This is a genomic window from Roseburia sp. AM59-24XD (assembly GCF_003478445.1).
Classification (GTDB): domain Bacteria; phylum Bacillota; class Clostridia; order Lachnospirales; family Lachnospiraceae; genus Jutongia.
Window position 1 is genome coordinate 1 of sequence record NZ_QUET01000015.1, and the last position, 57,671, is coordinate 57,671.

At 45.6% G+C, this 57,671-nt stretch carries 56 protein-coding genes, 5 pseudogenes, 1 riboswitch and 1 other annotated feature (1 of these 63 running past the window's edge); of the genes and pseudogenes, 8 read left to right on the forward strand and 53 right to left on the reverse strand.

The window, feature by feature from the left end; all coding sequences use genetic code 11:
- Positions 1 to 226, forward strand: a 226-nt coding sequence (locus DXA20_RS16495; RefSeq protein WP_207664221.1) for a hypothetical protein, incomplete at its 5' end; no start/stop codon positions are given.
- A gap of 167 nt (positions 227 to 393) precedes the next feature.
- Here DXA20_RS16495 and tsf read toward each other — a convergent pair.
- From tsf to DXA20_RS08585, 16 genes and pseudogenes are all read right to left on the reverse strand, one after another.
- Positions 394 to 1,322: pseudogene (gene tsf, locus DXA20_RS08510) on the reverse strand (translation elongation factor Ts).
- A gap of 51 nt (positions 1,323 to 1,373) precedes the next feature.
- On the reverse strand, positions 1,374 to 2,096 hold the full coding sequence (rpsB, locus tag DXA20_RS08515) for a 30S ribosomal protein S2 (RefSeq protein WP_118560091.1): 723 nt from the start codon (positions 2,094 to 2,096) through the stop codon (positions 1,374 to 1,376).
- Between the two features lie 270 nt (positions 2,097 to 2,366).
- Positions 2,367 to 3,854, reverse strand: coding sequence for a threonine synthase (gene thrC / locus DXA20_RS08520; RefSeq protein ID WP_118560093.1), 1,488 nt, complete (start codon positions 3,852 to 3,854; stop codon positions 2,367 to 2,369).
- A 161-nt stretch (positions 3,855 to 4,015) separates the two neighbouring features.
- Positions 4,016 to 4,525 (reverse strand): cell wall hydrolase, encoded by a 510-nt coding sequence (locus DXA20_RS08525; RefSeq protein ID WP_147403725.1) that lies wholly within the window; start codon positions 4,523 to 4,525, stop codon positions 4,016 to 4,018.
- Positions 4,522 to 4,701, reverse strand: a complete 180-nt coding sequence (locus DXA20_RS08530; protein WP_147403726.1) for a hypothetical protein — start codon at positions 4,699 to 4,701, stop codon at positions 4,522 to 4,524. Before DXA20_RS08530 ends, DXA20_RS08525 begins: the two co-directional genes overlap by 4 nt.
- A gap of 224 nt (positions 4,702 to 4,925) precedes the next feature.
- Positions 4,926 to 5,723 carry a hypothetical protein gene (locus DXA20_RS08535; RefSeq protein ID WP_022305446.1) on the reverse strand — a complete coding sequence of 266 codons (798 nt, stop codon included), beginning with the start codon at positions 5,721 to 5,723 and terminating at the stop codon, positions 4,926 to 4,928.
- A 25-nt stretch (positions 5,724 to 5,748) separates the two neighbouring features.
- The gene (locus DXA20_RS08540; protein WP_022305445.1) at positions 5,749 to 6,243 is read right to left on the reverse strand and encodes a YqeG family HAD IIIA-type phosphatase; all 495 of its coding nucleotides are present in this window, start codon (positions 6,241 to 6,243) and stop codon (positions 5,749 to 5,751) included.
- Between the two features lie 10 nt (positions 6,244 to 6,253).
- Positions 6,254 to 6,715 (reverse strand): 6,7-dimethyl-8-ribityllumazine synthase, encoded by a 462-nt coding sequence (gene ribH / locus DXA20_RS08545; RefSeq protein ID WP_118560193.1) that lies wholly within the window; start codon positions 6,713 to 6,715, stop codon positions 6,254 to 6,256.
- 106 nt (positions 6,716 to 6,821) lie between these two features.
- Positions 6,822 to 8,024: a bifunctional 3,4-dihydroxy-2-butanone-4-phosphate synthase/GTP cyclohydrolase II gene (locus DXA20_RS08550; RefSeq protein WP_022305443.1), complete on the reverse strand. Its 1,203-nt coding sequence runs from the start codon at positions 8,022 to 8,024 to the stop codon at positions 6,822 to 6,824.
- Positions 8,025 to 8,047: 23 nt separating this feature from the next.
- Positions 8,048 to 8,703, reverse strand: a pseudogene (locus DXA20_RS08555) (riboflavin synthase).
- A 59-nt stretch (positions 8,704 to 8,762) separates the two neighbouring features.
- Positions 8,763 to 8,910: riboswitch (FMN riboswitch) on the reverse strand.
- Positions 8,911 to 8,939: 29 nt separating this feature from the next.
- Positions 8,940 to 10,034: a bifunctional diaminohydroxyphosphoribosylaminopyrimidine deaminase/5-amino-6-(5-phosphoribosylamino)uracil reductase RibD gene (gene ribD / locus DXA20_RS08560; protein ID WP_118560099.1), complete on the reverse strand. Its 1,095-nt coding sequence runs from the start codon at positions 10,032 to 10,034 to the stop codon at positions 8,940 to 8,942.
- Between the two features lie 6 nt (positions 10,035 to 10,040).
- Positions 10,041 to 10,715: an epoxyqueuosine reductase QueH gene (locus DXA20_RS08565; protein ID WP_022305440.1), complete on the reverse strand. Its 675-nt coding sequence runs from the start codon at positions 10,713 to 10,715 to the stop codon at positions 10,041 to 10,043.
- An 84-nt stretch (positions 10,716 to 10,799) separates the two neighbouring features.
- Complete coding sequence (locus DXA20_RS08570; protein WP_118560101.1) at positions 10,800 to 11,360, reverse strand: CvpA family protein; 561 nt, start codon at positions 11,358 to 11,360, stop codon at positions 10,800 to 10,802.
- A gap of 21 nt (positions 11,361 to 11,381) precedes the next feature.
- On the reverse strand, positions 11,382 to 12,137 hold the full coding sequence (gene dapB, locus DXA20_RS08575; RefSeq protein WP_118560103.1) for a 4-hydroxy-tetrahydrodipicolinate reductase: 756 nt from the start codon (positions 12,135 to 12,137) through the stop codon (positions 11,382 to 11,384).
- A gap of 28 nt (positions 12,138 to 12,165) precedes the next feature.
- Positions 12,166 to 12,666, reverse strand: a complete 501-nt coding sequence (locus tag DXA20_RS08580; protein ID WP_022305437.1) for a cob(I)yrinic acid a,c-diamide adenosyltransferase — start codon at positions 12,664 to 12,666, stop codon at positions 12,166 to 12,168.
- 135 nt (positions 12,667 to 12,801) lie between these two features.
- Entirely contained in the window at positions 12,802 to 13,443 is a 642-nt protein-coding gene (locus tag DXA20_RS08585; protein WP_118560105.1) for a single-stranded DNA-binding protein, read from the reverse strand.
- 362 nt (positions 13,444 to 13,805) lie between these two features.
- On the opposite strand from DXA20_RS08585, the pseudogene typA reads away from it, so the two are divergent.
- A pseudogene (gene typA / locus DXA20_RS08590) lies at positions 13,806 to 15,643 on the forward strand (translational GTPase TypA).
- A 24-nt stretch (positions 15,644 to 15,667) separates the two neighbouring features.
- Here the strand turns inward: typA and DXA20_RS08595 are convergent.
- From DXA20_RS08595 to DXA20_RS08650, 12 genes are all read right to left on the reverse strand, one after another.
- Complete coding sequence (locus tag DXA20_RS08595) at positions 15,668 to 16,168, reverse strand: hypothetical protein (RefSeq protein WP_118560107.1); 501 nt, start codon at positions 16,166 to 16,168, stop codon at positions 15,668 to 15,670.
- 32 nt (positions 16,169 to 16,200) lie between these two features.
- Positions 16,201 to 16,557, reverse strand: coding sequence for a hypothetical protein (locus tag DXA20_RS08600; RefSeq protein ID WP_118560109.1), 357 nt, complete (start codon positions 16,555 to 16,557; stop codon positions 16,201 to 16,203).
- Positions 16,554 to 17,129 (reverse strand): hypothetical protein, encoded by a 576-nt coding sequence (locus tag DXA20_RS08605; RefSeq protein ID WP_118560111.1) that lies wholly within the window; start codon positions 17,127 to 17,129, stop codon positions 16,554 to 16,556. Before DXA20_RS08605 ends, DXA20_RS08600 begins: the two co-directional genes overlap by 4 nt.
- Positions 17,087 to 17,938, reverse strand: coding sequence for a CdaR family protein (locus tag DXA20_RS08610; RefSeq protein ID WP_158577175.1), 852 nt, complete (start codon positions 17,936 to 17,938; stop codon positions 17,087 to 17,089). The genes DXA20_RS08605 and DXA20_RS08610 overlap by 43 nt, the downstream gene beginning before the upstream one ends.
- Positions 17,939 to 17,976: 38 nt before the next feature.
- Positions 17,977 to 18,840 (reverse strand): diadenylate cyclase CdaA, encoded by an 864-nt coding sequence (gene cdaA / locus DXA20_RS08615; RefSeq protein ID WP_118560115.1) that lies wholly within the window; start codon positions 18,838 to 18,840, stop codon positions 17,977 to 17,979.
- Between the two features lie 26 nt (positions 18,841 to 18,866).
- Complete coding sequence (locus DXA20_RS08620) at positions 18,867 to 19,154, reverse strand: hypothetical protein (protein ID WP_118560117.1); 288 nt, start codon at positions 19,152 to 19,154, stop codon at positions 18,867 to 18,869.
- Entirely contained in the window at positions 19,154 to 19,882 is a 729-nt protein-coding gene (locus DXA20_RS08625; protein ID WP_118560119.1) for a hypothetical protein, read from the reverse strand. Before DXA20_RS08625 ends, DXA20_RS08620 begins: the two co-directional genes overlap by 1 nt.
- On the reverse strand, positions 19,879 to 20,286 hold the full coding sequence (locus DXA20_RS08630) for a hypothetical protein (RefSeq protein ID WP_022305431.1): 408 nt from the start codon (positions 20,284 to 20,286) through the stop codon (positions 19,879 to 19,881). Before DXA20_RS08630 ends, DXA20_RS08625 begins: the two co-directional genes overlap by 4 nt.
- A gap of 253 nt (positions 20,287 to 20,539) precedes the next feature.
- Positions 20,540 to 21,955 (reverse strand): hypothetical protein, encoded by a 1,416-nt coding sequence (locus DXA20_RS08635; protein ID WP_118560121.1) that lies wholly within the window; start codon positions 21,953 to 21,955, stop codon positions 20,540 to 20,542.
- Between the two features lie 25 nt (positions 21,956 to 21,980).
- Complete coding sequence (locus DXA20_RS08640) at positions 21,981 to 23,678, reverse strand: serine/threonine-protein kinase (RefSeq protein ID WP_022305429.1); 1,698 nt, start codon at positions 23,676 to 23,678, stop codon at positions 21,981 to 21,983.
- 307 nt (positions 23,679 to 23,985) lie between these two features.
- The gene (gene trpS, locus DXA20_RS08645; RefSeq protein ID WP_022305428.1) at positions 23,986 to 25,047 is read right to left on the reverse strand and encodes a tryptophan--tRNA ligase; all 1,062 of its coding nucleotides are present in this window, start codon (positions 25,045 to 25,047) and stop codon (positions 23,986 to 23,988) included.
- Positions 25,048 to 25,182: 135 nt separating this feature from the next.
- Positions 25,183 to 28,665: a family 16 glycoside hydrolase gene (locus DXA20_RS08650; RefSeq protein ID WP_118560123.1), complete on the reverse strand. Its 3,483-nt coding sequence runs from the start codon at positions 28,663 to 28,665 to the stop codon at positions 25,183 to 25,185.
- Between the two features lie 182 nt (positions 28,666 to 28,847).
- Between DXA20_RS08650 and DXA20_RS08655 the strand changes: the two genes are divergently transcribed.
- From DXA20_RS08655 to DXA20_RS18395, 3 genes are read left to right on the forward strand one after another with little or no spacing between them, the layout of a single operon-like run.
- The gene (locus tag DXA20_RS08655; RefSeq protein WP_158577176.1) at positions 28,848 to 29,678 is read left to right on the forward strand and encodes an AraC family transcriptional regulator; all 831 of its coding nucleotides are present in this window, start codon (positions 28,848 to 28,850) and stop codon (positions 29,676 to 29,678) included.
- Between the two features lie 13 nt (positions 29,679 to 29,691).
- A complete protein-coding gene (locus tag DXA20_RS08660) occupies positions 29,692 to 30,240 on the forward strand; it encodes a Crp/Fnr family transcriptional regulator (RefSeq protein WP_243100588.1) in 549 nt (182 codons plus the stop codon).
- Positions 30,225 to 30,356 (forward strand): hypothetical protein, encoded by a 132-nt coding sequence (locus DXA20_RS18395; protein ID WP_243100590.1) that lies wholly within the window; start codon positions 30,225 to 30,227, stop codon positions 30,354 to 30,356. Before DXA20_RS08660 ends, DXA20_RS18395 begins: the two co-directional genes overlap by 16 nt.
- Here DXA20_RS18395 and DXA20_RS08665 read toward each other — a convergent pair.
- Entirely contained in the window at positions 30,319 to 32,007 is a 1,689-nt protein-coding gene (locus tag DXA20_RS08665) for a carbon starvation CstA family protein (protein ID WP_118560127.1), read from the reverse strand. The two genes, DXA20_RS18395 and DXA20_RS08665, sit on opposite strands and share 38 nt — an antisense overlap.
- Before the next feature lie 116 nt (positions 32,008 to 32,123).
- Positions 32,124 to 32,432 (reverse strand) — a binding site (T-box leader).
- A 182-nt stretch (positions 32,433 to 32,614) separates the two neighbouring features.
- Positions 32,615 to 34,021 (reverse strand): amidophosphoribosyltransferase, encoded by a 1,407-nt coding sequence (locus DXA20_RS08675; RefSeq protein WP_022305420.1) that lies wholly within the window; start codon positions 34,019 to 34,021, stop codon positions 32,615 to 32,617.
- Positions 34,022 to 34,240: 219 nt separating this feature from the next.
- Between DXA20_RS08675 and DXA20_RS08680 the strand changes: the two genes are divergently transcribed.
- Positions 34,241 to 35,119, forward strand: coding sequence for a YitT family protein (locus tag DXA20_RS08680; protein ID WP_118560195.1), 879 nt, complete (start codon positions 34,241 to 34,243; stop codon positions 35,117 to 35,119).
- 66 nt (positions 35,120 to 35,185) lie between these two features.
- Complete coding sequence (locus tag DXA20_RS08685) at positions 35,186 to 36,070, forward strand: cation diffusion facilitator family transporter (protein WP_243100592.1); 885 nt, start codon at positions 35,186 to 35,188, stop codon at positions 36,068 to 36,070.
- Between the two features lie 24 nt (positions 36,071 to 36,094).
- On the opposite strand, the gene DXA20_RS08690 is transcribed toward DXA20_RS08685, so the two are convergent.
- The 19 genes and pseudogenes from DXA20_RS08690 to DXA20_RS08775 form a co-directional block, all read right to left on the reverse strand.
- Entirely contained in the window at positions 36,095 to 36,724 is a 630-nt protein-coding gene (locus DXA20_RS08690) for a methylated-DNA--[protein]-cysteine S-methyltransferase (RefSeq protein WP_118560131.1), read from the reverse strand.
- Between the two features lie 27 nt (positions 36,725 to 36,751).
- Positions 36,752 to 37,984: a chloride channel protein gene (locus DXA20_RS08695; protein WP_243100593.1), complete on the reverse strand. Its 1,233-nt coding sequence runs from the start codon at positions 37,982 to 37,984 to the stop codon at positions 36,752 to 36,754.
- Positions 37,985 to 38,229: 245 nt separating this feature from the next.
- Positions 38,230 to 39,804, reverse strand: a complete 1,575-nt coding sequence (locus DXA20_RS08705; protein ID WP_118560133.1) for an ABC transporter ATP-binding protein — start codon at positions 39,802 to 39,804, stop codon at positions 38,230 to 38,232.
- Positions 39,753 to 40,457, reverse strand: a complete 705-nt coding sequence (locus DXA20_RS08710; protein ID WP_118560135.1) for a hypothetical protein — start codon at positions 40,455 to 40,457, stop codon at positions 39,753 to 39,755. Before DXA20_RS08710 ends, DXA20_RS08705 begins: the two co-directional genes overlap by 52 nt.
- Positions 40,457 to 42,214 carry an ABC transporter ATP-binding protein gene (locus DXA20_RS08715; protein WP_118560137.1) on the reverse strand — a complete coding sequence of 586 codons (1,758 nt, stop codon included), beginning with the start codon at positions 42,212 to 42,214 and terminating at the stop codon, positions 40,457 to 40,459. The genes DXA20_RS08710 and DXA20_RS08715 overlap by 1 nt, the downstream gene beginning before the upstream one ends.
- 134 nt (positions 42,215 to 42,348) lie before the next feature.
- Entirely contained in the window at positions 42,349 to 42,783 is a 435-nt protein-coding gene (locus tag DXA20_RS08720; protein ID WP_118560139.1) for a MarR family winged helix-turn-helix transcriptional regulator, read from the reverse strand.
- 65 nt (positions 42,784 to 42,848) lie between these two features.
- The gene (locus tag DXA20_RS16165; RefSeq protein WP_158577177.1) at positions 42,849 to 43,025 is read right to left on the reverse strand and encodes a hypothetical protein; all 177 of its coding nucleotides are present in this window, start codon (positions 43,023 to 43,025) and stop codon (positions 42,849 to 42,851) included.
- Positions 43,022 to 44,071 carry a nucleotidyltransferase domain-containing protein gene (locus tag DXA20_RS08725; protein WP_147403727.1) on the reverse strand — a complete coding sequence of 350 codons (1,050 nt, stop codon included), beginning with the start codon at positions 44,069 to 44,071 and terminating at the stop codon, positions 43,022 to 43,024. Before DXA20_RS08725 ends, DXA20_RS16165 begins: the two co-directional genes overlap by 4 nt.
- Positions 44,072 to 44,134: 63 nt before the next feature.
- The gene (locus tag DXA20_RS08730; protein WP_330420723.1) at positions 44,135 to 44,596 is read right to left on the reverse strand and encodes a S24/S26 family peptidase; all 462 of its coding nucleotides are present in this window, start codon (positions 44,594 to 44,596) and stop codon (positions 44,135 to 44,137) included.
- Between the two features lie 8 nt (positions 44,597 to 44,604).
- Positions 44,605 to 44,865, reverse strand: coding sequence for a PqqD family protein (locus DXA20_RS08735; RefSeq protein ID WP_118560143.1), 261 nt, complete (start codon positions 44,863 to 44,865; stop codon positions 44,605 to 44,607).
- A gap of 39 nt (positions 44,866 to 44,904) precedes the next feature.
- The gene (locus DXA20_RS08740; RefSeq protein WP_118560145.1) at positions 44,905 to 46,212 is read right to left on the reverse strand and encodes an ATP-binding protein; all 1,308 of its coding nucleotides are present in this window, start codon (positions 46,210 to 46,212) and stop codon (positions 44,905 to 44,907) included.
- 216 nt (positions 46,213 to 46,428) lie between these two features.
- Positions 46,429 to 46,773: a hypothetical protein gene (locus DXA20_RS08745; RefSeq protein WP_118560147.1), complete on the reverse strand. Its 345-nt coding sequence runs from the start codon at positions 46,771 to 46,773 to the stop codon at positions 46,429 to 46,431.
- Complete coding sequence (locus tag DXA20_RS08750) at positions 46,773 to 47,231, reverse strand: hypothetical protein (RefSeq protein ID WP_118560149.1); 459 nt, start codon at positions 47,229 to 47,231, stop codon at positions 46,773 to 46,775. Before DXA20_RS08750 ends, DXA20_RS08745 begins: the two co-directional genes overlap by 1 nt.
- Positions 47,232 to 47,379: 148 nt before the next feature.
- On the reverse strand, positions 47,380 to 48,060 hold the full coding sequence (locus tag DXA20_RS08755; protein ID WP_118560151.1) for a hypothetical protein: 681 nt from the start codon (positions 48,058 to 48,060) through the stop codon (positions 47,380 to 47,382).
- A gap of 250 nt (positions 48,061 to 48,310) precedes the next feature.
- Entirely contained in the window at positions 48,311 to 51,733 is a 3,423-nt protein-coding gene (locus DXA20_RS08760) for a GLUG motif-containing protein (protein ID WP_118560153.1), read from the reverse strand.
- Between the two features lie 125 nt (positions 51,734 to 51,858).
- Positions 51,859 to 52,329 carry a TetR/AcrR family transcriptional regulator gene (locus DXA20_RS08765; protein WP_243100594.1) on the reverse strand — a complete coding sequence of 157 codons (471 nt, stop codon included), beginning with the start codon at positions 52,327 to 52,329 and terminating at the stop codon, positions 51,859 to 51,861.
- Positions 52,330 to 52,394: 65 nt separating this feature from the next.
- A pseudogene (locus tag DXA20_RS18650) lies at positions 52,395 to 52,523 on the reverse strand (hypothetical protein); the annotation flags it as partial.
- A 147-nt stretch (positions 52,524 to 52,670) separates the two neighbouring features.
- Positions 52,671 to 53,672 (reverse strand): type II toxin-antitoxin system antitoxin SocA domain-containing protein, encoded by a 1,002-nt coding sequence (locus tag DXA20_RS08770; RefSeq protein ID WP_118560155.1) that lies wholly within the window; start codon positions 53,670 to 53,672, stop codon positions 52,671 to 52,673.
- Between the two features lie 30 nt (positions 53,673 to 53,702).
- On the reverse strand, positions 53,703 to 54,089 hold the full coding sequence (locus DXA20_RS08775) for a hypothetical protein (protein ID WP_118560157.1): 387 nt from the start codon (positions 54,087 to 54,089) through the stop codon (positions 53,703 to 53,705).
- A 296-nt stretch (positions 54,090 to 54,385) separates the two neighbouring features.
- Between DXA20_RS08775 and DXA20_RS08780 the strand changes: the two are divergent.
- Positions 54,386 to 55,236: pseudogene (locus DXA20_RS08780) on the forward strand (TrmH family RNA methyltransferase).
- Here DXA20_RS08780 and DXA20_RS08785 read toward each other — a convergent pair.
- The 4 genes from DXA20_RS08785 to DXA20_RS08800 all read right to left on the reverse strand — a co-directional run.
- A complete protein-coding gene (locus DXA20_RS08785) occupies positions 55,220 to 56,278 on the reverse strand; it encodes a nucleotidyl transferase AbiEii/AbiGii toxin family protein (RefSeq protein WP_118560159.1) in 1,059 nt (352 codons plus the stop codon). The pseudogene DXA20_RS08780 and the gene DXA20_RS08785 sit on opposite strands and share 17 nt — an antisense overlap.
- Positions 56,279 to 56,289: 11 nt before the next feature.
- On the reverse strand, positions 56,290 to 56,544 hold the full coding sequence (locus tag DXA20_RS18655; protein WP_118560161.1) for a DUF6577 family protein: 255 nt from the start codon (positions 56,542 to 56,544) through the stop codon (positions 56,290 to 56,292).
- Positions 56,541 to 57,014 (reverse strand): DUF6577 family protein, encoded by a 474-nt coding sequence (locus tag DXA20_RS08795; protein WP_118560163.1) that lies wholly within the window; start codon positions 57,012 to 57,014, stop codon positions 56,541 to 56,543. Before DXA20_RS08795 ends, DXA20_RS18655 begins: the two co-directional genes overlap by 4 nt.
- 189 nt (positions 57,015 to 57,203) lie before the next feature.
- On the reverse strand, positions 57,204 to 57,671 hold the final stretch of the coding sequence (locus DXA20_RS08800; protein WP_118560165.1) for a 1-deoxy-D-xylulose-5-phosphate synthase. It continues 1,287 nt past the right edge of the window; the window shows 468 of its 1,755 coding nt (coding positions 1,288–1,755); the start codon falls outside the window, past its right edge; it ends in the stop codon at positions 57,204 to 57,206.

A 57,671-nucleotide genomic window follows, 5' to 3' on the forward strand; every position in this document is an offset into this window, starting at 1 on the left:
GGCGTTATGTACCGCTGCGTGGTGCAGTGGTAGCGGGAGCGTGCCGTCCGAAATAGCTGAGCTCACCTACGGAGCTCAGTCGTACGGATGCGTATTTATCAAAGCATTGCAAAGCAAAGACTTTTCAGAAATCCTACTGATCTGCGCCAATTTTAATACCACCAGCTCACGGTTGTTCAAAAAATCAAGGCAAAAAACCAAATTAGGCTTCGGACATAAGAAATAGTATGGGCGCAGTGATATATTTTATGTGCGAAGTTTGAGTCATTAAGTTTATATAAAACATCCCTCATCAGCACAAAAACCCTGAACCGCCCTATATTCATAGGGAGATTCAGGGTTTTTGTAAATTTATAAGATAAAATTATCGTTTAAATTCAATGAGAACTGCTCTTACTGCATCTGAGCAGCAACCTCTGCTGCGAAATCCTCTTCCTTCTTCTCGATACCTTCACCGGTCTCGAAACGGATGAACTTCTCAACAACAAGCTTGCAACCCTCTGCCTTTGCAACAGACTCTACATACTTGCCAACAGACTCTTTGTTCTCGCCCTTGAAGTACTCCTGCTCCAGAAGACAAACTTCCTTGAGCTCCTTGTTCAGACGACCTGTGATCATCTTCTCAATGATCTCATCCGGCTTGTTTGCATTCTTAGGATCGTTCTTAGCCTGAGCAAGAAGGATTGACTTCTCATGCTCCTTGTAATCAGCATCTACATCGTCTGTAGAAACATACTGTGGACGAAGAGCCGCAACCTGCATTGCTACGTTCTTCAGGCACTCCTTAACTGCATCACTGTCAGAATCTGTATCAGCTACTACGAGAACACCGATCTTTCCACCACCATGGATGTAAGGAACAACAAGACCGTCTGTTGTAACCTTCTCGAAACGACGGATGTTCATATTCTCACCGATCACGGCGATCATAGCTTGAGTTTCTCCTCAACGCTTCCGGCATCCTCTGCTGCCCACTTCTCAGCCATGAACTCTTCCATGCTTGCAGCGCTGGAGTTCTTTGCCTGAGCAGCAACCTCAGCAACATATGCCTGGAACTTCTCGTTCTTTGCCACGAAATCAGTCTCACTGTTTACCTCTACGATAGAAGCAACCTTGCCATCCTCATCGACATCGACAGCAACGATACCCTCTGCTGCAATACGTCCGGACTTCTTAGCTGCCTTTGCAAGACCATTCTCTCTTAACCACTCTACTGCCTGGTCCATATCTCCCTCTGTTGCAGTTAATGCCTTTTTACAGTCCATCATACCTGCACCAGTCATCTCTCTAAGCTCTTTTACCTGTGAAGCTGTAATTGCCATTGTGATTCCTCCATTCTGATCCGCCGGGAATCCCCCGGATCTGTTGATTTATTATTCTGCGTCCTCTGCCGGAGCATCCTCGCTCATTGACTCGCCCTGGTTTGCCTCGATAACGGCATCAGCCATTGTAGAAACGATAAGCTTAACGGCTCTGATCGCATCATCGTTACCCGGGATAACATAATCCAGCTCTTCCGGATCACAGTTTGTATCAGCGATACCGATCAGTGGAATACCTAATGTATGTGCTTCCTGAATGCAGATTCTCTCCTTCTTAGGATCTACAACGAAGATAGCATCCGGAATCTTCTTCATTTCCTTGATTCCGCCAAGGTTCTTCTCAAGCTTCTCCCACTCCTTCTTCAGACCGATAACTTCCTTCTTAGGCAGTACATCAAATGTACCATCCTCTGCCATCGCCTCGATCTCTTTGAGTCTCTTAATACGAGTCTGGATTGTCTTGAAATTGGTGAGCATACCACCGAGCCATCTCTCGTTTACATAGTACATACCGCAACGCTCTGCCTCTGTCTTGATAGAGTCCTGAGCCTGCTTCTTTGTACCTACGAAAAGGATGTTACCACCGTTTGCAACGATATCCTTTACCGCATTGTAAGCAGTATCAACCATGCCTACAGACTTCTGCAGATCGATGATGTAGATACCATTACGCTCTGTGTAAATGTACTCAGCCATTTTAGGGTTCCATCTTCTTGTCTGATGTCCGAAGTGAACACCTGCTTCCAGTAACTGTTTCATTGAAATAACGCTCATTTTGTTTACCTCCAATTGGTTATTGTTCTTCCATATGCTTCCCGGATCGACTCCGGCGCATGACCGTGAGCACGGCACCAATGCGTGATCCGCATATGTGTTTACTTGTTTCTGTGCGCAATGGACAGACCTGTCGCGAACGCACTTGATTAGATTATCATAAAACTTTCCTGTTGACAAGGGGGTAACAATATTTTTTGTATTTTTCTTTGCGCAAAAAATGCAGACAGGTAGCTGCCTGTCTGCATTGCAAATTATCTTCTTATAATATTACAGTCCCAGGATCTGTTCAACCGTCTTCTGCATATCCTCAGTCTCACATACGGTATCGTGAAGTACCGGAGCACTGCGGATTTCCTCCACCGCCTTTGGCACCTTTGTACCGGATACCTTCTCTAACTCATCGATCAGATCAAAGTCATCCATACCCTTGTACTTGTCATCAATGGCTCCCATAACGCTGGTACCGAACTTATAAGGACTTGCTGTTGATGCGATGATCGTCTTGGCACTGTCGCTGGTCTTTTCCTTATATGCATGATATACTGCGGAAGCAACTGCCGTATGGGTATCCATCACATAACCGGTCTTCTCATAAACACGCTTGATCTCTGCGGCGCACTCTTCCTCGCTTGCCCAGCCTCCGACGAAATCCCTGAGCTGTGCCTTCATATCATCTGTCAGCGAATACTTTCCGGTAGAGGAAAGGGCATCCATCATAGCTGCTGTTGCGGCGGCATCCTCTCCGGCAATCTTAAAGATCAGTCTCTCCAGATTGGAAGAGATCAGGATATCCATAGATGGAGACGTTGTCAGAATGAAATCACGGTTTCTGTCATAAACGCCTGTCTCAAAGAAATCAAACAGGACTTTATTTTCATTGGATGCGCAGATCAGCTTGCCAACCGGAACACCCATGTTCTTTGCATAATATGCGGCAAGGATATTTCCAAAGTTACCGGTCGGTACAACGAAGTTGACTGCTTCGCCCTCTTTGACTACGCCCTGACCAAGAAGTCTTGTATAGGAATATACATAATAAACAACCTGCGGCACCAGACGACCGATATTGATGGAGTTAGCAGATGAGAACTGATATCCCTTATCCGCCATTACCTTTGCGAGTTCTTTATTGTTAAACATCGCCTTAACACCGCTCTGCGCATCATCAAAGTTACCGGTAATACCGACAACCTTTGTGTTCTTCCCCTTCTGAGTCACCATCTGGCGCTCCTGAATACGGCTGACACCGTTCTTTGGATAAAATACGATAATGCTTGTGCCCTCAACATCTGCAAAACCGGCAAGAGCAGCCTTTCCGGTGTCACCGGAGGTTGCTGTCAGAATCACGATCTCGTTTGTAATGTGGTTCTTCTTCGCAGATGTAGTAAGAAGATGTGGCAGAATAGATAATGCCATATCCTTGAAAGCGATGGTTGCGCCATGGAACAGCTCCAGATAGTATGTACCATCCTTCTCCACCAGAGGAGCGATCTCCTTGGTGTCAAATTTATCATCGTAGGCCTTTGCGATGCAGTTTTTCAGCTCTTCCTCCGTAAAATCCGTAAAGAACTTCTTCATAACCTCGTATGCCGTCTCCTGATAATTCAGTCCTGCGATCTCCGCAAATGACTTGTCCAGAGCCGGAATGCTTGTAGGAACGAAAAGTCCTCCATCCTCTGCAAGTCCTTTTAAAATTGCCTGGGAAGCAGTTACTGCCTTTCCTTCACTTCTGGTACTTCTATACATTGGTTCCATGTCTTTCCTCCTGTTCTCCTGTGCAAATATCAAATTCAGAAATATTATTTCCCTCGCGGGCATTTTACCATATCAATGCCCTTATTTCAAGACATAACTCAAAGCGCAGGTATAAAATCCCGCGCTTTGCATCTGACATTTCAGGAGCAGTCCCAAAATATTTACTTATAAAATTCGTGACCCTGATGCTGAAACAGTCTTGTGAGACTTCGGTCAAACCAGCTTACATTTCCGCCGTCCGCATAACGGCGGTCCATGAAATATAACGCCCCCTGTGAGCCATCAACACCGTGCAGTGCCTCGTCGACTGCCTTTTTGGTATCCTGCGAGGCACACGCCTTTGCATAGCTTCCGTCTGCGATCGGTGAAAACTGTCTTGGTGCAAACACAACCTCGCGGATCGTTGACGGGAACTTTTCGTTTTTCACACGGTTTAAGATCACATTTGCCACCAGAAGCTTTCCCTGATGGTCTTGATTTCCCGCCTCTGCCTGTACGATCTTTTCAAGGATCACACGGTCACTGTCAGTGATGTTGACACCACAGTATTTGCGTATCTCCAACATTCTTTTCCTTCGCGCGTTTTCCTCGCGGATCCGTTTTAATTCCTGTTCATATTGACGAACCCGGATCTTGCGCACATGATCCAACTTCTCTATTTTACAAGTCACTGAGCAGCATCCGCTGCCGGAAGACTTTCCTGCCACAGCTGCACACGGGATTTCAGGCTGCTCTCAATACTGACCGGTGCCAGCGCTACTACCTCCTGTGACTCCATATTCCACAATGACAGCCCCGTGCTGATCGCGAATATCGCCACACCCCGTACAACTTTCGTTTTCCTCATGGTATTCTTCACCAAACCTTTCCCAGCTCATGATCTGTTGCATTATCTTATGAGCCATTTTTTACATTGTTACAAAAACATTACAAATTATATTTTCATTCTTTCTCTTTTATTCGTATTAGTTTATATTTTTGTAACATTTGATGAATTTTATACATGTATTTCCAGTTTTTTCTAAAAAAATTCCGGCATTCTTCGACAAAAGTGTGACCGGATATTTTATTTTACAGGGAAGCTATAAATTTCAGGAAACGCGTCTCGAACATAATGTGGTCGTACAATTTGCGGTATTCCTGTGTGGACAGCTCCGGGATATAATTGGAGGTGTAACGGATCGGTATCCCTGCTGCCTGCAGCATTTCGGCTGCCTTATTGTATGCCACTGCCGCTTCGGTATCGGTTGCATATCTGCCGACAATACGATCCCCGTTCACATGGATCTTTGTCACATAAACAGGCGGATAGACCTCTGCCTCCCGGCTGACACCATGATAGGAATTTAAGATTTCAATATTCGCATAGCGGTAGTCATGGTCATTTCCATTGACAAAACGGTAATCTTTGTTCATCACGGCGAAATTTTTGATGCCGTAACGGGACGCAATATTGACCTGCATGCCATAATCCGCCACAAAAAGGTGACCTCCGCGGCGCATGATCGAATGATGGGAATAATAGAAAAGATCATCCACATCGAAAAGAAGTACATCCTCCTCATTCAGATAATACTCAAAATAATTCGACTGCAGATAGATCGGTGTTTTGATATATAGACGATTATTTATGAAATTGGTCAGAACAACCCACTTAGAAAAGGGAAGTTCACAAGATTGATAATCATCCGGCAGGAAGGAGGTCTCCGACTTTAAAAGACGGCTCGCCGTGCAGTAAGCACTGTGCGCTTCCTCCTGGGATGAATAACTGCCGAGACTGATATGTCTGCCACGAAACGTCACCGAAGACCGGAAATAAATCTCTCCGTTCTTTTTCTGTGCCTGAAAAACACCTGGAAGAAGTTTCATGACAGACAAGCCTCCTCTCTGTTATCTATTTCCGGCTGCGGTACTCCCGCAGAACAATCTTTTCGAGCTTTCGTTTCAGAACGATCTGAATCTCCTCATGCTTCGCAATCTGTTTCACAAGGATGGAATAAATACCGGCACGATTAGCACCCCAGACATCCGTAAACAACTGGTCTCCGACAAACAATGTCGTCTCCGGCGTCGTGTTCATGCGGCGCATCCCCTCCTGATATCCCTTCGGAGATGGTTTATCCGCCTTATATACATATTGTGTTCTGACAGCATCCGCAAATGGTTTCACACGATAATCCTTATTGTTGGAGATCACACAGGTCTCAAACCCCAGCTCACGCAGATGCTCAAACAGACGGACAGCCCGTGCGGTCGCCGGCTGGTCATGCTCTACCAGCGTATTGTCGATATCAAACAGGATCCCTCGATATCCCTTCTGATAATACAGTTCAAACGGAATCTCATAGGCCGACGGATAATCCTCCCTCGGATAAAACTGCTGAAACATGAAAGCCTCCTTACATCTGCTTTGCCAAATTGATCATTTCAATCGCACCAAGTGCACAATCATAACCCTTGTTGCCCGCCTTTGTACCGGCACGCTCAATTGCCTGCTCAATATTGTCAGTCGTAACAACACCAAACATAACAGGAACACCGGTTTCTAAGGATACACTTGCAATGCCCTTGGATACCTCTGCGCATACATAATCGTAATGGCTTGTCGCACCACGGATCACTGCACCAAGACAGATCACAGCATCATACTTACCGGACTCTGCCATCTTCTTTGCCATCACAGGGATCTCGAATGCTCCCGGAACCCATGCCAGTGTAATATCATCATCCTCTACATTGTGACGTACCAGACCGTCTCTTGCTCCGGCAATGAGCTTTGACACGATAAATTCGTTAAAACGTGCTGCTACGATACCGATCTTGGCACCATCTGCTACTACTTTTCCTTCTAATACTTTCATTTTATGATCCTCCATTCTATATAAGCCTTTTTCGGCTCATTTTCATACATTATTTACTTATCCTTATAATAGGATAACAGTCTGACTCACTCCTGCCGCATTGTAATTACAGCTTCAGAATATGACCCATCTTCTCTTTCTTGGTCTTCAGATAGAAGCTGTCATACTTGCCCGGCTCCATCTCAATCGGCACTCTCTCAACAATCTCCAGATCATAGCCTGCCAGACCATACACTTTTGCCGGATTGTTGGTCATCAGACGAAGCTGATGAATCCCAAGATCTACTAAGATTTGCGTGCCTATCGTATAATCTCTGGCATCCTCAGGAAACCCCAGTTCCAGATTCGCCTCTACGGTATCACGACCATGATCCTGCAGCTCATATGCACGGATCTTATTGATCAGACCAATGCCACGTCCCTCCTGACGCATGTAAAGAAGCACGCCCCTGCCTTCCTTGGCGATCATCTTCATGGCAGCATCATACTGCTGTCCGCAGTCACAACGAGCCGAGCCGAGAGCATCACCGGTCAGACACTCTGAATGTACACGGCAAAGCACCGGCTTGCCATCTGTGATATCTCCCATCACAAGTGCCACATGATGCTCTCCATTTAATTTATTGACATAACCGTAGATCGTAAACTGACCGTATCTTGTCGGCATTTTTGCCTTTGCCACGCATTCCACAAGCACTTCATGTTCCTTACGGTACTGAACCAGATCAGCAATTCTGCCGCATTTAAGATTGTGATCCTCTGCAAACTGAAGAAGGTCCGGCTTTCTTGCCATCGTACCATCCTCCTTCATGATCTCGCAGCAAAGTCCTACCGGCTTCAAACCTGCCAGACGACAAAGATCCACAGTTGCCTCCGTATGACCGTTACGCTCGAGCACCCCGCCCTTTTTGGCAAGAAGCGGAAACATATGTCCCGGCCGACGAAAATCCCATGGCTGTACCTGATCATCGACAACCATGCGCGCTGTCAGGGCTCTCTCCTCTGCCGAAATGCCTGTCGTTGTGTCCTTATGGTCGATGGATACGGTAAATGCAGTACAGTGATTGTCTGTATTTTCACTGCACATCTGTGGCAGATGAAGCTTATCTGTATACTCCTGTGACATTGGCATACAGATCAGTCCTCTGGCATAGGTCGCCATGAAATTGACGTTCTCCAGCGTGGCATGCTCTGCCGCGCAGATCACATCTCCTTCATTCTCCCTGTCTTCATCATCCATCATCATAACAATCTTTCCCTGACGCAGATCCTCCAGAATTTCTTCAATTGTGTTAAATTTTGTCTCCATGATATACCAACCTCTCTATCTCTTTAAAATCCATACTTCGTCAACATCTCAAGCGTGATTCCCTGTCGGTTCTTCTCTGCTTCCTCCGGCTCCGGAAACGTGATAAGACGTTCCACATACTTACCGACCAGATCATTTTCCAGATTGACCACATCTCCCTTTTTCTTGTGAAGAAGTGTCGTCTCCTCACCGGTATGCGGAATCACCGATACCGAAAAGCTGTAATCGGTCAGAAGTGCCACCGTCAGGCTGATCCCATCGATTGCAATGGATCCCTTCTCGATAATATAACGCAGGATCTTCGCACTTGCTCCGACCTCAACCCAGACGGCATTGCCTCCTTCCTTGTGGAAAGAATGGTTCCCGTCCCATCAATATGGCCGGCTACGATATGACCGCCAAAGCGTCCGCCTGCTGCCATCGCCCGTTCCAGATTAACCCTGCTGCCACGGCCAAGCGCCCCCAGAGAACTTCTCCGCAGAGTCTCCGCCATAACATCTGCCTGAAATCTGTCTCCCTGCAGAGATGTCACCGTCAGGCACACACCGTTGACCGCAATGCTGTCACCAAGCTTCGTCCCCTCCAGCACCTTGTCTGCAGAGATCGTAAGCACTGCTGATTCCGCGCCGATGGCAATGCGGTCTACCGTGCCTACCTCTTCAATAATACCAGTAAACATCTCATTCTCCTTACAAAATAAAAATGTCCCCAAAAACGGGGACATCAAAAAATCACTGACCTGCACTTCTCACATCCAGACTATACTGTCGGCCTTGGAATCTCACCAAATCCTGTCACACTGTGACTCACGGCTGATGTGTCACAGGAAAACATCCCATGCACAAATACCGTCGGTCGCGAATTACACGCTGCCCCGAAGTTTATTTCATTCGTCCTATATCATAGCACAGCCTTCTATCCTTTGCAAGAGCAAATATCCGCCTCGATCAAAAGATCCTCCCCAAAGGAGGTAATCTTTTGGTCTGTCAGCCTCCATGCCTGATCCGGTGCATCCACGCCGATTCCGCGAACCGGTGTAAAACCGGCATCACCGCCAAACAACTTCGGTGCAATAAAAGCCTGCACATGCTGAACGATCCCATCGGAAAGTGCACTGTAGTTGAGCATGCCGCCACCTTCCAGAAGAATACTGTCAATCTTTTGTTCTCCAAGCTTTTTCATCAGATCTCTAAGATCTACTCTGCCATCCTTCTGTGCGGTGACAAGAACCTCCACCTGATGTGCCTCATAGTTCCGGATCTTATCTGCATCCTCGGATACCGTGGCAAGAATCGTCCTTACCTCACCTGCTGTCTGCACGATCCGGCTGTCAAGAGGTGTTCTTAAGCTGCTGTCGCAGATAATACGGATCGGATTGCGCCCTCCCGGAATGCGACAGGTCAAAAGCGGATCATCCGCAAGCACTGTCTGCACGCCGACCATGATCCCCGTATATTTGTTGCGCATCCGCTGAACATGCGCTCTTGCCTCCTCGCCGGTCACCCACTTGCTCTCACCGGTATGGCAGGCGATCTTACCGTCCATCGTCATCGCATACTTCATCACCACATATGGCGTTTCCGTCGTAATATAATGGAAAAACACCGTATTGAGCGCATCACACTCTTTCTTGAGCACATGCGTCTGCACCTCAATACCGGCATCCTCAAGCTGCCGGATTCCTTTGCCTGCGACAAGTGCATTGGGATCATCGGAGCCAACATATACTTTGCTGGTCTTATGCTCGATGATCGCCTGCGTACACGGCGGCTGCTTTCCAAAATGACAGCACGGCTCCAGCGTCACATACATTTCCGCTCCGGTGGCATCCTCCTTCAGATTGGCAAATGCACTCCGCTCCGCATGAAGATCTCCATATCGTGCATGATAGCCCTCCGCAAGGATCCGTCCATCCTTTACGATCACCGCTCCAACCAATGGATTGGGGTTCACATGCCCCTCTCCCTTTGCAGCCAGTTCAATGGCTCTTCTCATGTATTTCTTGTCCATAACCTGTCACTCCGTTTCCTTAATCTGATGCTGTGTAATTCCTTGTTCCTTCTGCTGCTTTTCGCGTTCTCTTGCCGCTTTGCTGTATGCACAGCCACAGTAGTCCTGCCGGTAGAGGTCATATATTCCGGATAGTTCAATTGATTTAAGATAACCGCCCTTCTTCTTGAAATCGGACACCAGATACGGTATGCCATATTCTTGCGCCAGCAAAAGACCAATCTCATTAAGTTTCGCCGCATTCTTGTGCGGGCTTACCGACAGCGTCGTGGTAAAATAGTCAAACCCATGACTGACCGCATACTGTGCCGCCTTTCTCTGTCTGAGCTCATAGCAGGCAAAGCAACGCTCGCCGCCCTCCGGAAGCTCCTCCATACCCTTCGCCATGGAAAGAAACACCTCCGGTTCATACTCTCCCTCCACAAAAGAGACCGGATAACGAACAGGAAGCTCTTTTAACAGTCTCTGCTGCTCTGCCACCCGCTTTTGATATTCCGCGCTCTCTGTGATATTCGGATTATAGTAATAAACCGTAATATGAAAATACTGCGCCAGATAAGACAGGCAATAGCTGCTGCACGGAGCACAGCAGCTGTGCATTAACAGCTTCGGAACCCTGTCCTCCCGCTGCAGCATTTCAATCACCTTATCCAGCTCTTTCTGATAATTTATCTTATTCATAGCATATCCCGTTCTTTCTGATCATCAATCTGGCGAATCATATATCCGCCCTTTCCGATGAAATACCAGCCTGCAATCATCTGCTTATGGCTTATCTTTACCGGCCTCGTCCGGCACAAAAGCATTTAATAATACAGTCTGCTGCACCGCCTTGCCGGTAAAGCCCCACTGGCTGCGCAGCGAATCCGGCACATATGTAAAAAACACTCTGCCAAGCAGGATACAGAGAATGAATACCCAGAAAAATCCAAGCACACCCCCGGCTAACTTATTCATCGTACCGAGCACCGGAATATGATCCACAAGCTTCAGGACGTGGATCGCACGCAGCAAAACAAACTGAAGCAGCGCAAATACCACAAAAAACACTACCGAGTACGCAATGCCCTCCGCCGTCTGTAAAAGTGCTTCCTGCGCCAGATCCGCAAATGCACCGTTCCCGAGTCCCTGCCGGATCATAGGGACAAACAGAGTCTGCGCCAGCGTCTTTTTGAGCATCTCTGCCGCAAGAATTGCTCCAATATATGAAGCAACCATTGCCACGATCCGGGCAATGGTCACCAAAAAACCTCTATGATATCCCACTAGAACAGACACCAGAATACAAATGGCGATCACAATGTCTGTATATGATGTAATACTCATATGATTCCCTCTTTATTCTGATTACAGAAGCACATCCGCCATATCATACAGACCGGCTCCCTTACCCTTCAGAAACTTAGCTGCTGCGATGGATCCCTTTGCAAAGACCGCACGCGAATATGCGGTATGCTTGAAGGTGATGACCTCGTCTGTTCCGGCAAAGATCACCTCATGGTCGCCAACAATCGTCCCGCCACGAACCGCAGAAATACCAAGCTCCTTCTTATCTCTCTGCTTTCTGACCCCTGAACGGTCATAGACATATTCAAACTGATTGTCCATCGCTTCATTGATGGAATCTGCCAATGCAAGTGCTGTACCGGACGGGGCATCTAACTTCTTATTGTGATGCTGTTCAACAATCTCCACATCAAAGCCCTCCGCACAAAGCTTCTGTGCTGCCTCCTGCAAAAGCTTCATCAAAAGATTGATGCCGAGTGACATATTGGCAGACTTAAGCACTGCTACCTTCTCACTGGTCTCACGCAGATATGCAAGCTGCTCCTCGCTCATACCGGTCGAGCACTGCACGATCGGTGTTCCTGTCTTTGCTGCATAATCCATGCGCTTCTCAAATCCGTTTGCAGAAGAAAAATCAATGATGACATCTGCCTTGATATCACATGTATCAATATCCGTAAACACCGGATAATCATTGTCTCTGTTGTCCACAATATCGATGCCTGCCACGATCCTGCAATCCGCATCCTCATTTACCAGTCCTGTGATCATCTGTCCCATACGGCCGTTACAGCCTACCATAATAATATCTGTCATTTTATCCTCCTTATTCTGTCTGTGATCATCAATTGATCATGTCATCCTTCTCCAGTTCTATTTTGGAAATTACATCTGCATATTCTGCCAGCTGTGGCGGCAGATTCTGTCCGGTAAGCACCAGTCTGGTATAATCATCCCGCAGCTCGATCAGGTGAATAATGTCATCCACCGTAATGATCTCCAGATCGATCAATCCAAGGATCTCATCAAGCACCAGAACATCACAGCCGCCGGTGTCGATCACCTTACGGGCAAAATTGACACCATTGATGATATTCTGCTTCTCCTCCTTCTTCTGGGATGCCAGAAGCTCAGAAAATGACTCCCTCTCTTTCTCGAAGCGGAACAACTTGATATCCGGCTCCAGCTTCTCCAAAAAGTTAAATTCCTCCGCATCATTTCCCTTCAGAAACTGGATAATGATCACGGACTGACCAAGACTTGCCGCCCGGATACACTGACCCACGGCTGCCGAGGTCTTTCCCTTTCCCGGTCCGTAAAAAACCTGAACAATACGCCTGTCCATAATTCACCTCTGTACTTTCCTGTATAATGTCCGGTCATTCCGTGAAATACTCCTCTGAAAAAAATGACCGGAGATAAAGAACTTCCTCTTTAACTCCAGTCATTCTATCATATTTATAATGAAAAATCCACTCTTTTAGATTTCCTCATCGTCAGACCGGTATTCCAGCTTGCTGACGGAAACCTCATAGGCGGTCCGCTTCTCATATTCGTCCTCACCAATCTTTTTCTGATACTCTCTGCTCTGGATCCTGCCCCAGATCTGCACATGCGTACCAACCTCAAACTGATCGGCATAACGGGCATTCCTTCCCCAGCAGATACACGGAATATAATCCGACTTGCCATACGGGCGGTTCACTGCCAGCAGCACATCGGCAATCTCCCTGCCAAGCGGGGTTTTGCGGTATACCGGCTTCTTGCAGACATACCCGTCCAGAAAGATATGGTTTGGATCCTGTTCATCCTCCTCCGGCTCCATAACCGCAACCTCTCTGGCAAATACAGAGAGAACAAGACGGTTTCTCGTCTCCTCATGACGGTTGTAGGAACGGAACTGTCCGTTCGCATGCAGAACATATCCACGGTAATCCTCATGAACATCCAGAATCCGCTCCGACACCATAACCGGTATGATATCGTTCGAATTACTCAGACGGCTGACCTCAATATCCACCGTATAGAAATCCTCACCGTATACCGTGTGGCTGTACGCAAATTCGCTGACCACTTTTCCCGCAATGGTGACCTGGTTATTTGTAAAGACTTTATCCAACATATTTTTTCCTCCCTTTTCCTTTCACAGTCTCCCGGCTGTGTTCGCAGTAACTTAGTTAATACATCTATATTTTCGTGCTATAATCATTATGCCACAAATTTCCTGTTTTAAACACTGATTTTTGCGACAAATCACGACGCTTCCCACGATAAGATCAAGTCATCCGATCTCCTTCGCCCCAAAAAAACCGTTTTTTCTTGACAATGTCATCATATCTTTCCCATTCCACAGGTTCATTTTTGTTACTTTTTCTTACTTGTATATTGACACAATAATCGGTATACTAGTGTATTGGTGATTTATTTTGTAAATTGTAGAAACGCGATGAATATCGCCTTATATGAGAAAGGACTTGAATAATTATGATGCAGAAACGTGAAGACGTCAGAAATATTGCAATTATTGCACACGTAGACCACGGCAAAACAACTCTGGTGGACGAGCTCTTGAAGCAGAGCGGTGTATTTCGTTCCAATCAGGAGGTCGCTGAGCGTGTCATGGATTCCGGCGATATCGAGCGGGAACGCGGTATTACGATCTTATCCAAGAATACCGCTATCACTTATAAAGATACAAAGATCAATATTATCGACACACCGGGCCACGCCGATTTCGGTGGCGAGGTAGAACGTGTCCTTAAAATGGTAAACGGTGTTGTTCTTGTTGTTGATGCCTCGAGGGAGCAATGCCTCAGACGAAGTTCGTACTGAAAAAGGCATTGGAACTGGAGCTTCCTGTTATCGTCTGCATCAACAAGATCGACCGTCCGGAGGCGCGTCCGGAGGAGGTTGTCGATGAAGTCTTGGAGCTTTTCATTGATCTGGATGCCAACGAGGAGCAGCTCGACTGCCCGTTTATTTATGCATCCGCAAAGGAAGGTATCGCTTCCTACAGTGCAGACGAGCCGGGCAAGGACATGGTTCCTCTGTTTGATACGATCCTCGATTATATTCCTGCTCCGGAGGGCGATCCGGATGCCGGCACACAGGTGCTGATCAGCACAATTGATTACAATGAATATGTCGGACGTATCGGAATCGGCAAGATCGATAACGGTTCCGTCCGTGTAAATCAGGATGTTGTTATCGTCAACCATCACGATGATTCCAAGTCCCAGAGAGTCCGCATCACAAAGCTTTATGAGTTTGACGGTCTCCAGAAGGTTGAGGTACAGGAAGCAACAATCGGATCGATCGTTGCAATCTCCGGTATTACAGACATCCACATCGGTGATACTATCTGCTCACCGGAAAATCCGGTTGCCATCCCATTCCAGAAGATCTCCGAACCGACGATCGCCATGCATTTCATGGTCAACGACAGTCCGCTTGCCGGCCAGGAGGGTAAATTCGTCACCTCCCGCCACTTACGTGACCGTCTGTTCAGCGAGCTTAACTCCGATGTCAGCCTCCGTGTCGAGGAAACCGACAACATGGACAGCTTCAAGGTATCCGGACGCGGTGAACTTCACCTTTCCGTTCTGATCGAGAATATGCGCCGTGAGGGCTATGAGTTCGCAGTCAGCAAGGCAGAGGTTCTCTATCATACGGACGAACGCGGCAAGAAGCTCGAGCCAATGGAGCGTGCCTTTATCGATGTACCGGATGAATTCTCCGGCAGCGTTATCGAGAAGCTCAGCAACCGTAAGGGCGAGCTGCAGGGCATGGGTTCCATCGGCGGCGGATATACCCGTCTCGAGTTCCTGATCCCATCCCGTGGTCTGATCGGTTATCGTGGTGAGTTCATGACAGACACCAAGGGAAATGGTATCATCAACACGACATTCGAGGAGTATGGTCCATATAAGGGCGATATGAATTATAGAAAACAGGGTTCCCTGATCGCCTTTGAAACCGGCGAGACCGTTGCATACGGACTGTTTAATGCACAGGACCGCGGAACACTGTTTGTAGGACCCGGCGAAAAGGTATACAGCGGAATGGTCATCGGTCAGAACGGTAAGGCAGAGGATATTGAGTTAAATGTCTGCAAGACAAAACATCTTACCAATACACGTTCTTCCTCCGCAGATGACGCATTAAAGCTGGTTCCGCCGAAGAAGTTAAGTCTCGAAGAGGCACTGGAGTTCATCGACACAGACGAGCTTTTGGAGATCACACCAAAAAGTCTGCGTATCCGTAAGAAGATTCTGGATTCCACTCTCCGCTTCCGCAGCAAAAAGAACGCACAGAATAACTAAGACGCATACCTTTTCGGTACTGCGCTATCGACACAATAAAATATAAAACGCTTTGATCTGCTGCCATGACAGACGTTCCTGTCGTGGCAGCATTTCTATTCCCGCCATTGCCATCTCTGCCAGCAGTAAAACATCCTCTCTTGCAACCCACACCATATCCCGCAACGCCACCTCCTTCTGCGTAAGAAACTTCTCCATCGCCGAAAAATCTTTCCCCTTGATCGTGCGGTAAACAAAGCGGAGTGCCAGAATACCTGCCAGATATTCCGGAATTCCGTACCACAGCCACAAGGGTTTAGCCAGCTCCTTCCACAGAGAGCTCCCCGTTTCCGCTTCCATTTTCACAAACAGACTGTAAAACCGCTTTTCCTGTCCGCGAGCCGGCGGCATTATAACAGTATCCGCCGTCCCTTCCGGAAATGATCCTAAATAACAGGTCTCACCCTCCCGATTTCTGTGCCACAGCAATTCCTCCGGAAGCATGGATGCCGGTATCATATTCTGCGCCAGGAACAGAAGAGGCATCACCTCATTCCCTATAAGCGCATTACCACCTTTTAACCACAGGCTCTTGCCACACAGATTTCCTGCAGTTCATAAAGGCCGCCAAATGCCAGCAGACGATCCGTTGCACACAGACACGTTCTGGCAGATTCCACCTGCTTACTCTGATATACTCTGTCGGCAGGTTCTCTCCATTTACATGCCCGCAGCCTGTCCGCAAGCTCCTCCGGATTCTTCCAGACAAGCTTTTCCACCTGACAATGCAGACGTAGTTCGGTCACAGCCCCGCTCTCCCAAAAATCTTCCGCTCTCTGCCCGGAACGCAAAAGGACAGCCACATGACTGTCCCTTTGCTCTTCGATCCATGTATGAAATTGTTCTGCCGTGTTCGTACCGGTGATCACTCTCATTCCTTATCTCCCTCATCCTGGCTGCTTCCATCGGATGCAGAAGGAGCCGGTGTTGCCTTCGGTTTCTCTGTTGCCTCAGTGCTGCCGTTTGAAGTGTCACTGCCTCCATCGTCCCTGTCGATCTTAACCGTCACAAATTCTGTCTTGACAATTGCACTGCTGTCTCCCAGATCCAGATGAACCTTCAGACGATATTTTCCTTTGTGGAGTCCCTCGCAGTCCACATATGCACTGTAATCGTCCGCATTGATCTCATCTAACACAGAAGAAATTCCCTGAAGCGTGATGCTGACCACACTCTTATCTCCAAGTATCTTCGCCGACAAATGATCCGCCAGAGAGGCAAACTTGATATCCTCCACCGGAATGGAAACCTTTCTGCTCATCTGCTTCTCAATACCGATCCGCAGAGAAACCTGTGCATAATCTGTCAGCACAAAAACTCCCTCCGGAAGATAATCCTGAATACTGATATTTTGTTCTACCGAACCACTTGTACTTCTCATGCCGGTAATATCTACCGGTACATTCACCTCACTGATATTGGCAAGCTCTTTTCTGTCACCGGCCACCCGAATCGCCTCAGGCTGACATTCCGCATCGACAAACTCATAGCCTGCCGCCGCTTTCCGGTAATCTTAATGTTGACCGGGATCGTCTTCGTCCGGAGTACATGAACACTGACTCTGACTCTCTTTACGCCGTAATCCAGAGTGCTTGATTCGATTGCCTTACCATCTACATCATATGCCACCGGTGTTACCCTCTTACGGAAATCCTCTCCGACGCCACTGACATTGACCGTGACACGCACGGAATCAATCTTGTCAATGACTGTCTTGCCGCCGGTCACCTCCAGCATATTCGGACTTGCCATGCATTCACCGACACTATAGCCATTCTGCGGTGTCCCCTGCGTTGCTACCGTGACTTTGATCTGCTTGCTTGCCTTATCCTCCAGTGACACCTTCAAAACCGTGCTACACTCCAGCGTCGGCTCATCGGAAACATTCTTCTTAAGCTCAGGCACGATCGCGACCGCATTGACTGCCGAAAGATCCGACAGATCCGCTGTTGCACGGATATCATCTGCTTTCAGACGGTCTACCACACTCTTCTTGCCCCTGACCCGTACCTGTGCCGTACTTCCCTCAATGATCTCATATACCTTATTCACTGAGGAAAGTGCATCCTCGTTGATCGTCTCAACCTCAACATTAAAGGTTCTCTCTTTATACGGATCCTCAATGTTGACAATTGCCACCCACACTACAATTGCAGAAAAAAGTGCCAGCAACTTAATCCCTATATTATTGAAAACATATTTCTGAATAAAGTCCTTTTTGGTTTCTCCACCAGAATTGCCTTGCTGCATATTCATTACCATGCCTTTCCAATCATCTGTGTGCCCCGGGTCTTTTAGTTTCTTCTCAGCCCTTTCCAGCGTTTCTTCTCCACCTCATCACCAGACTTGCCCTGCATCTCTGTCAGTTTCTTTTTCAGAAGATCACCGTCAATATTTCGAAGAAGCTTTCCTCCGACAGCAACCGAGATGCGCCCCGTCTCCTCAGAGACAATGATCGTCAGACTGTCTGTCACCTCACTGATACCAACACCGGCACGGTGTCTTGTTCCAAGCTCCTTGGAAAGCCCCATATTATCTGATAACGGCAGATAACAGGTTGCTGATACGATCCGGTCACCGCGAATGATCACCGCACCGTCGTGAAGCGGTGTATTATGCTCAAATATATTGATCAGAAGCTGACTGCTGATCGTAGAATCCAGTTCAATGCCGGTTCTCTCATACTCGGAAAGATCAATGTCCTTCTCAATAATGATCAGCGCACCGGTCTTCACCTTTGCCATCTCAACAGTCGCCTTAACGATCTCATTAATACTGCGTTCCGAGAACCGCTCGTTCTGATTGCGCGTGTCGTCAAACGGAATCAGGGTGGAAACGATATTTTTCTGTCCAAGCTCCTCCAGTGCCCGGCGAAGCTCCGGCTGGAACACAATCATCAATGCCGTGATACCGATAGAGATCGTTCTTTCAAAGATCCATACGATCACGTTCATACCAAGAATATAAGCGATCACATAGCATGCCAGCAGAACAATGATTCCCCTGAGCAATGTCCATGCCCGGGTATTCTTGATCCACAATGCCACATGATAAATTACAAATGCCAGTATCACGATCTCCAACACATCGATGACTGATACCTTCGGCAGATCAAACACATGTATATATTTTTTTAAGGATGTAACAATAGAGTTCATACTTCCTCCTAATCTCGTCTATCCTGCTATATTTCCTGTTCTGCACTATCCTTCGGCCGGCTCATTTCCTTTGCCGGCGGCTCCGGCTCATCCTTACCTGCCGATCCGCCAAAGCGCCCGCCTCCCAGCAGATGTGCATTAAACCTCTTAACCCGCTTCTCTCCTACGGCGATATTCATTTTCGGCACCGCCTTGACATAATAGTAGTATTCGTCATCCTCAAACTGAAGATACTCTACTGCCGTATAATTCAGCACAAGCCGGAAAAACTGAACAATCCATGCCAACACACCGCAGATCACTGTTTCGATCATCAGGGCAGAACATGAACTTCAATATTAAACGGAAAACTGACTGCGAGGAACAGAAGAATATTGACGATCACACCGACAACGATCGCCGTCTCATAAACATAATGAAACTCCTGACTGCAGATCATATTGACAACTACCATCACGATTGCAAACACCGCAATGGTCAGATACATCTCCTGATTCGTAAAGATCATCTGAAAGGTCTGGTTAAACAGCACCATGCTGTCCTCCGTTGCAGTTCCGATCACCGTGGTAATACACTTCAGTGCATAGTAGCATATAACCCCGCAGCTCATCGGGATCACTGCCACCGGTGCACCGATCAGTCCCAGAAGGATCGGCATCAGATAAGGAAGACGCAGACCATACATGATCGGAACTGCCAGGATCACATAGCCATGCTCCGGCAGAAAACGCAGATACACCAGATATGCCGTCAAAAGCACAAGAAGTGTCACTAACGCCAGCGAAACAGATACATAATACACATGAAATACAATATATGCCGCCGCCAGAAATAAAAGCACCGAAATCGGAAGAACCGTATTGACAACCGAAAATGCCAGCACCACATACCAGGAGTTCAGTGCCGGATTATAACCGATCAGCTGATTAATCGAAAAAAACGTCAGAAAAGAAAGTAGAAAACGAAAAACTGCATTTACAATACGGGCATGATTCTGGTAAAACCGGATCAATCGTTCCCTGATCTCCAATAAATGCGTCATTCGTTTCCTACCTCCCTGCTCTGTTCATAAAATAATTCCATTTTCTTAAGCTCTGTCAGATAAGCTCTGCGTTTGCTCTGGATCCGGTGATACTTTGCCGAAGAAATAAGTACCGTAAAAAAAGCACATCCCAGCAAAATAAGTACATAGACCGCAAGCGCTCCAATCGCAAGACTGCCAATATCAGGAAGTCTGACCTTTGAGAAAATATATTCAAAATGGTACAGTGCCACCAGAAGAAGCACCAGTACATAAGCCACCGAATAACTCCAAAGTGTCACCAGCAGATGAGAACGAATATAGTCGATCCGGTAATAACCGGCTTCCTTCAGCTCCGTGTGCAGCGGTTCCTGCTCATATCTTGCCAAATTTACCATAATGCGAAGCTTTTCCTCGTTTACCATATGAATCCCCATTTCCCATCATAATTGCGTACTTCAGAGACTTTAACCATGTTTCATCATAACATGTAGACTGCCCGATTTCAACTCCTTCTTCACACAATTTAGAGAAAAATAAGACTTGAACCGGGAGCAGCAATCACTCCCGGTCCAGGTCTTATTGAATGTATTCATATGCGTTTTTGTATGCCGTGAATTCTTCGAAAACAGGTATGTTCAAAGCCGCACCCCTGTAGATTCATTATACACGTAATTCCTATTTTGTCAGTTTCAGCTCCAGAAGCTCCGCATAGCCAAACATATCCTCCGCCTGATAGCAGGCACAGAGAACGGCATCAAGCTCGTATGCTTCGTTCAGCCGGCTCATGTTGCAGGCTGCCAGTGTGGAGTCCGCCAGTGTCCGAAACAGCTCCAGGGCATCCTTCTGACAATATGAGGACATATCCTGCCCGATCTCCTCCAGATAACGGTGCTGCGCCACATAAAGGATCAGAGGAAGAATATCCTGTCTCTGAATCTGCAGACAACGGCGCTTATTCTCCTTCCGGTAGGATGCGATCCATTCCTTTGCCTCTCCCACCGTTGCATTCCTGTTCATTCCGCGCCCATACTCCTGCGAAAGCTTTAAGATCCATACCGGACATTCGCTCTCCTCATCCATGTTCTCCAGCTCAAGCTCCGCCTGTCTTGTCTGAAAGAATCTTTCCTTATGCAGCGGAACGTTAAGCAGATCCGAAAGATGCTTCTCCGTCATGCTGTTGACCGACTGACAATCCGACGTACTCTCCTTATCATCCTTCTTGGGCTGAAACACCTCCGATAACAGTCTTGCATTTGATTCCTTCTCAGTATATGCCAACGAACAAAGCTCCGTAATGCTTGCCTTTAATCCATCCGAAATCGTTTTCTTTCTGCCCTTGGACTGCGCATTTACATACTTACGGATGTTTCTGCGGTAATTGCGCGGATCATATAGGCGATGCTGGCACCACACAGAGTAATCCGTCTCCGACAAAAGACGTTCTAACTCCTCCTGTGCATCCTTCTTGGCATACTGCAGGATCAGTTTTTTGTATTTGCGGAAATAATCTAAGGTTGTCTTACTGTAGCCCTTGAAGCTGGATGCATTCTCCATCATCCACTCCAGAAATTCCTGCCACTCCAGTGTCTTTCGTACCTGAAACTCGCCCATCAGCGTCTGTGTTCCACAGGTCTGTGCAAAGCTCATCACATGGGTCAGCCGCTGTTCAAAGTCAAGGATCATCTGCTGGCACTGCTCGTAGCTTTTGTGATTCTCCAGACCGTATACCAGGATCACCTCCCGGTAATCATTGACCTGAAATGCCGGCTCATGAATCCCATAGATCAGATATTCCTGACAGTCCGCCACGCTCAGTCCCATCGCCAGACAGATCCGGTAAACCTGTTCCCTGTCCGGAACAGCACTGCCGCCGATTCCAAACCACTTGCGGATCGTCGGAAGCGTTGCAAAGGCTTCCTTTCCCGTCTGCTCCCGGAATCTTTTATATGCTTCCCTGCGCATCGTCTCCGTGATCTCGCCCTCCGGAAGCATTCCCATTTTCTCCATGATAAATTCTGAAAAATCCCGGAAATGCGCCTCCTGCTTGATGTTCATCAATGCCATGGTAAAAGTTTTTCTATGTGTTCCCATTGTCTCTCTCCCTGTTTTATAATGATCACGGAATCACGCCTACAAACTGCCCCGAATCGGATTTCTTCTGTGCCTTTGTCCCTGTCTTTGGTGCTGCCGTAGCCTTCGGCTGCGCTGTTGCCACGATCTGCTGCTTCGGCTTTCTGGTAATGGTCACAACGATCGTTGTCCCTACCGGAACCTTACTTCCTGCCGTCCTGCTCTGCGAAGCAACAATTCCTTCCGTTCCTTCCCGTTCGACCTCTTTCCATGTCCAGTGAAGCTTTCTTTCCTTCAGAAGGGTGCGCGCACGCTCTTTGCTCACGCCGGTCAGCTTTGGAACTTCTGTTTTTCTTTTGCCTTTGCTGATCGTCAGCACAATTTTGGAATAGGTTTCCCCGCGGTATCTTGTCTTTGCCGGAATACTCTGCGTTACGATCCTGCCCTTTTTGATCCGGCTGCTGTACCTGTACTTCCACTGCACGGAAAGCTCCGTATCCTGCCCGGCTAGTGCTTTTAATGCTTCCTTTTTCGTCATGCTCTTGAAGCTGATCATCTGGTATTCCTGCACATCTGCCGCATATGGCGTCGTGGTCACCTCTGCAAGTGCTGTCTGCTGCGGCGCTTCTGTCTGTATCGCATCCTTCTTCGCCTGACTGTGCTTATGAAGTCCATACACCGCCCCCGTTCCAAGCAATGCCACACAGCAGACCACCGCTGCCGCTCCCGCAAGCCACGCCCCGAGATGCTTCTTATCCCTTCCCTGCTGATAAAGTCCCTGATACAGCTCATCCATCGTCTGGTAACGGTGATGAAAATCCACCGTCATTCCCTTCATAAACGCTCTCTTCTGCTGCATCGGCAGATCAACGTCCGTCATCTCCGTCAACGATGGCATATCATCCTCCAGCACACGCTGGATCGATTCGTCCGGAGCCTTGCCGGTCAGTGCATAATATGCCGTGGCACAAAGTGCGTACACATCGGTCCACGCACCCTGCTGCCCTCTCGTCCGATACTGCTCCTCCGGCGAAAAGCCACGCTTAAACACAACCGTCATACTGCGCGTCATATTGATATTTTCTTTTCTTGCGGCACCAAAGTCGATCAGCACAAGCTTCTCATCACGGGTCAGCAGCATATTATCCGGGCTGATATCCCGGTGTAAAACTCCGGTCTGATGTACCTTTGCCAGAGACTGAATCACCGGCTCCAGCATCCGCAAAAACTTCTCTCCCTCGATCGGACCGTTCTTTTCCACATATTCCTTTACACTGATGCCATCCACATACCCCATCACGATATAAGCAGTATTATTGGCATAGAAAAAGTCCCTCACCGATACGATTCCGTCCAGATCATAATAGGCGGACAGACTTTTCGCCTCTCCCAGATATTTCTTTAAGCTTTCCTGATACTTCTGGCTTTCCCTTTTCTCATATATGTATACATTGGTATCCTCGTCCTCCTCGCTGATATGGCGGCTGACAAGACTTGCCGGAAAATATTCCTTGATCGCTACCACCGTATCCAGAAGACAGTCCCATGCTATATAACTGATTCCAAAGCTGCCCTCCCCGAGCACCCTGCCGAGAACATACCGGTCACGCAGACACATACCGGGGCGCAGACAACGCGGTATCGGCCGGTATTTATCCTGCTGCAGCCCGCAATAAGCACAGCGTCCCTCTGCTGTCAGCGGCTTCATACATCCAACACACCGTTCTCTTCCATTTACTTTCATATTTCACCAACTTTTATCTTCTTGTTCTTATGTAATGTTTTATAATGTCATACTTCATTGATTATAAAACATTTGCGGAACGAAAATCTTTCCGTTTTTTTCATTATTATGATCGTACCTTCGTCATTTCCAGTTTATCATAGTCCCCAAAGAAAAAACAGACCCCCGCTGTCGCAGGAGTCTGTCTTCCGGTAAAACATGAGATTATCCGTCAATTGTATATATTTCATTAATATCAAGACAAAAAATTCTGTGCTGCTAAATGAGACAACGGATTGCTTCATTGCTATCTGTTTTGCCCCTTATATTACTTCAGCAGGTTATCATCAACAAAGTAGTCAATACGCATTGCATGACGCACATCAGCCAGTGTCTGTGCAGCTACAGCCTCTGCCTTTCTGCTGCCCTCCCTAAGGATATCATAAACATCCGGCAGACGTTTCTCCCACATCTGACGACGCTCACGGATCGGTGCCAGCTCCGTCTGCATCACGTTGTTCAGGAACTTCTTCACCTTGACATCGCCGAGCCCACCGCGGGAATAATGCTCCTTCAACTCATCAAGACTGCTGTAGTCCGGCAGAAATTCCTCAAAATATTCCGGTTTACAGAACGCATCCAGATAAGTAAATACTGTGTTGCCCTCAATCTGTCCCGGATCCTCTACGCGGATATGGTTCGGATCGGTATACATAGACATGACCTTCTTCCGGATCTCCTCCGGCTCCTCAGACAGATAAATGCAGTTGCCGAGCGATTTACTCATCTTCGCCTTTCCATCGATACCCGGAAGACGTAAGCATGCGGAATTGTCCGGAAGCACGATCTTCGGATCCGTCAGTGTCTCGCCGTACACGGAATTAAACTTATGTACGATTTCCTTACACTGCTCCACCATCGGCATCTGATCCTCACCTGCCGGAACGACTGTTGCGCGGAATGCCGTGATATCTGCCGCCTGGCTGATCGGGTAACAGAAGAAACCGACCGGGATACTTGCCTCGAAATTACGCATCTTAATCTCAGCCTTTACCGTAGGGTTTCTCTGAACTCTGGATACAGTCACCAGATTCATGTAATAAAAGGATAACTCTGTCAGCTCCGGTACCATGGACTGAATAAAAATCGTAGACTTCTCCGGATCAAGTCCGCATGCCAGATAATCCAGTGCTACCTGCATGATATTGTTGCGAACCTTCTCCGGATGCTCTGCATTGTCAGTAAGTGCCTGCGCATCCGCGATCATAATATAAATCTCATCAAAGTCTCCTGAATTCTGCAGTCTCACACGCTCCTTCAGGGAACCTACATAATGTCCTACATGAAGACGTCCGGTCGGACGGTCTCCGGTCAAAATAACCTGTTTCATTTTATCTAGTCTCCTCCATTCCAAAGCACCTTCCGGTCATCCAAACACCTCCGGCTGCCGTATGTCCGTTTCCTCTTATTCAAGTCTGTGCTTTCCTTTCATTATATATGGAAATGAAGGCTGTGTCAAAAAAGACTAGAATAAAATTTTCATGGTCTTCTTTTTAAAACCTGTTTTGGCGGTAATGAGCTTCCTGTATGCCTTGCGACAAGCGGACGGACAGGAAATCACTGCCTTTTTCTGTATTCCGGCAAATGCATTTTTCCCGATGAACGTAAGCTTTTTCGATTTGATCTGCAGCTTTTTCAACTTGCCACAGCCGGCGAATGCCTTCTTGTCAATCGCAGTCACCCGGTAAACAACAGCCTTTCCTGTGCGTTTGTCCTTTACGGATGCCGGAATCACAAAGGCTTTGACATTTTTCTTCTGCAGACCCACGAATGCAGCAGTCTTTTTCTTCGCACTGATGATCCGGTATGTTGCATTGCCTGAGGTAAAATACTGATCCTGTGGTGCCTGTGTCTGCGCAATCTGCCCGGTGCCGTCCGGTGTTCCCGATACGACAGGAGTTGCATACGGCTGTCCACTTGTTGTCGGTGTCTTGACCGGTGACGGTGCTGTCTCCTGCGGTGCCGGCGTTACCGGTGCCGGTGTTACCGGTGACGGTGTCGTATAAACGATCGGTGGCACCGTTGGCACCGGCGTTGTCAGAGCATCCGGTATCAGTGCCTCCTCCGGACCCTCCGGCGTTGGTGTCTGTGTCGGAATAACCGTCGGATCGTTATTTCTCTTATCCTTCCAGTTTTCTGTCAATGTATTTTCATCACTGATTTCACAGACATCTCCAAGTACACCGACCATATCCACAAAGAATTTTCCCTCCTTCAGGGCGATCGTGACGGTATGCTTCTTATATTCCAGCCCGGAAACAGAACAACTCATATTCATGTTGTCTGCCTTCTGAAGCTTTCTCTCCTCCGGCTGTCCGCCATCCACAGAGACAAGTACAGTACCCGCCTCACTTGTTTTTGCTAACACCTCCATCCCGGTTCCTGTGAAGCTGTATGTGAGTGAAGCTCCCGCCTCACTTGTCTCGGACATGCTTCTCTGGTATACATACATGCCCTTTCCATTTGCATGACTCCATGTTCCCTGATAAACAAGCTTTGTATTTTTCTCCGGTGTCAGATCATAGGTCTCCATGTTATCCAAAAGCTCTGTATAATACGGAACATATCCTTTGATCTTCATCACACGCAGATTATCAAACTCTGTATGCGTATAGGAAGAACCAAGACCAATCCTTCCTGAGGTGATCGGATTTTCATCGGTATATTCTGCCACCGGACAATTATTGATATAAGCGGTGATCGTTGCTCCTGCACCCTTCAGTTTTAAATTGTTCCATACAAAGGCGCCCTTCTTAAAGCTCTCCTGATCCGAAGCCGTTCCGGAAAGCACCACCTTATCCTTTCTGTAAAGCTTCCATGCTCCCGATGCACTGACACGGAAGGTGTAGCCCGAGCTATCCTCCAGTTTCTGAGAGCCTCCTGTCTGACGGATCGCCACGGATCCATATGCTTTGCTCACATTATTTTCAAACAGAACATCTACCGATGCAGTATAGTTACACCAGCGGAAATCACCGAGCAGGGTAACTGCATCTCCGTCATTCCAGCTGTGTCCCACACCATTCTCCGTTTGGTCAAGCTGCTGGCGGAGCACCCGGTTTCCGTCCACTGTTTTGTATGCCTCAAAGGCACCGTTGAGTGTATGCGTATAACGTGCCATCGCACCGGAATCGCCACCGCGAGAGCTGATATAATCCTCTGTTTCCTGACTGACTGCGCCATGTGTGGCAATGACAGCAACACGCTTGCCGGTATACTCAAAATCATCCGCATATAAAATACCATTTGAGGTGTCCTGCGCATCTCCTGTTTCATCGGTATCAAGAACCGTTCTTTCTCCCTCAACCGGAAGTGCTTTTGTGTGTTCCTCATCGTCATCCACATCAAGCGTCGTGACTGTCACAACTGAAAACGGTTTTACCTTTACCACATAAGAGCCGTCCTCTCCCGCTGAAACGCTTCCTGTACATTTCATATAATTTTCATTAAATCTTCCATCATCAGCAGCCCTTGTTTCCCATACAGCAAGCTTCTGATTGTCAGAAAGCTTCATGTTCTTCACATTGATCTGATAAGACATCGGATACTCACTGTCATTGACGACCACTGAAGAAAATGCATCCTTTGACGGTGCTGCGAGTGTCATATAGTTTTCGCCGCCGCGTCTTCCATCCACCGGATTCGTTCCGGATGCCGTCGAATTGCTCGCCTCAGGAATCGCACGCCAGATTCCCGCTGTATTATCCTCATTTTCCCAGCCTGTCACAGCAAACTTGCTCAGATGTGCCAGAACAAGCAGACCTGCATCATAATGGATCCAGCCGGACCATGGATCTCTCGCACTGACAAGCTCCTTAAAGGAAAACTGTCCTCCCTCATAGAAGGAACCGATCGCCGGCTGATAGACCACATGGGTTCGTCTTGACTTTACGAAGCCCTTGATAAATGTATTGCCCATCTCCAACGCACTTCCCGTACCGCCAAGTCCTGTTCCCTCGGTCGTTGGATCCTTGACATTGTTAGACGGACGGAATGCGGAGTTTGAAAACACCGCCTGCGCTTCGCTGTTCCAAACCTCTTTATCAGCACCCTCGGCAAGCCATTTCATGCCGCCGTTTTTATCATCGGAGGTGGTATAGTGATAACCGACCACATCCACCGCATGATAGAAGCCGCCGTCTGATTTCATGGAAGCGACAATGTCTGAAGAAATGCTTGTCGCCTCATCAGACACCACAAGCTTTATCTTCTGAAACAAAGCTCTCTCCTTTGCATCCGGAATTGTCTTTTCATTTTCCGATGCAATCCAACCCGCAAATTTCTTCGTGTAATCCACATCGGTCTTTTTATTCCAGGCTTCATTCACATTTGGATTGATATAATCCACCATATAACCATACTGACGGTACGCTGCCAGGATCGTTGCCTTATACCACTTGTATACATCCTCAATCGATTTAACCCACTCCGGCGCATTCCAACGTAAAATGCTGACCTTGATATCCGGATTGATCTTTTTGGCATCTGCCGCCAGCTGCCAGCCCGGATTACGGAGAACATTTGCCTTCTCATAGCGGCTGCGCTTAGTCGAAGCCTCAGAGCCGGTCGAATTGTTCCGGTCATTTCCCATCTCCAGCTTCACATGCGTCATGATCGGATATTTTCCTCCGAACAGATACTGAAGAAGCTCTGCATATGCCTCCGGATTCTGTGCCTTGTAATCCATAAGAAGATCACTGGTGGAATTGGCACTCAACAGACCAAAACCCTTATACGTCAATCCGTTCACATTGTTGGCGCGGATATCATTGCCATCCACGGTAATACTGCCGCTTTTCTCCTTCGCAGCACTCTTCTTCTCCGTCACGCCGCTTTGTACACCTGCTGCCTGCGTTTTCACGCCCCCACCGCAAAACGGCATACCGGTCACAAGAAGCGACAGACTCAGAATACCAACACATACTCTTTGAAACACCCTGCATCTCATTCCAAATACCTCCTGTTTTTTGCCCGCCAATGTTCACATCCACAACATGAATATTGGCATTTATTTACTTTACCAGATATTTCAATTTTACAGTTTATTGATATTTACGGCAATCAATGATATTATCATATTTGAACAAAATGAACATATATATATCAGAGCATTTTAAGAAAGGAGAGCTTATGTGGTTTATCTGTTATCCTGACATCACTCCGGTTAAGGAGCTTCCGTTTTATACAATCAGCGTCGGTATGCACCTGTGGCAGTACCCGACACCACGCGAAAACGGCTATCCGTATCCGCAGTTTCTTTACAGCAACAAAGGCAGCGGAAAGCTGATCACCGAGGGAAAGACACATATTATCCCGGAGCATTCGATCATATTTCTGCCTGCCAATGTTCCCCACTACTATGAGGCGGTCACGGAGGACATCTGGGACGTGCGCTGGTTTGTGCCTTACGGCGATGGAACGGTTGCTCTGTTAAAGCAGTTTGGCTTTGACCGGTGCCGCATTTTTCCGATCACCAATCTTGGTGCTCTCGATGAGATCCACAATAAAATCCATATGGCGTTTCAGATCAACACAAAGGAAAGCATCTTTTTCTCGGCATCCTACACCTATGAATTCCTGTTTGAGTTTTACCGCCAGTACAAGGAGCATTCCTCTCCGAAATCTGCACAGTACCGCCGCCGTCTTACGCCACTGATCGAATTTATTGAACATAATTTTGACTCGGAGATCACACAGCCGATGCTCTGCGAGCAGCTTCACGTCTCGCCGCAGCATCTGTGCCGGATGTTCCGCGAGTGTCTAAATACCCGTCCGATGGCATATGTGACACAGATCCGGCTGCGTCATGCCAGCGAGCTTCTGGCACATTCCGAACTGAGCGTCTCGCAGATCAGTGAGCGTGTCGGATTTAATAATCTGAATTATTTCTGCAAAGAATTTAAACGACACTCCGGCATGACGCCGACCACCTACCGCAACCATACATTGAACCAGCTATAGAAAAGAGGTCCCTATGAATCATAATCTTCATCCGATTTTCCGCGGATTGACTACAGGCGAATATCAGGAGCTGACCAACCATACCCGCATTCATGAGAAGGAATTTACAAAGGGGGCACTGATCTTCCAGAACGCCGACCTTGTCACGGAGACCGGCATTATCCTGACCGGCAGTGTTCATATTGAAAATACGGACTTCTGGGGCAGCACAAGTCTGTTAAGCGAGGTGGGTGCCGGCGGTGTATTTGCCGAGACCTACAGCTTAAGCCATGAGCCGATGATGGTGGATGTTGTGGCGGCAAGCGACTGCCGGATCCTTTTTATGGATGTCACATTTCTTCGCGATAACAGCTTGTCCGGATATTCGTGGCATCAAAAAATGCTGAGCAATATGCTCAGCATTTCTGTCCACAAAAATCTTACCCTGTCCCACCGCATTTTCTGCACCAGCCCGAAAACCATCCGCGAACGTCTGCTCACTTATCTTTCCTCCCAGTCTCAGAAATGCGGAAGCAGAAGCTTGAGATACCGTTCAACCGCCAGCAGATGGCAGATTTCTTAAATCTGGACCGCAGTGCGCTCTCCAAGGAGCTCGGCAAAATGCGGGATGATGGATTTCTTACATTTCACAAGAATTCATTTACTCTGCTACATCCTGCTTTGAATGAATCTCACTAAGCTTCTTTAAACAACTGATTGCAACCATAACACCAAGTACCATCAGAAGAACTGCAACGATCAACTGCAGTCCGTCGATCAAAAATACTGCTTTACCTGCAGCAATGTTTGATACCAGTGCGATCGTCTTCTGGATCAGTGCCGTGAAGGTTACAACAAGCATAACAACCATTGGGATGTACAATGTCCAGCCGGTTCTTCCTGTTGTCTTTAAGAATACAGCCAGTGCGATCAGTACAAGTGCTGCTAACAGCTGGTTTGCAGAACCAAACAGCGGCCATACGTTGTTGTATCCGCCCAGAGTCAGAAGGAAACCGAAGAATAATGTGATCACCGTTGCAAAATATTTATTCGTAAGTACACGCTGTACCGGTGTCATCTTTGCGGTATCTGTTGTATCTCCAAGGAACAGCTCCTGGAAGGACATTCTACCGATACGGGCAACGGAATCGAGTGAGGTAAGTGCCAGTGCAGATACACACATTGTCATAAATACAGTTGCGAGCTGCACCGGAACACCGAGCTTCTCAAGGAAACCTGCAACACCTGCAGAGAAGATTGCAAATGGGGTACCGTCCGGCTTTGTTCCATTGACGGCAACAGCGCCGACAACAACAAGTGCTACAACACCGAGAAGTGACTCAACGATCATTGCGCCATAACCGATCATCGGCGTATCCTTCTCATTGCTTACTGTCTTTGATGATGTACCGGAAGAAACGAGACTGTGGAATCCGGATACGGCACCACAGGCGATCGTTACAAACAATGTCGGGAACAGACCCTGACCGCCAATGTTAAATCCGTTATATGCATTCAGCTTCATGGTTGGGTGTGCGAAAAGAACACCGATCACTGCACCGAAGATCATACCTAACAGCATGAAGGTTGTCATGTAATCTCTTGGCTGCATCAGAAGCCACATTGGCATAACAGATGCCAGGAACAGATAAACCATGATGATTCCGATCCACGCATTCTTTGTCTGATAGATCGGCAGATGCATACCGATGGCAAACATCACAACCAGAAGTGCGATTGCAACAACGGCTTTCACAACCTCGTTCATTTTGCCGACCTTTTTCTGGATCAGACCGAAAACAACAGCGACTAATATAAACAACATGGAAATAGATGCGGCTGCGGAGTTTGCATAGGCAACGTTGCTGTCCTCCAGTCCCTTACCGACAAAGGTTCCTGCTACCATATCGGTGAAGGCTGCGATAACAAGAAGTGTGAACAGCCAGCAAAACAACATAAACAGCTTACGTCCTGCTTTACCGATATATTTCTCAATGATCATTCCCATGGACTTTCCTTCGTTCTTAACAGAAGCGTACAGAGAACCGAAATCCTGAACGGCTCCGAAGAAAAGACCGCCGATGATCAGCCATAACAAAACCGGAACCCATCCAAATACGGATGCCAAAATTGGTCCGGTCACAGGACCTGCACCTGCGATGGATGAAAACTGATGGGCAAATACCGTAAATTTGGAGGATGGCACATAATCCTCACCATCTTCAAACTGGTACGCCGGCGTCTTTGCCTTCTCGTCCAGTCCCCACTTTTTAGCAAGCCATCTTCCATAGAAAAGATAACCCGCACCAAGAGCAACAATGCTGATCAATACGATTACTAATCCATTCATAATATTACCTCTTTCCTTTGGGTGTTTGATTATTTCCACGGCTTTTATTTTACGGGAATGAATTATTTCCGGTAAAATAAAAAAGCCCTCGTCTTAAAAAATGCTTATCGCATTTTATCAAAGACGAAAGCTGATATCTTCCGCGGTACCACTTTAATTGCCGCATATGCGACCTCTCTGTCCTATCTCCTGAAATATCTGACGTCTCATTAACCGGTATAGCCTTATAGACATCGTGGATACTTCTTCAATAAGCTTCTCTGTAACGGGAGAATCCCGGTGACACTTACCGTCGCAGCCACGCTGCCATTTCAGTGCACTTCTCTCAGAGGATAGCTCTCCGATCTGCATACTGTCTCGCACCTGCCGACAGCTCTCTGCCATGCGTTCCGATCAGAAAACCCTGTTCTGTTCATCGAATTTGTTTTGTTCGACAAAAAAGATACCACTTTGATTTTTGCTTGTCAATAGTTTTTTTAATTTTAATGATGAATTATATTCATCTTTCTATGCTCCAAGATGTTTTTTTAACACATCAAAAATACGCTCCTTCTGTGCCGGTTTGAGTACATAATCATCCGGCTTAAGCTGCAGTATTTTCTTACTGTTATTCCCTGCCGTCCCAGCAGTAGGTACAAAGCTTACAGCGGTCGATCTCCACCGCATCCAGCATATCGTCCAGACGATTAAAGCGAAGGGACGTAAAGTTTAATTCTTTACGGATCTCCTCCACCATCTGCTCATACTTTGGCGATTCCGGATCTGTGTACTCCTGCAGGATCTCATCTGTCACCTCTGTTCCTTCCAGCTTCTCGATCACACGTCTTGTGATCAGATCCATCTCGGAAGAGGAACGCGAGAAGTTAAGGTACTTGCAGCCATACACCAGCGGAGGGCATGCCGGACGGATATGTACCTCCTTCGCTCCACTCTGATATAAAAACTCGGTTGTCTCGCGAAGCTGTGTTCCGCGCACGATTGAATCGTCGATCAGAAGCAGGCTCTTATCCTTGATCAGATCCTGTACTGCCAAAAGCTTCATCTTGGCGATCAGATTACGACGGCTCTGGATCGTCGGCATAAACGATCTCGGCCAAGTCGGTGTATACTTGATAAACGGTCTTGAAAACGGAATGCCGGATGCATTGGCGTAGCCGATCGCATGCGCCACACCGGAGTCCGGAACACCTGCGACAATATCCGGCTTCACATTATCGCGCGCTGCCATCTTCGCACCGCAGTTGTAACGCATCCGCTCTACACTGATCCCCTCATAGGAGCTTGCCGGATAGCCGTAATACACCCATAGGAAGGTACATATCTTCATATCCTTGCCCGGCTGAACCAGCGTCAGACACTGCTCCGGTGTGATCACATCAATCTCGCCGGGTCCCAGCTCCTTATAATCCTCATAGCCCAGATTCTTGTAGGCAAAGCTTTCAAAGGTCGCACAGAAGCCCTGCTCATTCTTACCGATAACGATCGGAGTTCTTCCGTATCTGTCTCTTGCAGCATAAATTCCTGCCGGTGTCATCAGAAGCAGTGACAGCGAGCCGTCCACCTGCTCCAGCGCATACTGTATTCCCTCGATGAGATTCTCCTTCTGGTTGATCAGTGCCGCCACAAGCTCAGTCGCATTGATATCGCCGCCACTCATCTCCAGGAAATGCGCATGACCATGTTCAAAAAGCTTCTGCGCCAGCTCGTCCTGATTGTTGATCTTGCTTACGGTCGTGATCGCATAGGTTCCGTGATGTGACCGGATGATCAGTGGCTGAGGCTCGAAATCAGAAATACATCCGATCCCCATCTCTCCCTGCATCTCCTGAACATCCTTGTCAAACTTTGTCCGGAACGGTGCATTCTCAATATTATGAATGGAACGATTAAACACTCCATCCTTATACACTGCCATTCCTCCACGTCTTGTTCCCAGATGGGAATGATAATCAATTCCAAAAAACAGATCAAATACGCAGTCCTGCTTTGACGCTACTCCAAAAAATCCGCCCATGTTTTTCCTCATTTCCGTGCGCACACTGCTTCTGCAATCTGTCCCGGCGCACCAGGGATCAGACCTTTTCTTTCGTTTCTTCAGTTTCTTGCCAGTCTGTAAAATATTGTACCAAAACAAAGAAAGGTTTTCAACACCGTGCGTTTCGGTTATAATGAACTTACACGGGATCGTCCCGCCAGATCTGATAATCACACAGGAGAAAGTATGAGGCAGCATATGAAACAGACACAAAAAGACTTTTTAGGCAAGATCACCCTTGCAATTGCCGGAATGCTGATTTTTTCCGCCGGCATTAATTTTTTCATCGTTCCCGCCGATCTGTATAACGGCGGCATGCTTGGAATCAGCCAGCTGATCCGGACAGTTCTGGTCAAATATCTTCATTTATTTTCCGGCTCCACAGACATTGCCGGTATCATTAACATGATCTTTAATATTCCTCTGTGCTTTATCGCATGGCACTATGTCAGTCGTTCCTTCTTTGTACGGACGCTGATCTGCGTGATCAGTCAGACGATATTTTTGAGCTTTCTGCCAATCCCATCCACGCCACTGGTCAACGACACACTGACCGCAAGCATTATCGGCGGCATCGTTGCCGGCTCCGGCATTGGCATCGCCCTGCGCGCCGGCGGCTCAAGCGGAGGACTTGATATTATCGGCATGTACTTTACCAAGCGATTCAAGGATTTCAGCGTCGGCAGGATCTCCCTCTGCGTCAATGCTGTGATCTACGGGATCTGCGCAGTATTGTTCGGTGTCCAGACTACCATCTACTGTATCATTTATTCCGCAGTCAGCATGTTAATGACCGACCGGGCACACACACAGAATATTAACACGGAGGTATTAATATTCACCAAGAACAATCCGGTAAAGATCATGGATTATATCGTAAAGGATTTTAACCGGGATGCAACCTGGTGGGAGGCACGCGGCGGTTATACCGAGGGTAAGACCTACATGGTCATGGCAGTTCTTTCCAAATATGAATGTGCCCATCTGCGCCGTGAGCTGCGCCAGATCGATGAACATGCCTTTATTGTTGAGAAAGACGGCATCGGCATTGGCGGCAAATACGAAAAACATCTCTGATCGGCAGATCAAAATATATGCACGAGAGGCTGGTAAATCACATTGAAAAATGAAAATGAAAGTAAAATGAAAAACGAAAAAAGGATCATGAATATTTCTCTGATCGGCAGTATTCTTTTCATGCTGTCAGAGGGAATCATGGCATATGTCACGAAATCACATTCCCTGTTGATGGACTGTATTTTTGACGTAACGGATCTGATCATGATCGGACCGTTTCTTCTGCTGGTACCGCTGCTTTACAAGCCGGTCACGGAGAAAAGACCCTACGGCTTTTCCCAGGTAGAGTCTTTGTTTGTCGTGATCAAATACAGTGTTTTGCTGGCGATCACCGCCAGCCTTGTCTGGGACAATATCCGTTCCCTGCTGCACGGCGGACGTCAGGTGGACGGCGGCAAGATTGCTTTTTTTGAGCTTGCCGTCTGTCTCGGCTGTCTGATCATTTATCTTCTGCTGCACTATTTCAGTAGGCGCTATGCATCACTTACGATCAAAGCGGAAATCTACATCTGGAAGCTGGATGTGATCTCCAGTCTCGGTGTATCGATTGCCTTTTTCGTCCAGATGGCACTTCACCGGACCGATTACGCATGGCTCGCCGCCTATGTTGACCCGGTCGTTGCGATTGTCATGGCATGTCTGCTTCTGGTCGAACCGGTCAAGATGATCATTGTGAACCTCAAAAGTCTCGTTTTGTTTGCACCGGAAGAGGAGATCATGGATATGATCCGCCACGTTGCCGAACATCATATGGATAAGGTCCATTATGACATTGAATTTCTCGACGTGATCCAGACCGGGCGCAAAACCTGGGTGGAAATCTACATGACAAGCCACAACAATCTGATCAATACCACGATCCTTTTGCAGCTTCGCAACGAGATCCGTGAAGAATTAAAAAAGTCCTTCGATCAGGTTTATGTCGAGCTGATTCCAAGTCTGCCGGACTGATTCGGGCAGATTTTTTCGTATTTATTATTTCTCATAATATCCGTACTTTTCCAGATCGACTTTTCCATTGATAACCGGGATTCCGTCCGCAGCGAGACGTCTCTCCTGCTCGTCGGCTCCACCGAATGCAAAAGCACCGGATAATTCACCCTTTGCATTGACAACCCGGTAGCACGGAATATTCTCCGGATCCGGGTTATGATGAAGTGCATTGCCAACAGCACGGCACATTCGCGGATTACCTGCCATCGCCGCCACCTGACTGTAGCTTGCCACCTTTCCCTTCGGAATCCGCTTCACCGCTTCATAGATCCGCTTTGACGGGCTGTCCGTCACCAGATCATAGCTTTCCTTGATCATCCGGCGAATGTCCTTTTCCGGAATGCTTCCATCCAGAATGATCGTGTTCCAGTGCTCCTTATTCTGATGCCATCCCGGGATCACCGCCTCATAAGCGCTGCGCCAGAAATCGCGCCACTCCGGGTCTGCCTTGACATTCAGATTCAGCAGCCCCTCTCTCTCATAGGTCCAGAGAAATGCTTTCTTACTGCCCTTCACCCGGACAAGCTGCCAGTTATCGTCCCGAAACGGAGCATCCTGATACGTACCCGGAAGGGAAAGTCCATACTCCAGTGCTTCTTCTCTTGTTGTCATACATACCTCCATTTTATCTGTCCCATTTTACGGACACACATTTCTTTTTGTCTCCCCGGCAATCTGCTGTGCCGTGTAAATGGAACGATTTCCATTTACAATATAAGCCACGCTGCAGACGATCACAAATGCCAGTGCATTCTGCACGCCAAACACCTCAAGCCCGATCAGCATCGGCGCGATCAGTGTATTCGTTGCACCGCCAAACACTGCCGCATATCCAAGCGCAGCACAGACCACTCCCGGAAGTCCAAGCAGACTTCCGAGAACAATGCCAAGGGATGCTCCCATCGAAAATAACGGCGTAACCTCGCCGCCCTGAAATCCGATGCAAAGCGTCAAAACCGTCAGAATCAACTTCACGATCCAGTCATAGGAATGAATCGTTCCACCATGAAACGCCGCATCGATCAGATTCGTGCCAAGACCGCTGTAGCGTCCCATATGAAACAGCACCAGCAAAAGCACAAGCGGGATCGCTGTCAGTCCGATCCGTATGTATGGATTGGTAAAGGTTTTCGCCATCTTCTCCTTCGCCCATTTTAACAGCACTGCAAATAACCGCCCGGTCAGCCCAAAGGCAATGCCAAGCACCAGCACCGGCAAAAGAACACGGATGTCCGTCAGCTTTAAGCTCCCCTTAACCGGTACGGCGAACTTCTCCAGCCCCAGAAAATGCGATGTCTGGGATGCCGTATACGCAGAAAGCAGTGCACATCCCAGTGATTCATACTCCATCCGCCCTGCCGTGATCACCTCAACCGCAAAAAACGCTGCCGCAAGCGGTGTCTGGAATAAGCCGCCAAAGCCCGCCGCCATACCGGTGATCAGCATTTTCTTCTCATCGTCACAGAGATGAAACTTCTGCTCTACCCGGTACGAAACAACAGCACCGATCTGCACCGCCACACCCTCTCTGCCGGCACTGCCTCCGAACAGATGCGTGATCCAGGTTGTGACTAACACCAATGGTGCCATAAGAAGCGGAATGTCATCTCTCCTTCCCTGTCCCGTTTCCAGGACAAGTGTCATTCCCTTCTGACTCAATTCACTGAAGCTCCGGTACAGCCAGACGATCAAAAGACCTGCCACCGGCAGAAACGGGATCAGATACTTAAAATGCTCTGTCCGAAAGTCAGTAATCGCTAACAGTCCCCGACCAAATACCGCATCGATCGCACCAACGATCACTCCGATCAACAACGCGGCAGCCGCAGACCGAAGTATCTGCAGACTCTTTTTACCCATGTCCAAAATCATAACAATCTCTCCTGATTATTCTTAGTATATCAAAATTACTTTGCATATGAAAATCCGGTCATAGCACAATTCCTTCTCAACCATTGACATAATCGCATAATCTTCCCGGATTGTAAAGCAGATCTTTGGATTCACGTTATACTTTTCAAGCAACTCCGATACCTCCGTGCTCCGGCATCAAAAACTCCCCATACAAATAGTTCATATGGGGAGTCTGTATATTTCTGTTATTTATAGATTACGTATCACGAAACCCGTTCAAACTGACTGTTATACAGGGAAGCGTAAAATCCATTCTGCTTCATAAGATCTTCGTGATTTCCGCTCTCTATAATGTCACCATCCTTCAACACCAGTATCAGATCGGCATTTTTTATGGTGGAAAGTCTATGTGCGATCACAAATGACGTTCTGTTTTCCATCAGCTTGTCCATTGCAGCCTGAATCTGCTGCTCTGTTCTCGTATCAACGGATGACGTTGCTTCATCCAGTATAAGCATCGGTTTATCCGCGATCATTGCCCTCGCTATTGTGAGCTGCTGCTTCTGTCCCTGTGACAGATTTACCTGATCATTTAATATCGTATCATACCCTTTGGGAAGTGTCCGGATAAAGTGATCAAGACCTACCGCTTTGCATGCCTGTTTCATCTTTTCTTCCGACACATTCTGTGTACAGTAAACTAAATTTTCCCGGACGGTTCCCTCAAAAAGCCATGTATCCTGTAACACCATACAAAACTGTGAATGTACGGTTTCTCTTTTGATCTGGTTTGTTGGTACGCCGTCGATCATTATTTTACCACCCTGTATCTCATAAAACCTCATAAGAAGATTGACCAGCGTTGATTTTCCGGCACCGGTAGGACCTACTATGGCTATTTTTTGTCCCGGTTTTGCCTTTGCCGAAAAATCATGAATAACGATGCGATCCGAATCGTCGTATCCGAATTTTACATGTTCAAAAGTTACCCCGCCTTTTACCAGCTCCAGTTTTTCAAGCTTACCATCTTCGTTTTCCATTTCCTCTGCCCCGAGGAACTCGAATACACGCTCTCCTGCAGCTCCTGCCGACTGCATCGACTGAACAGCCTGTGCCATCTGCGAAAGAGGCTGTGTAAAATATCGGACATACATCATAAATGCCACGATAACACCAAAGCTGATCCTTCCATCCAGTGCCATGGCACCACCCACTACGCAAACAGCTACATAGCCGAGATTTCCGATAAAATTCATGATCGGCATCATCATTCCGGAAAGGCACTGTGCCATAAAACCACTGTGCATTAATTTCTCATTTAACACGTCAAATTTACTTTGTGCACGTTCTTCTCCATTATACGCTTTTACCACGGTGTGTCCGGTATAAATCTCTTCAATATGCCCATTAATTTCTCCGAGATTCTTCTGCTGTCTCCGGAAATATTTCTGACTGCGCCCCATGATCGTAAACATAATCGCAAAACCGATCAGACTGGTGCACACCGCAGTCAGAGTCATCCATATATCGGTCTTTATCATCATAAACAAGCTTCCGACAAACAGGATCACAGCTGTGATCAGAGTTCCTATACTCTGATTTAATGACTGCCCGATCGTATCCACATCATTTGTCACACGCGAAAGTACATCACCGGTTGTCGTTTTATTATAAAATGACATTGGCAGCCGGTTGATCTTATACGATATATCTGACCGCATCTGTCTGGAAATCTTCTGTGTGATCGTTGACATGATCCAGCCCTGTAATGCGGACAAAATATAACTCAGAGCATACAGCCCCACAAGGAACAGTCCGATCTGCATGATCTTGTCCATATTGATCGAGGTTTTACCAGTCCGTGTACGCTGTCCGGCAGTTTATCAAAAGCCTTCAGTCTGCTTTCCTGCGCCTTCGCATCGATATCTGCCATCACTGCCAGCATATCGGACTGATCCTGTGCCGTAATAGTAACGCCGTCTACTTCTATGTCTGTATATAATGCCGCTCTTACAGACTGAGGTAATTTATTAATGATGTTTTGAGCAGCATCGGAGTTGTTTTTATTCATTCCCCGGATCAGCTTTAAAGCTTCTTTTTGATCCTCCAGCGAAATGTCAGAACCATTGATCTTAATCTCCGGTTTCATGTTCTGAGGATCTGACATATTCGCCGCTATCTTCCCAAGCACTTTCTGCATATTGTCCGAAATATTATCTGACACTGCTGTTGTTATCTTTTCCAGTTCGTCGGTATCCGGTTTGATGCCACTTGTAATTTCATCCGTCATATCAGAAAGCTTGTCCGGTCCGACAAGGGTGCAGACGGTTCCCACCGATGCACATATTACTGCAATGATGAAAAAAGCCGTATATTTCTTACAGTATCCAAGCAGCTTTTTCCATATTCCCACAAGATCCTTTGGTTTCTCTCCACCACGCATTGAACGCCCCATCGGGCCACGTCTTGGTCTATACTGTTTATTTTCCATTACGCAAGTTCCTCCTTTGAAAGCTGTGAAAGTGCGATCTGCCGGTAAACCTCGCAGTCACGCATCAATTCTTCATGTCTGCCCATTCCTGCTATCTTCCCATCTTCCAGCACAATGATCCTGTCCGCATCACGTATCGTTCCGATCCGTTGTGCCACAACGATTCTCGTAGAATCTTTGCAGGATTTTGCCAATGCTTCTCTCAATACCCGGTCCGTCTTATAGTCAAGTGCCGAAAATGAATCATCAAAGATTAAAATTTCCGGTTTTCTGGCGATGGCTCTGGCAATTGACATCCTTTGCTTCTGTCCTCCTGAGAAGTTGGAGCCTCCCTGTGCCACATATGCCTTACTTCCATCCTCCAGAGAATCCACAAACTCACTTGCCTGTGCAATATCAAGAGCTTTTTTTATATCTGTTTCTGAAGCATTTTTCTGTCCATTATCACCGTATGCTACATTTGACTCTATCGTCCCCGTAAACAGCGTTGCTTTCTGTGACACATAGCCTATCTTATTTCTCAATTCTTTCTGGGAATAATCCTTTACATTTACACCGTCGACAGATACCGTCCCCTCTGTTGCGTCATAAAAGCGCGGAATCAGATTTATCACTGTGCTCTTTCCGCATCCGGTTGCACCGATCAAAGCAACCGTCTCACCTTTTCCTGCGGTAAATGAAATATCCTTTAACACATCTTCCTCTGCATCCGGATATCGAAAAGATACCTTGTCAAATACAATTTCTCCTGTTTTGTCCGGATCGCCATGCACACCGGAACCATCTTCTATGGTAAGTTTTGTATCCAGTACCTCCTGAATACGGTTGGCAGCAACGGATGCCCTTGGAAGGATCATAAATATCATAACAAGCATCATAAATGACATAACAACCTGAATCGCATACTGTGAAAATACCATCATGTCAGAGAATATCTGAACCTTATCCACCATCCCGGCATCATTGATCAACACTGCTCCGATCCAGTAAATTGCCAGCGTAAGTCCACTCATCACAATCTGTATACCCGGCATCATAAATGCCAGTGTCCTCTGGGCAAACAGATTTGTTCCGGTAAGTGCCTCATTCGCATTTTCAAACTTATCTTCCTGATATTTTTCGGCATTATACGCGCGTACCACGGAAAGTCCCGTCAGATTTTCTCTTGTCACACGATTTAAATCATCCGTCAATGACTGTATTTTTTTGAATTTCGGTGTTACAAACATCAGACACACACCTACGATCAGGAGAAGCACAACCACTGCTACTGCCGTTGAAAATGTCCACTGCCATTTCTTATCGGATATTTTCATAATAGCCCAAACCGCCATAATCGGTGCCTTTACCAACATCTGAAGTCCCATAGCGATCAGCATCTGTATCTGTGTAACATCATTGGTAGATCGTGTGATCAGACTTGCCGTAGAGAAATGTCCAATCTCTTCCATCGAAAATGACTGCACCTTCGAAAACAGTTTTCCTCGTATCGTTGCCGCAAATGATGTCGCGATCCTGGCAGCGCATATTGCTGTCAGCACAGCTGATACGAGACTTCCCAATGCACAGAGAAGCATCTTCCCTCCTGCGGTAAGGATCTCATTCATGGTACTTCCATCTGTCTGCACCAGTCTTGTAATATCAGCCATATAGTCAGGAATTGTCAGATCAAGCCACACCTGAGCCACAACAAAAACAAGTGCAAGCACGATCAGTCCCCACTCCTGCTTTCTTAAATTTTTAAATAATTTAATCATTTGTTTATTACTCCTTTATACTTTTTTAACAAATATCTAACCCTTTGCTAACGTAGTTAGGTATTTATCGTTTAACAAAGTGTACAATAAAAATGTACACTTTAATTTTCCTATTTATGTTTATGCGATACAGATCAGAGATGATACACCGGCGGAGTAACAATTCGCCGGATTTCTTTATTGATTTCTATATATTCTAACAATCTGTCCTCTCCGATCTCGTCAATAACCTTTCCCATCTGCGCCTTCACGTCTGCCCACATGTGTTCAATCGTCTCTCTCCCATATTCGGTAAGCTTTACGATCGTTACTCTGGCATCAATCGGATCTTTCTCTTTTGTAATAAGACCCTTCGCAACCATCTTCTTTAGCAGTACTGCAACTCTGGCAGTACTGATGTCAAGACGGTCACTGATCATCCCTGCGGTAATAGAAGTATCTGCCGTATATAACAGTTTTAATACTGCACCGATCCCCGCTCTTGTGTCACCCATATGCTTATAGAACTCTCCCGGATGTGCCGCTGCCATTTGCTGAAGCAAATTGGATATTTGTTGATCTGTTGCCATACTACACCTCCGTTATCTAACTGGGTTAGATTATATTCGTATCCTCTCCTTTTGTCAAGCTTTTTTCACACCTTCACTTTCCTGACCGCATCTGCTTCCCGCAGAATCCGCTCTCTGCGCTCCCTCTGGAAAACAACGCGAAGCAGACGATACAGCCAGCATACCGGCAAAAGCCATTTATGCTTGTAAAAAAACGGATAATACTGATATGTCTCCATGCCCGGAAAAATACGTTTTATCACATAACGAAGCTTTGACGAACCGCCGTTTTACTGTACTTTTTCACATTATTTTCAATGCGGCGGTCAAAAGTACCATACACACCGGAGGTCATATAATATTGCAACATGTCTAACTCCTCCTGCGACAGCGCCTTTGTTATGATCTCCTTCGTTGTATGTGCTGCTGTATCCGGCACTCTCTCCTCTGCCAGCAGCTCCGCAAATGCATTGTCTCCAAATACCTTCCGGCACAACGCCCGATTTCTCTTTTCAAACTCTGACAGACCAAGTGTTTCACATTCCTTCTCGATATATGCAAAATCCATTTCACTATGTAGGCTCTCTAAATACACATAGAAATCCAACAGCGTCCGTATGCCGGTTCCGCCGCCCTGATAATGCTTATAGCCGTGACACATAATATAAATATAAAAGTCTTCCGGCTTCATATGATATCCATAGGAACTGCCCTCCTCCCGGATCAGCCGTTCCTTTACGTCACGGTAATACTGCTCCCAGTTATTGTCATGCGCAGCCCCGTACAACGCACGGTGCAGTTCAAAATTATAGACCGGTTCTTTTTCATAAACATCATGATTGCCTTCCCCAAACGAAATCACCTCATAACCAAGAGAAACCATATACTCCCGGACCTGCTCCGCAAAGGCTTCGTCAAACAATATGTCATTGTCAGACATCTGCCGCATCCCGACGGATGGGTAAAATTCCTTCAGAATAATGCCTTTGAGCGGCAGATACCAGATTCCCCGCTGCTCCATAAAAGAAAGGATCCGGGCGCGTTCCGCATCAAACAGGATCACCTTGCGTACCGCCTTTGCCATATCCTTCTCCCATGGGTCGGGCAATGGAACCCCCGCCTGCTTTAAAACAGTACTGGTGAGTGCCTCCACAAAATGATGCTTACTAAACCTGTACAACAGCATCCGCTTCCGGTCATCGGATTTGTATTGCTCCAAAATGTTTTGTTGCGGCTTTGTTTTGTTCACTCCACAGCTAAGCAGATAGAGCATATCATATTGTATCGTACTCATTGTTTGTTCCTTCACCGACGCCCTCCTTTACGATCCTTATGCGTTCTTCACGACAACTATAGTTCCTCAAAAAGCAGTCTATTTATGGATGATGTTCCTTATTCTCATCTTCAAACGCTTCCACAGGCTTCTGACCGGATAAAGCATGTACCAGAGCTTCGCATACAGCCGACAGCCTCCTGCATCTGCCGCATGCTCCTTACCATCGCGTACAAACGAGGTCATCACACCGAGAATATCCTGATCGGTAATTCCATATTCCTTATTCAGACAATTGTCTCCCAGAAATACATATCCATCCGGCAGCACCTTGACGATGCGGTGCAGTACATAAGCCCCATCTGCACGCTTGTAAAGTGCCACATCATACTTCCTGCATCTCCCCTGTTTCTTGGTGATCGTAAACAGATCTCTCTTCTGTCTGAGCAAAGGAAGCATACTGATCCCCCGGCAGGTATAAGTAATGTTCCCCTTTCGCTCCAGTTCCTGTTCAAATGTAGACTTTTCCATATCCTTCTCCTGTGCAACCATTCCATCCAACAACTGCTTTACTCCTCAATCGCTCCGATGCCTCTAAGCTTATCAAGCACATCCTCAACATCCCCTGTGATCTGCTCCTTTGACGCGTCATATTTTGCAAGCATCCTTTCGATGATCTCTTCCTCTGTTACGTCCTCCTTTAAGCATTCGACAATAAACCCTGCGGTCTTATTGCTTCTTACCATGCCGCTAAAGGACAAGCCTCCCACCGGAACGGTGATATGTTCATCGGCTCCCTCATGGGTAATAAATCCTTCTTTTAATCGCATATTGTGCCTCCTTATCTCTTTGAACGAATCCAAAACTGCTCAGACAAATGTAATCATGTACAATGGCAATGTAATAATTCCATCTTCGTTTACACCAATATTGCCATCTGCAAACTTATATCCAAAAGAAATATCTTTTTTATTTTTCAGAAGCGATTGTAATGAAGTTGCCCTTGTATTACCGCTTTTAACCTCAATAGGAACCACCTTTCCATCTTTTTGGATAATAATATCAATCTCTCTTTTGGATGTTTCATTTTTATAGAAGTATAACGAATACCCCTTCTTATACAATGCATCTGCGATCGCACATTCATAGATACCGACTTTTGAGTTTCCTTCTAATGTATTTTCAACAATGTGCTGCTTTAACGAAAAGTCTTTCATCGCCATCAGCAATGACAAATCTGTCGCATATGCCCTAAAAAAGTCTTCTCTTGCATAATCATCCAGATCAAATCTAACATCTGTCACGCGCTTGGACAAATGTACCATATCAGCGCGAAGTAACCACTCAATACTGGTAAAATATTTTTGTGCTCTGCCCCCATGCTCTACTTCCTTATATTGAAATTTATGATTTTCCTTATCTAATAACTGCTTGGCAAGAGAAAGGTAGCATTTTTCTGCTTTTACCTTCTCCTCTGCTGTTGCGTAATGTGCGATATCGTACAGATATCCCTGCAAGAGGCTTCTTTGAATTTTGTCAACCTCTCTAAAATCGTTTGTATCTATATATTTCTGTACCACTTCCGGCATGCCGCCTATTGCAATATACTGTCTGTAATAATTCATCATCCTCGAATGTATCGCTTCCGGTACCGCCGTTTTGGAATAAAGAAAACCGCATATACTCTCTATCATATCCTCCGAGATTCCCATGCCCCAAAGAAACTCTTCAAAATCCACTCCATACATCTTCAGATAATCAACATATCCAACCGGATATGAAGATGCTCGTTTGTAGTCTATTCCAAGAAGGGACCCTGATACGATCACATCATACCTGTTGTCGATTGCCCAAAACTTAAGTGATGTAATTGCTTCCTGACATTCCTGTATCTCATCCAAAAAAATCAGGGTCTTTCCCGGCGTGATCTTCTTTTCCGGAAAGCGGAACCGCATCGCCATAACCATGTTGTCCACCGTAAGATCTCCGCTAAAAATATCCATTGCCGACGGAAGCTGCTTGAAATTAATTTCAACCAACTCCTCATAGTTATCCTCCGCAAAACGCTCGATTATATAGGTTTTCCCAGTTTGTCTGGCTCCCTGTACGACCAGACATTTCTTTTCCTTTGTACGAATCCATTGATCCATAAAAGCTGTCACTTTTCTTTTCAGCATAAAGCACCTCACATCTATCTGTCAAAACATGTATCAACATTTTATCACTTCGAAATCGTGTTGCGTCAACATTTTGGAATATTAAAATGTATTTATATCAACATTTTACCAAATAATAACACGATAATTTCTTAGTGTCAAAGCTGAATCTTTCAATCACATATTGTGACTCCTTTTCACACTTGTCAGGACATAACGTTCATTTTGACGACATGTTCATTCCTGCTTCATTCCATTGTACGCCACTTCGACCGCTTCCTGACTAATATTACAGAAAAGCTCATAGAAGTTCGTTTTCTTTTTTAACTCCTCCAATACCATCACCGTAACCGCCAACACCCCCGCGTCGATCGGGCGATAGCACTGCTGCAGAAGCATCGGACAGGCTTCGCGTGCCGTAATCATCCGGATCGAATTATCATTTCCTCTTCTTAAAATGCAGATGCCAGCCAACGGTGCAGAGATATTCGTGCTCAGCCGGTGCTTTCCGTCCCACGGAGTTCCATATGCAAACACGCCCTCCTGCGTGATCCTGAGCAGCGGCTTATCATCGTTGATCATCACCGCCCGCTCTCCAAAATACTCCCTCCAAAGTCTTGTGTGGTAGATTTTCCGGTACCGCTTTTCGCCGTAAACAGATACGCTTTCCCATCCACTGCGATCACAGAACCATGAAACAATAACGTGTTATACATCGGCATCCATTCTGCAATCTTCCGATATACGGCAAGAGTTTCCAAATAGGCATCCGTGTATTCTGCCGCCTGTCCGTTCTGATCCGCTTCTCTCGCAGAACGCTTTCTCTCATACGCGATATCCTCGGGAGATGTCTGAATGATCAGATCTGCGAACGGATTAACGGTCTTATCTTCGTTTTCACTGCCGCCTGCCTTCTCAGTGTTCTCACAAATGTCTGAGATAATGTATTCTTTACAATATTCTCTTATCATGTCGTACAACGGCTTGATACAGATCCGTTTCTCTGCCAGTTGTATCGTAAATGATCTTTGTTCAGTCATCATGTATCCTTTCTGTATTCAACGCTTCGAAATATGTCCCATTCCGACTGTAAATATACGTGTCCGCAATGTTCTCTAAAATGGATTTTTAAATGACGCAATATAACAGAAAGGCAGGATTTCCCGCCCTTCTGTATCGTTACTGTTATTATTTTGCCGGAATAAACGGTAATTCTATCGTATCCGGACTTTTCTGATCGGAATCTTTATTATCCGATTTATCATTCTTCCCGCCAGAATCCTGATCATCCGATTTATCGTTCTTCTTCCCGCCAGAATCCTGATCATCCGATTTATCGTTCTTCTTTCCATCAGAAGTATTATTGTTGGACTTGGCATCCGTCTTACCGGAGCTGCCTGAGTTGTTGGAACCTGCCTGATCATCACTTCCGGTTCCCGTATTCTGCTGCGCATCGTCCTTAGGATTGTCTCCCTGAGGCTTCGACGGCTTTTGGATGTTTACCGCAGGCGAACTCTGATCCTGCTTTGCCTTACCGTCCTTTGCAACAATGCTGCTTTGATCGTCTGATTGTGCATTGCTTTTCTGATCTTCCATATCCGAAGCGTCCTCCGGTGCAGATTGCTCTGCAGAACTTTTCTCTCTCTGCTGTGCCGCCACACCATCCGCCTCTAAGTCGCCGCTTGCAATCGGCATCATCGGCAGATCGCCATTCTCACCGTTATCACCAGCCGTTGTCTGTCCCGACGCAGTGTTGTTACTTGCCGTTCTTTGACCGGCTTTCCGGGACAGTTCTGCAGCTCCAATCACAACTACCAACACAACGATGCAGATTCCTGATACTGTAATTATCTTTTTTCTGCTTTTCATCTCTTTCTCGCTTTCTACACAACTCCAGCATACTTTATCAATTTCCTATAATGGCGCCATCGGCACCTCACCCGGCTCAATCGGTGTCTCACCACTCGTTATAATAATATCCTCTGTTTCAAACTCTACAATCTCCATCTCCGGTGTTTCATATCTCTCTTTCATAATCTGATACTCCTTTCATTTTCAAATAAATTCTGTATTCATTTCCATGTACTCTTGCCATCCGGTTACCTTGATCATTCTCTTACTAATTGGATCGGCATACATCCTTTGCACTATATACATAAGCGCTGAATGCTTTTACCAGCGTCACCAGATCATCCGCATAGATCCCTTCTGCAGCCCGTAATACCTGATAACAGTACATCATTGCACAGTAATCGCCGGTCAATGTATTCGTGCCATCAGTTACGGTAAACGTTTTTGAATTCCCTAACTCATTCGCCCTGATATTTTTCAGAGACAGGATATAATACTGCCCTCGTTTCACCGGGGTAATCTCTTTTCCGTCTACTAAAAATGTCAGCTTTGACACATCCACTCCTTCCTTTGGTTCATAGAAGAGATTCAATGTGGTTTCCGATTTTAACACCATACTAAGTCCTGCAAATTGTCCAAGCACACCATTTTCAGCCTTAGTTGCAACATAATTATCAATATAACCCTCAAATCGATCCGGTATTTCCAACTCATCATCATTTAAATACTTATTCGCCAGCTCATCCACCGCCTTATTAAAATACTTCTGTGAGCAGGCACCATAATTCAGCATAGCCACAGCAAAGGGATAGGCATCCTGATACAAATCAACATGATCAATTAAATATTGTGCATAGTCTCTGACGGTATAGGTATATTCTTTGCCGACGTTTCCATTTCCATCAAACATCTGCGCCTTGATATCCTGTGTCATCTCATAGGATGATACCTCACATGGGAATTTGTAATATGTTTTCCCTTCATTAATCGTGGAGTTCGTCTGTGCCTCGGAAACAGGTACTTTCGTAATAGTTCCATTTGGAAGTGTAAACTGCATATACGCATCCTTATCTGCGATAATCTTATTCGACAACTCCATGTAGAAGTTAACGCCGATATTACCGGTAAGACTTAAGGAATAACCGGCAAGCTTTGCGCCGATGCCGTCAATGATCGCACCACAATCATCACATTTTCCATCATTGTCCGCATCTGGATGGTCACCATAGGTATTCTTCTCTGTATTGGAATATTCATAGGACACTGGCTCTCCCGGTTTGCCCTCACATCCTTTATAATCAGCGTTCTTATAAACTTTAGCTCCACCTAAGGTCGGATAGGTATCTGTTCCGATGGTCTGTCCCCAGACTTCATCGGACTGGTCAAGCTGTAAGAGATACGCAACCTCACCGGTCTTGTACTGCTCTGTTGTTTTTCCTTCAACCTTTTCGGTTGTTCCACCATCATATCCTATCGCTGTTCCTGTATAAATGGTACTGTCATAATAACAGTTTTTGATGGTTGCATTGGATTCATTACGTCCGATCACACCTCCTACATTAACCCCTGTACCACTGACACTACCGGTATTATAACAGTTTGTGATAGTTCCTTTACTATTATCTCCGCTCACGCCTCCTACATATCCACTACCACTAACACTACTACCGATATTATAACAGTTTGTGATGGTTCCTCCGTCATTATATCCGCTCACGCCTCCTACATGACGTTCTGTACCACTGACGCTACCGACATTATAACTATTTGTGATGGTTCCTCCGTTATTATATCCGTTCACACCTCCCACATAACCTTCGCTACCACTGACGCTACCGATATTATAGCAGTTTGTGATAGTTCCTTTACTATTATCTCCGCTCACGCCTCCTACAAATTCTAAGCCACTGACGCTGCCGGCATTATAACTGTTTATGATAGTTCCTTTACTATTACATCCGCTCACGCCTCCTACAAAACCGCTACTACCACTGACGTTTCCGGTATTATAACAGTTTGTGATGCTTCCGTTATCATTATATCCGCTCACGCCTCCTGCTGTTCCTATACCACTAACGCTGCCGGTATTATAACAGTTTGTGATAGTTCCGGTATAATTATTTCCACACACGCCTCCTACCTTGCTGGTACCATAGAAATAAGAGTCCAAAATACCTGCATTGGCAATCTTACCATTGTTACGACTGAACAATCCTACATTATAACTATCCTCTTGATTGAAATACAATCCACTGATGGTGTGGTTTTGTCCGTCAAATATACCAGTGTATGGACTTGCGCTAGTTGCAATCGGTGTCCATTCCTTAAATGTTCCCTCATTCAAGGTTCCATCCGGCTTCAGAACATTTTTATTCACAACAATATCCGCGGTCAGGACTGCATTTGCTGATGTATTCTGCGTCACTCCTGAAAGTGTACCATTTACAAGTCCTGCAAACCAATACAGCTGACCTGCATTGCTGATCTCGTAAACCTCATCCTTGCTACCGTCCCCATCCATATCATACTTGTCTGTGGTGAGATTTGCCGGCTGGTATACCTCATTACATGCACAGAAACCATTCTCGCCGATGCTGTGAGTTTCTGTTTCCTTCGTCACATATCCGATTGGACAGTCTTTGCACGCCACATTTTTTATATGCTCCTTGTCATCTTTCCAAGTGTATGTAACATCACCGTCTGTGTTATGTATATGCTCTGCTCCATCTACCAAAAGACTCGCACCTTCTGCCAAAGTGAGTTTCTCCGGATTGGTAATGCTCGCACCACTCTCAAATTCAATACTTTCTCCACTTGCAATCGTTAAATCTTCTTTTAAAGTAGCTTTACCATATACATATGTTTTCGTTACATTAACTTCCTTCTCATACTCTTTCCATTGTTTTGTGATAATAGAATTGCTGAAGTTACAATCGCTTAGTACAGGGTCTAGACAAGCTAAAGCACGACTAACCACAATCTGGCTTCCTGATACATTAATTGGTTGATTTGACCTAATCACCTTACCTTCGTATCGTTCTGTTGTTGCTTTCGCTTCAACATAACTGTCTACTATTTTGATCTTGTCACCACTGATTACCGTTGAAGAATCATCATTGGCTACCACATGACTATTTTCAATCGTTACGCTACCGCTGCAATCAATTTCGGAAGTCTCCAGCGTTGCTCCCATAATATTTAAATTATTATTTAAGCCATCGTCACCTACACTGATTGTTCCGCAACTTAGACTTCCATTATGATTGTTACCATTTATTTCTAATGTAGGCACAATTCCGCTTTCTGTTAAAATACTTTGAATCAACATTTCTGATTTCATAGTATTTGTTCCGGATAAGATAATCGAAAGATCACCATTCATACTTGTAATATGTCCAGAAATAGACGCATTTTCCAGTACAAGCTGATTCTTCGTGCGGTCATAATACCAATTGGTTCCCTGATATATCGTATCATTACCAGAGCCTTCATTATTTTGAAATTTCCCATTATCAATAATTTTTGTTGAGCCTATCGTCAAATATTGAGGAGTGGTTCCCACCGTAGCCCCCTCCGCCTTCGCATTCATCACGCCCCAGCCGCTCACATCCACTGCCGACAGCACCATAAGAACCGCCATCGCTCCGGCAAATATCCGCTTTGCCCCTCGTTTTCTTTGTTTTTGTTTCATATCTTCCTCCTTTTCCTTGCGATGTACTCCCGGTATCTTCGTTTAGAAGATTCCGGGAATACATTGTGTTATGCAGCGCTTATTTCCTTACCAGGCACACATAACAAACAGTTACTCCCTCTCTGTTATTCAGAGGTTTTCGCATAATTTAAGATCATTTCCTTTATTCTGAGAAGCTCCGGAGTATAATCCCTATTATCCTCCGCACCCCAGATAAAACCGCCCGCATAATAGGCACATGCCGTCATCATCGTATGCACGGTCACTCGCATAAATTCCTCTCTCGGAATATCCGTGCGGAACGTATGATCCTCCTTAGCTTTCTCATACATCCATTCCAGTCTCGTATCGACCGAATAGAGCGATGCATGAAATTCCTCCAGCTGCTCCTCTCTTACGCCTTCATGCGTGACATAATGATTGAAATTGTCATTATACTGCAACAGGTCTTTGTGATACCGGTACATGTCAATATAGCTGTCCAGTGTAAAGGTAAAACGGTCGATCGCCGGAATATCTCCGATCGATGACAATGGACGCTTTGCATCCAGCTCATCCAGATACTCCTTCCACTTGGCAGCACAGACAGCAACCACCAGCTCGAGCTATTCGCATAATAACGAAATAATGTAGCCCGCCCTATTCCTGCGGCACTTGCAATCTCTCCCATGCTGACCGGCTCGATCTTCTGTTCCACAAAAATTCGAAAAGCCGTGTCTATGATCAACCTTCTCCTCGCTTCTTTAAGACTTTCCTTCTTCTGTAACCGGCTCATAAAACAATCCTCCATGTGATACACCCTGTCTCAATTTTATATAAAGTTGGCTGTGTTGTCAACAAAATCAGAAAATGCCCCATCAGCAAAACACTGACGGAGGCATTTTATAGGCTATATTCTTTGAAGATGACCTACTCTCAAGATTTTATCTCCATAACATCATTTCATATAGCTTTGAATATAGCAATTTAATTTTTCTTCTGTATCGACACCATATTTATCAGCAACACTTTCAAAATAATTTTTAATTTCATCTTTGCTGATTATTTCTCTAGAAGGTTCTGAGGCTTCATATCCCATCCGGGCATTCTTCCAAGGATTTTCTTCATGTGTGATATCTTCTAATACTTTCCCACTATATTTTCCAAATGTGTTAATCACCAAATCAATGACCATTTTTTCGTGTTCATCCAATTCTTCAAATCTATCTTTAAAGATTGCAAATCTTTCATCTTCGATTGGATTATATTTGAAATTCCTAAACAAATCATATACTTCCTCATAAACCGGACCGTGAATCCAAGCCATGCAGTCCTCTTTATACAAAGGTTTGCCAAATAAAACCATATAAATCCCCTGTATAAAATAAAGAATCTTTTGAAGCGCCAATGGAGTAACTTCCCTCATTTGTTCAAATATATATGATATTGTTAATAACATTTTATCTGAAACACAAAATAACCCTGCTATTTCTTCAGCCGCCTTTATAGCTTTCTTATACGCGGTTTCTCCCATCTTCTCAGCATTATCATTCAAAAGTTTTATCATATAATTAGGTGACGACAGCGCTTTCTTAATAATATCAGAATACTTTTTGGAAGGCATCTGTCCTGACAAATATCTGGTAATTGTTATTTCTCCAAACCCCAGTGCAATTGATAAAGGTGCTTTCCCTATATTATAAATATCCATAATTTTCTGAATATCATCAATACTGATCAATCCTTCAGCCTGTCTATATTGTTCGTCAATAGATTTTATATTCAAATCGAAAAGACCTGGAATATCCATCTCCTTTCCACATTCATCACATACTGCAACAGCAATTTTAAATTCATAAGATTTGTCCTTAATTACTTTTTGTACAGTTTTCTTAATTATTTTGTATGATGTTTCTTTTCTGCATGAAGTACAAAAATCAAACTTTTTCTCCTTTACCATTTTATTGTCCTCCTTCTATTTTTCAATTGTCTATTTAAACATATACTTTATTGGATACTTCTGCTTGTGAAATGAAATTACAATTACATACCTTGATTCTAATTTATTAAACTTTATATACAGTGATACCTGTTCTTCTCCGGGCAAAAATCTACGCAACAAATTAACATTTTTGCCAAATACATATAACAGTTCATGCTCATACCCTCTATGAGTATTATGTCTAATCTCTGAGAAATCTGTAGCTTCAAGACTCAAAAGTATTTGTTTTCTCTTTTCCTCGCTAATAATATAATCTAAAAACAAATCCTGATTGTCTTTCCTGTTATCATTCATCTCTATTCGATAACAGCCCGCATTGATCGCTGCTTTTACTTCTTCAAGGTACTTTTCAATATCTGTAATTGTAATGTCCAAATTGTATCCCCTAATCTCTATGATGGTATTTTATCATTTTTCTATCACCACTATACTCTTATGATGTTTTTTTGTCAATATCCTATCATTACAAATCAAAAACATCTGGTCGCTTACAACCAGATATGGACGAAACATTATATTTAGAATAAATTTTGCTTTTTATAATATATAAACAGAAAACAAGCGTATCATAGACAGAATAGAACTTGTATGTTACATTGTATGATGTTGGGCTCAACAGGCATTTTGAGCCCAACATCATACATTTATAATTCCATAAACAGGAGGTTCCCATGGCAGAGATTATCCCAATTACTGATTTTCAGGCTCCGGAGCTTGACATATACGCACGCTGCTCCGAATCACAGCTTTTACATTATTATGAACCAAATGGCGGTATTTTTATCGCCGAAAGTCCCAAAGTGATCGAGCGTGCGCTGAATATGGGATGTGAACCGATCTCTCTTCTCGCTGAAACAAAGCATCCGGACACCAAACTTGCCGGTATCATATCCCGATGTCCGGATATTCCGGTTTACACAGCGCCCTATGAGATATTAACAAAGCTGACCGGCTTTGCTCTCACAAGAGGTGCGCTCTGTGCAATGCGCCGTCCTGCTTTAAGATCCGTCGAAGAGCTCTGCCGGAATGCCAGACGAATCGCCATCCTGGAGGACGTTGTAAATCCCACGAATATCGGTGCTATTATCCGATCGGCTGCAGCACTCCACATGGATGCAGTCCTTCTGACACCTGCCTGCAGTGATCCGTTTTACCGCCGTGCCACCCGCGTGAGTATGGGAACTGTTTTTCAGATTCCGTGGACCTATCTGCCATCCGGTCCATCCTCTGCCACAGAGCAAGACAACGCATCCGCCGGATCATATATAAAACAGCTTCAGGAGCTTGATTTTATCACGATTGCCATGGCACTCAAGGATCAGTCTCTGTCCATTACGGATCCCACGCTTGCAAATGCTTCGAGCTTGCCATCGTCCTCGGAACCGAGGGGGAAGGTCTTTCGCAGGAGACAATTGATGCCTGTGACCACACTGTGATGATCCCCATGTCCCACGGTGTCGATTCCCTTAATGTGGCTGCTGCCAGTGCAGTGGCTTTCTTTGAGATCACAAAGGATTTGTAACACTGTTCATCAATTCATCTGCTTTAATTGAATACGCATAGGCAAGAGGATTTCTTTTCTTCAAAGATTTTAATGCTTTTGACACGATTCTATCTGTATGCTGCTTTTTTATATATTCATCAGCATTTTCAATTTTTTTATATGGTACATTTGCCATCAAACATGCTGATATATACATTAAACTCGGAGCATATGCAGACGCCACTTCTGCAGAATAATCAAGCGAATAAATATGTCCGGCTAAGCTTCTGATTCCTTTCAGATAACTTTGATAGTCCTCCGTACAATACATGCCTCTGCTTGCAATACATACAGATGCCTGGTAGGTATCCATAAGAACCTCTTTTGCTGTAACATCAATTCCTCGATATGCAATTTCATCTTCTACTATTTTATAATACGTTCCATAGACAATATTAAAATCATCGAAAACATTAATTAAAGAATATACGTCAAACATCTGTTTCATTATTTCCAGATCTTTTCTTGTATCGATCAGGACGCCTGTAGTATGTGGTGCAAATGCAGTCAACTTGTCTGCCAAAATACTATTAATATCCGGAACTTTTACCTGTAAATATTTCGGTTCTGTAATCAACAATTCACAATCAATATCTTTTTCTATTGTATTTCCATACTTACTTGACTCAAATAAAATATCTAAAATAATTTCTACAGGTTCTTTCATCCTGGGTGAATCAAACTGAAACTTAAAATGTCTCTTTTCTATATTGTTTTTTCCTTTACGAATTTGTTCCTCATAAGATTTAAATGAAAATATCTTGGCAGCTTTTTCAAGATACTTATCAACTTCCGTACCTGGTTCTACAATAATATCAACATCCGTAGATAACCTCATTGGTTTATCAAGAATTAAAAGAAGTGATGTCCCTCCTTTAAAAATAAACGGTAACTCAACTTTTCTAAGTGCTTCCAGTAACCCAAATGCAAATAATACCCGTTCAATCAAATTTGGATCTCTTTTGCTCGATTTGTACAAATCCATAATATGCTCTACACTATAATTTTCTCTTGTAATCATCCAAAACTCCTTTACCCTAATCGCAATTTTACATTTGTTTCTTCCTCTATAAATTTTCTGATTTTATCTGCACTTTTACGTCTTCTTGCATATCGAAACAACTGACTCTCGTCCACAACATAAGAATCAAATGCTGTTTCATAAATAGCCGGATACTCTGATTCACCAAACATTGCTTTTACCAGATTTTCCGAAAAAATATCTACCAGCAATTTTTCTAAATCTGTATGCCAGACTTCTTCCTTCCCTTTGGGTGATTCCGTCAAAAGATTTCTAAAACAATTATATCATCCTGTCTGTAATGAAAGAAATCCTCTTCTGTCGGGTTAATAAGAATTTTACCCTCGTACTCTTTTTTTAATCGTTCAAATACAGAACTGCATAATTCTTTTTCTACAAAAACAAAAATAACATTATGCGCAATTTGGTGATTCAAAAAACGATTCATCTGATACAGTTCTGCAATTCTGAAATCCAAATCATAAAAATCTTTATTTAAAATTCCTGAAATATGAATCGACGTTCTCGAATAATCGTATTCATAATCTCTCAGCTCGCCCTTTATGCAGTATGCATTTCTGCCAATACGGGCTATTTTACCGGATTCCAAATATTTTTTTAAATATTTTTCCATGGTACTTTTACTCATGTTTCCTATATTTTCCATAAATATCTCAAATAAATATTTTTTGTTAAACATTGATAATCCGTATAGTGATCTAAGGTTTTCATCCATATGTCAATCACCTCCCAAAATACATTTTCGGCATTTTTCCAAATTAGTGCCGTTTTTATATTCAGTATGATATCATTTCCGTTTCCTTTTGTAAATACAAATTCGCACTATTTTACAATAGTGCCGAATTTGTATCCATTATTTATTTATGATTACTAAAAATATCTCTAAACATTCTGTTCCCGTGAATTACACAAACTTCATAACGTCCTCTGTAATCTGCTCCCTAGTCAGCCGGTTCTCCTTCACAACTTCAGCAGCGTCATAACGGTCTAAGAATTCCTTCTTCAGTCCGTAGTTTAATACCTTCATGTCGGAGTCTCCGTAGAAACGTGCAATCTTCTCACCGAAGCCTCCATCCAGGATGCCGTCCTCCAGCGTGATCACAACATCATGATCCTTCTTAAGATTCTCTAACATGTCCTGATCAATACCGGTAATATAATATGGATTGATCACGGTTGCCTTTGTGCCTGTCTTTTCCTCAAACTCCTTTGCAACGCTCTGTCCCAGAGAATAAAAGGTACCAAGACCGATGACTGCCACCTTCTGTCCCTTCTGGGTGATCTCATATTTATTCAGGTCAGAGAAATCCTTCGTTACCTTCTGTCCGTCAGACACAACAGGACCACCCGGAAGACGGATCGCTACCGGATG

Coding starts and splice junctions, on each gene's coding strand:
- rpsB (WP_118560091.1), bottom strand. CDS start 2,096: ATGAGCGTTATTTCAATGAAACAGTTACTGGAAGCAGGTGTTCACTTC.
- thrC (WP_118560093.1), bottom strand. CDS start 3,854: ATGGAACCAATGTATAGAAGTACCAGAAGTGAAGGAAAGGCAGTAACT.
- DXA20_RS08530 (WP_147403726.1), bottom strand. CDS start 4,701: ATGAGGAAAACGAAAGTTGTACGGGGTGTGGCGATATTCGCGATCAGC.
- DXA20_RS08535 (WP_022305446.1), bottom strand. CDS start 5,723: ATGAAACTTCTTCCAGGTGTTTTTCAGGCACAGAAAAAGAACGGAGAG.
- DXA20_RS08540 (WP_022305445.1), bottom strand. CDS start 6,243: ATGTTTCAGCAGTTTTATCCGAGGGAGGATTATCCGTCGGCCTATGAG.
- ribH (WP_118560193.1), bottom strand. CDS start 6,715: ATGAAAGTATTAGAAGGAAAAGTAGTAGCAGATGGTGCCAAGATCGGT.
- DXA20_RS08550 (WP_022305443.1), bottom strand. CDS start 8,024: ATGGAGACAAAATTTAACACAATTGAAGAAATTCTGGAGGATCTGCGT.
- ribD (WP_118560099.1), bottom strand. CDS start 10,034: ATGGACAAGAAATACATGAGAAGAGCCATTGAACTGGCTGCAAAGGGA.
- DXA20_RS08565 (WP_022305440.1), bottom strand. CDS start 10,715: ATGAATAAGATAAATTATCAGAAAGAGCTGGATAAGGTGATTGAAATG.
- DXA20_RS08570 (WP_118560101.1), bottom strand. CDS start 11,360: ATGAGTATTACATCATATACAGACATTGTGATCGCCATTTGTATTCTG.
- dapB (WP_118560103.1), bottom strand. CDS start 12,137: ATGACAGATATTATTATGGTAGGCTGTAACGGCCGTATGGGACAGATG.
- DXA20_RS08580 (WP_022305437.1), bottom strand. CDS start 12,666: ATGGACAGGCGTATTGTTCAGGTTTTTTACGGACCGGGAAAGGGAAAG.
- DXA20_RS08585 (WP_118560105.1), bottom strand. CDS start 13,443: ATGTTGGATAAAGTCTTTACAAATAACCAGGTCACCATTGCGGGAAAA.
- DXA20_RS08595 (WP_118560107.1), bottom strand. CDS start 16,168: ATGCCTCTTCTGTTCCTGGCGCAGAATATGATACCGGCATCCATGCTT.
- DXA20_RS08600 (WP_118560109.1), bottom strand. CDS start 16,557: ATGAGAGTGATCACCGGTACGAACACGGCAGAACAATTTCATACATGG.
- DXA20_RS08610 (WP_158577175.1), bottom strand. CDS start 17,938: ATGAATATGCAGCAAGGCAATTCTGGTGGAGAAACCAAAAAGGACTTT.
- cdaA (WP_118560115.1), bottom strand. CDS start 18,840: ATGAACTCTATTGTTACATCCTTAAAAAAATATATACATGTGTTTGAT.
- DXA20_RS08620 (WP_118560117.1), bottom strand. CDS start 19,154: ATGATCGAAACAGTGATCTGCGGTGTGTTGGCATGGATTGTTCAGTTT.
- DXA20_RS08625 (WP_118560119.1), bottom strand. CDS start 19,882: ATGACGCATTTATTGGAGATCAGGGAACGATTGATCCGGTTTTACCAG.
- DXA20_RS08630 (WP_022305431.1), bottom strand. CDS start 20,286: ATGGTAAACGAGGAAAAGCTTCGCATTATGGTAAATTTGGCAAGATAT.
- DXA20_RS08635 (WP_118560121.1), bottom strand. CDS start 21,955: ATGGGAACACATAGAAAAACTTTTACCATGGCATTGATGAACATCAAG.
- DXA20_RS08640 (WP_022305429.1), bottom strand. CDS start 23,678: ATGAAAGTAAATGGAAGAGAACGGTGTGTTGGATGTATGAAGCCGCTG.
- trpS (WP_022305428.1), bottom strand. CDS start 25,047: ATGAAACAGGTTATTTTGACCGGAGACCGTCCGACCGGACGTCTTCAT.
- DXA20_RS08650 (WP_118560123.1), bottom strand. CDS start 28,665: ATGAGATGCAGGGTGTTTCAAAGAGTATGTGTTGGTATTCTGAGTCTG.
- DXA20_RS08655 (WP_158577176.1), top strand. CDS start 28,848: ATGTGGTTTATCTGTTATCCTGACATCACTCCGGTTAAGGAGCTTCCG.
- DXA20_RS08660 (WP_243100588.1), top strand. CDS start 29,692: ATGAATCATAATCTTCATCCGATTTTCCGCGGATTGACTACAGGCGAA.
- DXA20_RS18395 (WP_243100590.1), top strand. CDS start 30,225: ATGGCAGATTTCTTAAATCTGGACCGCAGTGCGCTCTCCAAGGAGCTC.
- DXA20_RS08665 (WP_118560127.1), bottom strand. CDS start 32,007: ATGAATGGATTAGTAATCGTATTGATCAGCATTGTTGCTCTTGGTGCG.
- DXA20_RS08675 (WP_022305420.1), bottom strand. CDS start 34,021: ATGGGCGGATTTTTTGGAGTAGCGTCAAAGCAGGACTGCGTATTTGAT.
- DXA20_RS08680 (WP_118560195.1), top strand. CDS start 34,241: ATGAAACAGACACAAAAAGACTTTTTAGGCAAGATCACCCTTGCAATT.
- DXA20_RS08685 (WP_243100592.1), top strand. CDS start 35,186: ATGAAAAACGAAAAAAGGATCATGAATATTTCTCTGATCGGCAGTATT.
- DXA20_RS08690 (WP_118560131.1), bottom strand. CDS start 36,724: ATGACAACAAGAGAAGAAGCACTGGAGTATGGACTTTCCCTTCCGGGT.
- DXA20_RS08695 (WP_243100593.1), bottom strand. CDS start 37,984: ATGATTTTGGACATGGGTAAAAAGAGTCTGCAGATACTTCGGTCTGCG.
- DXA20_RS08705 (WP_118560133.1), bottom strand. CDS start 39,804: ATGGACAAGATCATGCAGATCGGACTGTTCCTTGTGGGGCTGTATGCT.
- DXA20_RS08710 (WP_118560135.1), bottom strand. CDS start 40,457: ATGGAAAATAAACAGTATAGACCAAGACGTGGCCCGATGGGGCGTTCA.
- DXA20_RS08715 (WP_118560137.1), bottom strand. CDS start 42,214: ATGATTAAATTATTTAAAAATTTAAGAAAGCAGGAGTGGGGACTGATC.
- DXA20_RS08720 (WP_118560139.1), bottom strand. CDS start 42,783: ATGGCAACAGATCAACAAATATCCAATTTGCTTCAGCAAATGGCAGCG.
- DXA20_RS08735 (WP_118560143.1), bottom strand. CDS start 44,865: ATGCGATTAAAAGAAGGATTTATTACCCATGAGGGAGCCGATGAACAT.
- DXA20_RS08740 (WP_118560145.1), bottom strand. CDS start 46,212: ATGCTGAAAAGAAAAGTGACAGCTTTTATGGATCAATGGATTCGTACA.
- DXA20_RS08745 (WP_118560147.1), bottom strand. CDS start 46,773: ATGATCAACGATGATAAGCCGCTGCTCAGGATCACGCAGGAGGGCGTG.
- DXA20_RS08750 (WP_118560149.1), bottom strand. CDS start 47,231: ATGACTGAACAAAGATCATTTACGATACAACTGGCAGAGAAACGGATC.
- DXA20_RS08755 (WP_118560151.1), bottom strand. CDS start 48,060: ATGAAAAGCAGAAAAAAGATAATTACAGTATCAGGAATCTGCATCGTT.
- DXA20_RS08760 (WP_118560153.1), bottom strand. CDS start 51,733: ATGAAACAAAAACAAAGAAAACGAGGGGCAAAGCGGATATTTGCCGGA.
- DXA20_RS08770 (WP_118560155.1), bottom strand. CDS start 53,672: ATGGTAAAGGAGAAAAAGTTTGATTTTTGTACTTCATGCAGAAAAGAA.
- DXA20_RS08785 (WP_118560159.1), bottom strand. CDS start 56,278: ATGATTACAAGAGAAAATTATAGTGTAGAGCATATTATGGATTTGTAC.
- DXA20_RS08795 (WP_118560163.1), bottom strand. CDS start 57,014: ATGGATGAAAACCTTAGATCACTATACGGATTATCAATGTTTAACAAA.